We start from the raw sequence: 57,671 nt of genomic DNA, 5'->3' as shown, positions 1-57,671 counted from the left end.
ACGAGATGGTCCCGGTTGTCCTCGGCCCGCTTCAGGAGGACCTGGAGGGCCTCGTCGCCGTAGGCGTCCCCCTTGCTGTAGCCGGTGTTCGAGAGGCTGTACGCCTCGTCGACGAAGAGCACCCCGCCCAGGGCCGAGTCGATCAGCTCGTTCGCCTTGACCGCGGTCTGCCCGAGGAACTCGCCGACCAGGTCCGCCCGTTGGGCCTCGACCAGATGGTCGCCGCCGAGCAGACCGAGCGCGTAGAAGACCCGGCCCAGGATGCGGGCCACCGTGGTCTTGCCGGTGCCGGACGGGCCCGAGAAGACGAAATGGCGCTTCGGCGGCTGCACCGGCAGCCCCTGGCCCGCCCGCAGCCGTGCCATGTTCAGCTGCGCGGACAACGCCTTCACCTGGCGTTTGACGGGGTCCAGGCCGACCATCCGCTCCAGCTGGGCCAGCGCCTCGGCGAGCAGCACGGGGTCGCTGGGACCGGCCGGGAAGGGGGACGACGGCGATCCGGGCACCGGGGCCCTGTGCCGCGCCCCGTCGGACGGCGGGGGCACCCCGAGACCGCCGAACCCGGGGATGTCGTCGCCCGGCCGCGGCTCCCGGGCGTCCACCAGTCCGCCGCCGGGTACCGCGTCCGGGTCCGGCCGGGGGTCGGCCGCGGTGTCCGTGCCCGGCCCGGCCAGGGACACCGCGGTGATGCCGGCCGCCTCGTCCGGGCCGTCGAGACCGTCGTAGTCCGCGATGGCTGCGAGCCGGGCCGAGGTGTCCATGAACGCCGGGTCGATTCGGTGCACCGCCCGGTACAGCGGCAGGGCGGCGGCGCTGCGGCCCGTCCCCTCGTGCGCCCGGGCCAGCCAGTAGCGCAGCTCCTTGCGCTGCGGCTGCTCGCTGCGGCAGCGCATCAGCGCGGTGGCGAGCAGCGGCTCGGCCTGCCCGTACATCTCCAGCCGCACCCGCGCCATCCCGCCGAACAGCCCCGCCTCGATGCCGAGCACCGGGTCGTCGATCAGCTGTTCGGTGTGACGCACGAGCCGGTCCCAGTCCTTGACCAGGTAGGCGCGGCAGGCGTGCAGGAAGCGCACCTGCGGGTCCGCGTCCACCGGCGGCAGGTCGGCCAGGGCGCGGTCCAGTTCGGCGACGTGCTGCCCGTCCAGCCAGTGCGAGGCGTGTGCGAGGAGCAGGTCGCGCGGGCTCTCCAGCACCGGCTGCACCCACCAGCCCAGCCAGTACCACGAATTGAGCGTGCGCCGATGGCGGGTGCGCTGCTCGCCGAAGCGTTCGTGGTGCCGGTACATGCGCAGCAGCGCCGTCGTGGTGTCGACCCTCAGCGCGTGGAGTCCCAGCCAGCCGTCCGCCATGCCGGGGTCACTGCGCACCGCCGCCCTGAACTCCTCCTCGGCCTGGGGGTAGGCGCCCATCGTGTAGGCGTCCACGCCGCGCAGCCAGGCCAGGTCGGCGGGGGTCTGTGCGCCCTGTGTGCCGATGTCCATCTGGTCCCCCACAAACCGTGCCCCCGGGATGTCCCGCCGCACGACCCGCCCGCCGAGGCGCGCCGAACCACTGTGCCGCGAGCGGGAATTGACCGCACCGAGAGGCATCGTACCTGCGCGGGGAGTACTCGAATAAGGGCACCGCAGGCAGAAGGGAGGTCGTGACCGAGGGTGAACGGAGCGCGCGGGGGCCGTGGGGGAGAGGGCGTGCGCGAGCAGGACGAAGCCCCCGATCACGGGGGAACAACCGGGGGCTTCGTGTCTGTGAGGGCTTCGAAAAGCCGCACATTGAGAACGTAAGACCTGTACCGCCCTCCGGTCAAGCCGAGTTGGGGTCATCCGGGCCGATTTCTCAGCAGTTGATACGGGGGTGCGCCCCGCTCACCGTCCGTGACTCAGTGGTTCGCCCCCGCGGCCGGGCGAGGGCCCTCCGCCCACGCGTAGCCCACCGGCAACTGCCGTATCAGCGTGTCCGCGTGGGGGCGCGAAGGATCGGCCGAGAAGTGCCCCTCCTCGGCGGCCGTCCACCCGTCCCAGAAGGCGGACAGCGCGGGTCCGTCCCGGTGCCGGCCCCGCCCCCAGGACTCCGCGGCGGGCAGGTCCATCCACAGCAGCCGTGCCAGGTGCGGGCGCAGCGCGCGGCGCCCCGCGCCGACGCCCTCGATCAGGACCACCGGCGCGGGGTTCAGGGCGCGCGGCGGCCCGAACGTCCGGGCGGTCCAGTCGTACGGCGCGTAATGGGCGCGCTCCCCGCGCGACAGGGGCTCGATCACCTGCTCCCGCAGCCTGTCCGTCCAGGTGAAGAAGGACGTGTGGGTGGCCAGGTCGTCCAGACGCAGCACCGGGGCGTCGCCGAGCGCCGCGGCCAGACGGGTCGCGAAGGTGCTCTTCCCCGATCCCGCGTGACCGTCCACGGCGACCAGCCGCACCGGTCCGCAGGACGGTGCCAGGGCGCGCAGCCGCGCGGCGGGGCCCGAGAGGTCGTTCATGGGTTCCAGCCTACGGGCCGGTCCGGGGTGTTCGCCGGGCGCGTCCGGGTCCGCCGCAGGTCATGCCAGTGGTTCAGACCAATATTGGTGGCTCGGCGGGGTGTCGTAACGCTGGCCGGATCCGGCCGCGAACCGCGATAGTTGGCGCACTGTCGCACACCCGTAACCGCATTCCGTCCACGAGTTCACGACCGGGGGTCTCGCCCATGAACAGACCGACCTCGCGCAGGACCGTGCTGACCGCCGCGCTCGCGGTGGCCGCCGCCGGTACGGTGCCTTCCGCCGCCTCCGCGCACGCCGCCACCGCCTCGTCCACCGCTCCCTCGACCCCCTCGGCAGCCGCTCTTTCCGTGGACAACCACTCCTGGCACACGTACACCGACTGGCGCGGCGGCTTCTGCGCCGGTACCCGGGCCGTCGCGGGCCGCCGCCCCGGTCTGGTGATCGGCCGCCCCGAGGGGCGCACCGACTACACCGACCCGCACACCGGGCGTACCTCCGCATGGGAGTATGCGACCTGGACCTCGCCGCTCCACCGGTCGGCCGTCCCCGCGACCGAGGTGATCGCCTCCTGGAACGCACACACCCCCGAGGGCACCTGGATCCAGATCGAGCTTCAGGGCCGCTACTCGGACGGCACCTGGACCCCGTGGTACGTGATGGGCCGCTGGGCCTCCGGCGACGGCGACATCCGCAGGACCTCCGTCGACGACCAGGGCGACGGCAGGAGTTCCGTCTGGACCGACACCTTCTCGGTGGACGACCCGGCGAGCGGGCTGCGGCTGGCCGCCCACCGCATGCGGCTGACCCTCCACCGCGCCCCGGGCACCCGCGGCACGCCCACCGTGTGGCGGCTCGGCACCATGGCGTCCGACGTCCCGGACCGCTTCACCGTGCCCGCCAGCGTTCCCGGTCTCGTCGGGGAACTGCGGGTGCCGCGCTACTCGCAGAACATCCACGCGGGGCAGTACCCGGAGTACGACAACGGCGGCGAGGCGTGGTGCAGCCCCACGTCCTCGCAGATGATCATCGAGTTCTGGGGCCGCCGCCCCACCCCCGAGGATCTCGCCTGGGTCGAGCCCGGTCTGGCCGACCCACAGGTCTGCCACGCCGCCCGGTTCACGTACGACTACCAGTACGAGGGCTGTGGCAACTGGCCGTTCAACGCCGCCTACGCCGCGACCTACGACGACATGGGCGCCGCGGTGACCAGGCTCGGTTCGCTCACGGACGTGGAGACCCTGATCCGGGCGGGCATCCCGGTCATCACGTCGCAGTCCTTCCTCAAGGAGGAACTGACCGGCGCCGGATACGGGACGTCCGGCCACCTGATGACCGTGATCGGGTTCACCGCGGACGGTGACGTGATCGCCAACGACCCGGCCTCACCGGACAACGAGGCGGTCCGCCGGGTCTACCGGCGCCGCGAATGGGAGAACATCTGGCTGCGCACCAAGCGCCACGACGCGAACGGCAAGGTCAGAAGCGGTACGGGCGGTGTCTGCTATCTCTACTGGCCCGCTCGTCCGACACCGGCTCAGCGCCGGGTTCTGAGGTCGTTCGGCCTGCTGTGAGCATGTGCGGTGCCACGGCCGCCTCGGCCACCTGACGGCAGCGTTCCCGGCCGTCCTGGGTGAGGTGGCCGTACTTGTCCACCGTGACCTTGATCGAGCGATGCCCGAGCCAGCGAGACACTTCGTGAATGGACACGCCGCTCGTCAGGGTCACGGTGGCACACTTTTGTTACAAATTGTGCGGATTGAGCCTTTTTCGGTCTGACACTGATGGCCACGTGTCGGACGGTTCTACGGAACGACGAAGCTCCTGGTAGACGGGTTCTCGACCAAGATCGCCCGCAACCATCAGGTGCTTCGTGTGCTTGTCCACCCGTCGTCGATCGACCTGTCCAGTCGCACCCTGCGGTGCCTGACCGAACGGCTCGCTGTGCGAGCTGTTCGTGATGATCGGCCGGCTCGGCCGCTCCCTCGGCGTCCATCTGCTGCTCGCCTCGCAGCGCCTGGAGGAGGGGCGCATGCACCAGCTGGAGAGCCACCTCTCCTACCGCATCGGCCTGCGCACCTTCTCCGCCATGGAGAGCCGCGGCGTCCTCGGCGTGCCCGACGCCCACCACCTGCCGCCCACCCCCGGCAGCGGCTACCTCAAGAGCGGTGTCGAGGCCCTCACCCGGTTCCGTGCCGCCTACGTCTCCGGCGCGTACAAGCCCCGGCGCGGCAGCGTGCAACAGGCCCAGATCGCCCGGCAGGTGGTGCCGTGGGGCACCGGCTGGGTGGTGCCGCGGACCCTGCCCGCCGCCCCCGACCCGGAACCGGCCGCCGAGCCGGAGACCGGTGAGACCCTGCTCGGCCTGGCCCTGGAACGGCTCCGCGACAGCGGACCGCCCGCCCACCAGGTGTGGCTCCCGCCGCTGGACGCCCCGCCCAGCCTGGACGCCCTGCTGCCGCCCCTGGTGCCGGACCCCGACTTCGGCCTCACCACCGCGGGATCACCGGACCGGGGCAGGCTCAGGGTGCCGGTCGGCATCGTCGACAGGCCCTTCGAGCAGGTGCGCGACCTGCTCACCGTCGACCTCTCCGGCGCGGGCGGACACGTCGCCGTCGCGGGCGGTCCGCAGAGCGGCAAGAGCACCCTGCTGCGCACCCTCATCACGGCGCTCGCGCTCACCCACACCCCCCGCGAAGTCCAGTTCTACTGCCTCGACTTCGGCGGCGGAGCGCTCGTCGGGCTCGCCGGACTGCCGCACGTGGGCGGCGTCGCGGGCCGGCTCGACCGCGAACGCGTCTCCCGGACCCTGGCCGAGGTCACCTCGCTGCTCAACCGCCGCGAACTGTTCTTCCAGGAGGAGGGCATCGACTCGATGGCCACCTACCGCAAGCGGCGGGCGGCCGGCCAGTACCCCGACGAACCGTTCGGCGACGTGTTCCTCGTCGTGGACGGGTGGGCGACCGTACGCTCCGACATGTTCGACGACGTCGCCGTCTTCAACGGCCTGGCCTCGCGCGGCCTCAACTACGGCGTCCACCTGATGGTCGGCACCTCCCGCTGGGTCGAGCTGTCCGCCGCCCTCCGCGACCAGATCGGCACCCGTCTGGAACTGTGGATGGGCGACCCCATGGACTCCGCCGTCGACATCCGCAAGGCCGCCGCCGTCCCCACCTCGCCGGGCCGCGGCCTCAGCCCGGACAAGCTGCACTTCCTCACCGCGCTGCCGCGCATCGACGGCCAGGAACAGGCCGAGGACCTGACCGAGGCGCTCACCGACCTGGTCGAGGCCGTCGCCGAGAGCTGGGACGCCCCGTACGCGCCCCCGGTACGGATGCTGCCGACCAGCCTCCCCGCCCGCGAACTCCCCGCCTCCGAGCAGCCGCTGCGCATCCCGATCGGCCTGGACGAGGCCGAACTCGCCCCGGTCTGGCACGACTTCGCGCAGAGCCCGCACCTGGTGCTGGTCGGCGACACCGAGAGCGGCAAGACCAGTGCCCTGCGCCTGATCGCCCAGCGCATCATGGCCGCCCACACCCCCGACGAGGCCCGCATCCTGGTCGTCGACTACCGCCGCGAACTGGTCGAGGCGGTTCCCGAGGAGTACCGCCTGGGCCACGCGGTCGCCGCCGACCCGCTGCGCGAACTCGTCGACGGCGTGGGCCGCGCCATGGTCGTCCGCACCCCCGGCGAGGACATCTCGCCGGCCCGGATGCGACGCGCCGACTGGTGGCAGGGCCCGCGCCTGTTCATCCTGGTCGACGACTACGAGATGGTCGGCTCCGGCTTCAACAGCCCCTTCGAACCGCTGCTGGCGCATCTGCCGCTCGGCTACGAACTCGGCCTGCACTTGGTGGTGGCCCGCGCCGCCACCGGCGCGTCCCGCCTCGACCCGGTGATGCGCAAGCTCCAGGAGGTCAACTCCCCGGCCCTGCTGATGTCCTGTCCGCCCACGGAGGGCTACGTCTTCGAGAACGTCAAGCCGCGCATCCTGCCGCCGGGCCGGGCGCTGCGCATCGCACGGCGCAAGGCCGCCCTCGTCCAGCTGGCCCTTCCCGACGAGCCGGACGGGCCGGCCGAGGAGGGCTGAGCGCCGCCCGGGCGACCTTCGACCGGGAAGCGGACGCGGCATGGTGCGTGCGATGTCCGGGCGCCCGGATGCCCTCGTGGCGGAGCCACCGGGGCATCGGCGACGCCGGAAGGCGCGCGTGCCGGGCGTGGCCGCCCGGTCGGGGCATCCGGCGGGCTCCGCGCCACCCGCGCGGAACGGACCAGCCCGCTGCCCGTCGGCGGGGCGCCGACCCGGCCCACGCGCGGGTCAGCGCGCGCCAGGGCCGTCCGCGCCCAGCCGCCCCGGCCGCCAGCGGCGCTCACGGCCACGCGGCAGCACCACCGCGAGGAACGCCACCAGCAGGATCGTGCCGCCCGCCCCCGCCGCGACCAGATACGCGGTGGCACGGGCCCCGCCGTGTCCGGTGGCTCGGGCAGCCGCACCGGTTCGGCCGCCGCGGCCCGGGACGGCGCCGCGGCGGGAGCGACACCCGACACCGCGCCGTACGGATCCAGCGCCGGCAGGTCCCCCGGACAGGCCGTCTCCAGGATCCAGGCCCGCACCCGGTCCGCGGTCAGATCCGGGTGGTACGCGCGGACCAGCGCCGCCGCGCCCGCCGTCACCGCCGCCGCCAGGGACGACCCCGACGCCGTCCACTTGCCGTCGCCCACCGGCCCCGGACCGACCAGCGCCGCACCGGGGGCGGACAGGTCGGCGTGCCGGTGGCGCGGCGCGTTCTCGGCCCGGCCGCCCTGCGGCCCCGTGTCGAGGACGGCCAGCGCCCCGGCCGGCGCCGCGGGCGCGGGCGGTGCCTCGGACACGCCCGGCGGCAGGCTGTCCGCCGCGGCCGGGACGACGACCAGGGCGTCCTTCCGCGCGGCCACCTCCATCGCGGCCCGCACCGCCTTGTCGGCCCCGTCCAGCGGAGCCGTCACCGTGATCACGTCCGCGCCGGCCTCGGCCGCCTCCCGGACCCCGGCCGCCAGCCGGGCCGGGTCCGGCTCGCCCCGGGTGCCGGTGCCCCGCACCGCCAGCACTCGCGCGCGCGGGGCGACGCCGGAGAACCCCTGGCCCGTGGTCGCCGCCCCGGCGGCCAGACCGGCCTGGAAGGTGCCCCGGCCCACACAGTCCCGGTCGGCGTCACCGAGCGCCCGCACCCGGCCCGCCAGCACGGTGGGGGAGTCGCTGACCCCCGTGCCCACGACCGCCACGGTCACCCCCTCGCCCCGCGACAGCCGCCACACCTGGTCCAGCGACAGGGCCTGCCGTGTCCACGGCGCGTCCGGGGTGACGCGCCCTTTGTGGGACGTGCATTTCTGGTCGGCGGCGAGCCGTTCGGGCATGCCGGGCAGGGCCACCCGTCCGCCGTCGTCAGCGTGCGCGAGCGGCCCCGGCAGCACTGCGGCGAGGGTGGAGATGCACAGCAACAGCGTGGTACGGCGACGCATGGGACCGGTCCTCGGACGGCTCGGCGGGCGGGGTTCAGTGGTGCGGCAGGTCCTCGGGCAGCAGCATCCGCAGATCGTCCAGACTCGGCGCGGCGACCGCGCTCAACCGACCGGCCTGACGGGTCATCATCTGTTCCAGCGTCTGCCGCGCGAGCCGCGCGTTGCCGAACGAACGGCCTCTCGGTACCGCGTCGAAGTACGCGCGCAGCGCCGAAGCGGCGCCCGGCGCGCACTCGTATCCGTTGTCCGCCGCGTGCTGCCGGACGATGGTGACCAGTTCGTCCGAGGAGTAGTCCGGGAACTCGACGTGCCGGGTGAACCGGGAGGCGAGGCCGGGGTTGGAGTCGAGGAAGCGGTCCATCTCGGCCGTGTACCCGGCCACGATCACCACCACCTCGTCCCGGTGGTCCTCCATCAGCTTCAGCAGTGTGTCCACCGCCTCCTGGCCGAAGTCCGAGCCACCGCCCCGCCCGGGGGTGAGGGTGTACGCCTCGTCGATGAACAGCACCCCGCCCAGGGCCTTGTCGAAGGTCTCGGTGGTCTTGATGGCGGTGCCGCCGATGACCTGTGCCACCAGGTCCGCCCGCGACACCTCCACCAGATGGCCGGAGCGCAGCACGCCGAGCGAGGCCAGGATCGAGCCGTAGAGGCGGGCGACCGTCGTCTTGCCGGTGCCGGGCGGCCCCGCGAAGACCAGATGGCGGCTCATCGGCGGGGCGGGCATGCCGAGGCTGGCCCGGCGCTGCGCCATCCGGTTCAGGTTGATCAGGGTCAGCACCTGCTGCTTGACGTCGTCCAGGCCGATCAGCGACTCCAGTTCGGCCACCGGTCCGGCCCCGGTCCGCGGGGCGTCCGCCACCGGGACCGCGCCGCCCGGCAGCCGCCCGTCGCCCGCCGCCTCCGCGCCCGCCGCGGTGCCTCAGGCGTCCGGGGCGCCGTTCTCCGCGCTGGTCAGCCCCTCGACGGCGAGGCGGTCGCCGGGTACGGCCTGGCGCAGCCCGCTGCCCCGGTTCTCCCGCAGCGTGCAGCCGATCAGCGACACCGGGTCGGCGCCCTCGACCCGAACCCCGTCGGCGGCCGAGCCGGTCACCTCGCAGGCGTTCAGCGCGGCGCGGGCCCCGGCCGCCACCAGCACACCGTGCTCGCCGGAGCCGGTCACCCGGGCCCGCGCGGCGGCCAGTTCGCCCTCCGCGTCGACCTGTACGCCCGAGGCGGCGCACTCCTCCACCGAGGTGTCGCGCAGCGTGAGCGTCCCGAGCGCGGCCACGTGGACACCCGCCGCCCCGGCGGCGCGCAGCCGCCCACCGCCGACGTACAGGTTGCCGTGGCCCGAGACGTGGACCGCCGAGCCGGACGGCTCCTCGACGGCGCAGTCCTCCAGGCGGCCCCGGCCGTCCTTGGAGACCTCCACGCCGTGGCCGCCGCAGCGGGCGACGGTCGCCCGGCGCAGCAGCGGGTTGGCCCCGGCGCGGATCACGATCCCGCTGCCCCCGGCGTCCAGCACCTCCAGCCGGTCGAGCTCGGCCGCCGAGTCCTCTTCCAGCAGCAGTCCGGTGCCCTCCGCGTCCCGGACGACGACGCCGGTCAGCACGGGGGAGGAGAAGCCGCAGACCCGGACCGCGGGCTCCACGGCGGCGGTGAACACGCAGTCCTTCACCGTGCCGCGACTGCGCTCGGTGACCAACAGCCCGTGTCCGGCGGTGCGTTCGCCGCGGCAGCCGCTCAGTGTGGGGGAACTGCCCGCACCCACCACGAAGCCGTGCCCGGTGGTGTCGCGCACGGTGACGTCCTCCAGGACGGTCCGGCCGGTGCTGTTCACGAACACCCCGACCACACACTCGCGGACCGTGCCGCGCACCACCACGGCCGAGCTGTCCTCCTCGACGGCGACACCGGGTTTGTCCGCCGCGGATATCTCGCAGTCCTCGACCAGCACGTGGGCCTGGCCGTTGGCGAGGACGCCGTTGCCCCGGGCGTCGCGGAGCCGGCTCGCGCGCACCGAGATCCGCCCGCGCTCCCCGGCCACCACCGCGGAGGTTCCCAGGTGTTCGACGACGCAGTCCTCCAGCAGGCTCTCGGTGCCGGACGTGGCCACCACGCCCGCGCCCGCCGGATTGCTGATCCGGCACTGACGCAGCGCCAGCGACCCGCCGCCCCGCGCGAACAGCGCCGCCCAGGACGAGCCGTGCACGTCGCAGCGGTCCAGGGCGAGTTGGCCGCGCGGCACGTCCACGACCGGGAGCTCGTCGTCGTGCCCCCGCAGGACCAGGTCGCTCACCATCACCGCGTCCCCGGTGAGCGTCAGCGCCGGGCCGCGCCGGGGCGCCAGCTCCACCGTCCCCCGCCCCTCGGCGGCACTCAGGGTGATGGAGACCGCCACGGTCACGCTCTCCTCGTACCGTCCCGGCGCGATGCTGACGACCGCTCCGGTGCGGGCCCGGGCGACGGCCTGTGCGACGGTGCGGCAGTCGCCCGTCCCGTCGGCTGCGACGGTGAGCACCTGGCGTGACACGTTCTTACCTCCCGGACCCCGGTGCCCGTGGGGCGTGGCGGGGACGCGCGGCATGCTGGGGCGTGTGGAACTGATGTGCCCATCATGCCTGTTGGCGCAGGTGGCCCGCCACAGTGGCCCGCGCCGGCGAACCGGCCGGGGCGCACCGCGCGGCCGGGGGGTGGGGTCGCCCGGCCGCGCGGCTCGTGTCCGGCCCTCCGAGTGGCCGGACGTCTCTCGGAGCGTGTCGGGCGGCCTCCGGCCCAAGGCCACCCGACAGGCGCTCAGCGCAGAGCCTTGATCAGCTCCCCGTCGGTGGTGTCGCCGCTCAGCTCCCAGAAGAAGGTGCCGCCCAGACCCTGCTGGTCCTTGTAGTCCATCTTTCCGGCGATGGTGGCCGGGGTGTCGTAGCTCCACCAGTTGTTGCCGCACCGCGCGTACGCCGTGCCGGCCACCGTGCCGGTCGTCGGGCAGCTGTTCTTGAGGACCTTGTAGTCCTCGATGCCGGTCTCGTAGGTGCCGGGGGCGGCGCCGGTGGCGGTGCCGCCGGGCGCGTCCTGGGTGACGCCGGTCCAGCCGCGGCCGTAGAAGCCGATGCCGAGCAGCAGCTTGGACGCCGGGACGCCCGTCTCCTTCAGCTTGGCGATGGTGGCCTCGCTGTTGTACCCGTCCTGCGGGATGCCCTCGTAGGAGCTCAGCGGGGAGTGCGGGGCGGTCGGTCCCTGCGCGTCCCAGGCGCCGAAGTAGTCGTACGTCATCGGGTTGTACCAGTCGACGTGCTTCGAGGCCCCGCCGTAGTCGACCGCGTCGAGCTTGCCGCCGTCGGAGGCGTCGGCGGGGATCGCCGCGGTGACCAGGTTGTCCGCGCCGAACTTGGAACGCAGCGCGGCCAGCAGGTTGCCGTACGCCTCGCGCCCGCTGGTGTCGCAGGTGAGCCCGCAGGCGTTGGGGTACTCCCAGTCGATGTCGATGCCGTCGAAGACATCGGCCCAGCGCGGGTCCTCGACCAGGTTGTAGCAGGACTCGGCGAACGCGGCCGGGTTCTTCGCCGCTTCGCCGAAGCCGCCGGACCAGGTCCAGCCGCCGAACGACCAGATCACCTTGAGGTCCGGGTGCAGCTTCTTGAGCTTGCGCAGCTGGTTGAAGTTGCCGCGCAGGTCCTGGTCCCAGGTGTCGGCGACCCCGTCGACCGACTGGTCGGCGGTGTACGCCTTCTCGTAGTCGGCGTACGAGTCACCGATCGCGCACTTGCCGCCGGTCACGTTGCCGAAGGCGTAGTTGATGTGGGTGAGCTTGTCGGCCGAGCCCGAGGTCTCGATGTTCTTGACGTGGTAATTGCGCTGGTAGACACCCCAGTTGGTGAAGTAGCCGACCACCTTGTCGCCGGCCGCCGTGGGGGAGGCGGCCGGTGCGGCGGGGGCCGCGCCGGCGGGGGCGGTGCCGGCCACGCCCAGGAGGGCGGCGCCGAGGGCCGTGGTGCAGGCGGCCGCGGCGAAGGCCCGTACGCGGGTGCGGGCGCGGTGCTGTCCGGACATCTTGTCTCCTCGTGGGGGAGGGAACGTGGTGGGGGGAGTCCGGCCCTTCCGTGAACTTGGCATGAACGCGGAAATGCCGGTCCGGGTGAAACCGTAGATGGACTAGACCAGTTGGGTCAATGGTTCGGACCAATTCCGCTGATCGTTCCGGCTGTCTCCGAGTCGCCCGCCGACCCCGTGACGGATATCGTCCGATCGGGCATACTCAAGCCGCCACAGCCGCTGGCCAGCAGCTCTCGTAATCCGGGGGACCGGCATCGGTTGGGTGGCAGTGCTCTTCCGGGCGCTGTCCCAAAGCCCCCGGCGGCGCCGCCCACACCCCGCGCGCGCGACCGCCGCCACGCCCGACAGGGAGGAGAGCGCATCATGTCCGACCGTGCCCCGTTCTCGGTGGAACGCCGTCTGCCGACCGAGGAGGCCGGGCAACTGCTCGCCCTCGTCCGCGACATCGCCCAGCGGGAGATCGCGCCGCGGGCGGCCGAGGAGGAGGAAGCGGGCCGGTTCCCGCGCGAGGTCTTCACCCTCCTCTCCGAGTCCGGACTGCTCGGACTGCCCTACGACTCCGGCCACGGTGGCGGCGACCAGCCCTACGAGGTCTACCTCCAGGTCCTGGAGGAGCTCGCGGCGGCCCGGCTCACCGTCGGCCTCGGCGTCAGCGTCCACTCCCTCGCCTGCCACGCGCTCGCCGGATACGGCACCGAGGAGCAGCGGGACGCGCACCTCCCGGCGATGCTGGGCGGGGGCCTGCTGGGGGCCTACTGCCTCTCCGAGCCCGCTTCCGGATCCGACGCCGCATCGCTGCGCACCAAGGCCGTGCGGGACGGCGACGACTGGGTCGTCACCGGCACCAAGGCGTGGATCACCCACGGCGGGATCGCGGACTTCTACACGGTCCTGGCGCGCACCGGCGGCGAGGGGGCCCGCGGCATCACCGCCTTCCTGGTGCCCGGCGACGCCGAGGGGCTGAACGCCGCCGCGCCGGAGAAGAAGATGGGCATGAAGGGCTCGCCCACCGCCCAGCTGAACTTCGACGGCGTACGGATCCCCGACGCGCGCCGCGTCGGCGACGAGGGCCAGGGCTTCGCGATCGCCCTGTCCGCGCTGGACTCCGGACGCCTGGGCATCGCCGCCTGCGCGATCGGTGTCGCCCAGGCGGCCCTGACCGAGGCCGTCTCCTACGCCACCGGGCGGCAGCAGTTCGGCCGCCCCATCGCGGACTTCCAGGGCCTGCGCTTCATGCTCGCCGACATGGCCACCCGTATCGAGGCGGGCCGGGCGCTGTACCTGGAAGCGGCCCGGCTGCGCGACGAGGGCAAGCCGTTCTCGCGCCAGGCGGCGATGGCCAAGCTGTTCTGCACGGACGCGGCGATGCAGGTCACCACCGACGCCGTCCAGGTCCTCGGCGGCTACGGCTACACCGCCGACTTCCCCGTGGAGCGGCTGATGCGCGAGGCCAAGGTGCTCCAGATCGTCGAGGGCACCAACCAGATCCAGCGGATGGTCATCGCCCGCCATCTCGCGGGTCCCGAGACCCGCTGAGCCGAGGCGGGCGCTCCGACCACACGGGCGTCGTCATGATCCGGTTCCACTCCTGGTCCCGGTGGCCCGGCAGGGTCCGCCCGTGCCGCTCCCAATGACGCAGCAGGGCCCGGAAGATGGGCGGATCGGCGGAGTGCGGCGGCGTCCGGGACGCCGACCGCGCACCGGGCTGCGGAACCGATTCTTCGGAAGCGGGGACGGCGAGACGGCGACGACCGGTACCGGTCGTCGTGTGCGGCGGGGTCATACCCGGCCAACGGTGAGGGGCGGGAGCGGGTCACTGCCCGAGCGATTCGAGAGCCCGTTCGCCCCTTCCCCGGGCGGCTTCTCCGGGGGCCGTTCCCCGGGGCGGCGGTCCCTCGGGCGGGGCGCCGCCGGACCGCGGCGTCGTGCGGTTCCCGGCCTCGGGCCGGACGCGCCCCCCGGGCGGACGGGCCCGGACGGTCACCGGGCCGTACCGCGGGGCGAGGGGAGCGGCTCAGGCGGCCTCGCGCCGCATCCGCGGCGCCCGCATCGGGCGCGAGCCGGGACCGCCCGCGTGCGAGAACGGCTGCATCCTCCAGTCGAGCCCCTGAGGGAGCGTCAACAGCAGTCCGCCGTCATGCTCCTGGAGATCGGGCGACTCGTCCGCGGGCCGTGTCCGGGAAACCGCGCGGCCCGTTCCGGAGCAGACCTGCAGGACGAACGGGTTCCACGGAGTCGGGCACAGCGCGTGTTCCGGCAGCACGTCCTCGTCCGCGAGCAGCGCGATCGGCTGCGCGCAGTCCGGGCAGATCACCCGGTACATCTCGAACATGTCGTACGGATCGGCGACCGCGTCGTCGTCCGGATCGACGGAATCCGGTTCGAAGCGTTCGGTGAGCTTCAAGCTCTGCATGGGATTTTCCCCCCTCGGGTGGGCCCGGTCCGGCGCCGTGGCCTGGACCACAGCAAGCACTTCCCGTCGCGCGTCGGCCGTAACCGTGAGGCGGCGTGCTAACCAGCCGTAATCCTGTGGCGTTCGTCACATGACGGGCGCAGGTGCCGCTCCGGGGCCCTCGCCGCTGTTCCTGGAGACGCCCGGGCAATAGGTTGACCGCATGGAGGAGCTGGACCGACAGATCGTTGAGCTGCTCGTCAAGGACGGGCGGATGAGCTACACCGACCTGGGCAAGGCCACGGGCCTGTCCACATCGGCCGTTCATCAGCGCGTCCGCAGACTGGAGCAGCGCGGAGTGATCCGGGGCTACGCCGCGGTCGTCGACCCGGAGGCGGTGGGTCTGCCGCTCACCGCGTTCATCTCGGTGAAACCCTTCGACCCGAGCGCGCCGGACGACATCGCCGAGCGGCTCGCCGACGTCCCCGAACTGGAGGCGTGCCACAGCGTCGCGGGCGACGAGAACTACATCCTCAAGGTGCGGGTCGCGGCGCCGCTGGAGCTGGAGCACCTGCTCACCCGGATCCGTTCGCTGGCCGGCGTCTCCACCCGTACCACCGTCGTCCTGTCCACGCCGTACGAGGCCCGGCCCCCGAAGATCTGAGAACCTGTCGGGTGATCTTCGGCCGGAAGGCGGACGCGGCAGGGTGCGTGCGGTTCCGAGGCGGCGGGATGTCCCCGTGGGGGAGCCGCACGGGCGTTTCGTCGACGCCGGAAGCGTGCGTGCCCGGGGCGTGGCCGCCCGGCCGGAGGTCGCCCGACAGGCTCCGAGGGGGTCGCGGACAGGACGGCCGCGGACAGGCGCGAGACTGGTCCCATGACCGAGAGCACCGCCCACCAGAGCGAACACCGCACCGTGCTGCTGCGCGGTGGAGACGTCCACAGCCCCGCCGACCCCTTCGCCACCGCCATGGTCGTCGAACGCGGCCATGTCGCCTGGGTGGGTTCGGAAGGGGCCGCCGACGCCTTCGCGAGCGGCGTCGACGAGGTGATCGACCTCGACGGCGCCCTGGTAGCCCCCGCGTTCACCGACGCCCATGTGCACACCACCGCGACCGGTCTGGCGCTCACCGGACTCGACCTCTCCGCCGCCCGGACCCTCGACGAGGCACTCGGTCTGCTGCGCGCGTACGTGGCCGCGCACCCCGCCGACCGGGTCGTCCTCGGCCACGGCTGGGACGCCACGCGCTGGCCGGAGCAGCGCCCCCCGTCGCGCACCGAACTCGACGCCGCCGCGGGCGGGCGGGCGGTCTACCTGCCCCGCGTCGACGTGCACTCCGCCGTCGTCACCACCGCCCTGCTGGACCTGGTCCCCGGCGTCACCGGGCTGACCGGCTACCACCCCGACGCCCCGCTCACCGACGCCGCCCACCACGCGGTGCGCGCCGCGGCCCACGGAGCCGTCTCCCCGCGCCAGCGGGCCGACGCCCAGCGGGCCGCCCTGCGCCGCGCCGCCTCCCTGGGCATCGGCACCGTCCACGAGTGCGGCGGCCCCGACATCTCCGACGAGGAGGACTTCACCGGACTGCTGAGGCTCGCGGCCGAGGAGAGCGGCCCGCGGGTCTTCGGCTACTGGGCCGAGGAGGTCGCCGACGAGAAGGACGCCCGCCGCGTCAGGGAACTCGGCGCGGTCGGCGCGGCGGGGGACCTGTTCGCCGACGGCTCGCTCGGCTCGCACACCGCCTGCCTGCACGAGCCGTACGCCGACGGCCCGTCCGGGAACACGGGCACCGCCCATCTCGACGCGGCACGGATCGCCGCCCATGTCACGGCCTGCACCGAGGCCGGACTCCAGGCCGGTTTCCACGCCATCGGCGACGCGGCGGTCTCCGCCGTGGTGGAGGGTGTCCGGTCCGCCTCCGAGAAGCTCGGCCTCGCCCGGATCCGGGCCGCCCGGCACCGCGTCGAGCACGCCGAGATGCTCACCCCCGAGACCGTCGCCGCCTTCGCGGAACTGGGCCTGACCGCATCGGTGCAGCCCGCCTTCGACGCCGCGTGGGGCGGGGAGGACGGCATGTACGCGCGGCGGCTGGGCGCCGAGCGGGCCAGGACCCTCAACCCGTACGCGGCGCTCCTGCGGGCCGGTGTGCCGCTGGCGTTCGGCTCGGACAGCCCGGTGACCCCGCTGGACCCCTGGGGGACCGTACGGGCCGCCGCCTTCCACCGCACGCCCGAGCACCGGATCTCCGTGCGCGCGGGCTTCACCGCCCACACCCGGGGCGGCTGGCGGGCCGTCGGCCGCGACGACGCGGGCACGCTCGTGCCCGGTGCCCCGGCCGACTACGCGGTCTGGCGCACCGGCGGCCTCGTGGTCCAGGCGCCGGACGACCGGGTCGCCCGCTGGTCGACCGACCCCAGGTCGGGCACCCCCGGACTGCCGGATCTCACCCCGGGCGCCGAACTCCCGGTCTGCCTGCGGACGGTGGTCTTCGGACAAACGGTCTACGTACGGCCGAACGAGTGACGTGCGGACATTTCGCACCGTCGATCGAGGGTTCCGACGTTCCGCCACGACCTGCGGATCTTCGCCACTGACCAGGCAGGTTCCATGAACGTCGCAGGTCAGACGGGTATTGACAGAAAGCGCCCACCGGCCGGTAGGTTCGGCCGGGTCCACCACAGGACGCCCGACCGGTCGAACCTCCACGCAGTCGTCGAACGCCGCTGGGTCACGGGGTGGTGTGCCGTACCGGCGCGCCATCACTGACAGCCAGGTTCAGCGCCCGCGCCTCGGTGGCGAAGGAAGGCATCGCCGGACGGGGGTGCGACCCGGGTGGGGCCCGGACGTTCAGTAGACAACGGCTCTCGGTCGACCCGCAGCCAGCGGGTCCCAGGTCGGCCCGAAGGGCGCCGGGCCCCCATCCGTAGCCTCCTCGCGCGGTCGCGTCCATCTCCTGGTCCCGTCCGTGCTTTTCTGTCCGCACTTCCCCGCTTCTGTCCCCCGCGGGTGCCCGACCGTGTCGGCGTACGGCCCCCGGACGCTGGATATGGTGTGCATCTGCGTACGGACTGAAGGGGCAGTAAGTGAACGACGGCGGTCAGAGGCGATACGGCCCGCTCGGCAGAACCTTGGTGATCATTCCGACCTACAACGAGGCCGAGAACATCAAGCCGATCGTCAGCCGGGTGCGCGCCGCCGTGCCGGAGGCCGACATCTTGGTCGCCGACGACAACAGCCCCGACGGCACCGGCAAGGTCGCCGACGAGATCGCCGCCGAGGACGAGCAGGTCCGGGTGCTGCACCGCGAGGGCAAGGAAGGACTGGGCGCCGCCTATCTCGCGGGCTTCCGCTGGGGCATGGAGCGCGGCTACGGCGTGCTCGTGGAGATGGACGCCGACGGTTCCCACCAGCCCGAGGAACTGCCCCGGCTGCTCACCGCGCTCAAGGGCGCCGACCTGGTGCTCGGCTCCCGCTGGGTGCCGGGCGGCCGAGTGGTCAACTGGCCGAAGTCCCGCGAGATGATCTCGCGCGGCGGCAGCACCTACTCCCGGATCCTCCTCGGACTGCGGACCAGGGACGTCACGGGCGGCTACCGGGCCTTCCGCGCCGAGACCCTGAAGGGCATCGGCCTGGACAGGGTCGCCTCCCAGGGCTACTGCTTCCAGGTCGACCTGGCCCGTCGCGCCGTCGAGGCCGGCTACCACGTCGTCGAGGTCCCGATCACGTTCGTGGACCGGGAGATCGGCGACTCGAAGATGAGCCGCGACATCCTCGTCGAGGCGCTGTGGCGGGTCACCTCCTGGGGGGTCGCCACCCGCACGAACCGGGCCCTCGGCCGCAAGGCCGTCTGAGCCGGCGGGCGGCCGGATCCGGCCGCCCCACCCCCCTACGCCGTTCGGACGCGCCTACGGGCACACTGGGGACCATGACGACCGGTACAGGCACACCGCCCCCGACCGCACCGAGGCGTTCACGCGCCCGCACCTTCGTCCCGCTCGCCGTCGCCGCCTGGGCAGTGCTGGAGATCTGGCTGCTCACCGTCGTGGCCGACGCGGCCGGCGGGTTCGCCGTGCTGCTGCTCCTGGTGGCGGGGATCGTCCTCGGGGCGGCGGTGGTGAAGCGGGCCGGCCGCCGGGCCTTCCGCAATCTCACCGATACCCTCCAGCGGATGCCGGGGCAGCCCGGCGCCGACACCACCGGGCGGACGGCTCCCGAGGGCGGCGGGGGCAACGGCTTCCTGATGCTCGGCGGACTGCTGCTGATGGTCCCGGGACCGGTCTCCGACGTGGCGGGGCTCCTGCTGCTGGTGCCGCAGGTCCGCTCGATGCTCGGGCGATACACCGAGCGCTCGCTGGAACGCCGGATGCGCACAGCATCCCCCGGCAGCATCTCCGACGCCTTTCAGCAGGCCCGCATTCACCGGCCGGACGGAAAGATCGTGCAGGGTGAGGTCGTCCGCCACGACGACGCGCCGCAGCCGGGCTCCCGCACCGACGACGGCCCCCGGCCGCCACTGACCCCCTGATCCCGTACGGGCCGGCGCCGGTTCCTGAGGCCCGGCCCGTTCACGGACGGCCGTGCGCGGCCGTGCCCGTGTACCGGACGCGACAGAGCCGCGGGCCGTGGTGCACACACTGGGTGTGCCACGGCCCGCGGCTCTGTCGTACTGCGGTGCCCTGCGGTCAGGCGGACTTCCGGCTGTCCCGCGGGTGCACGGCGATGTTCATGGCTCCGGAGCGCAGAACCGCCAGCCTCTCGGCCAGCACCTCTTCCAGCTCCTCGCGCGTGCGCCGCTCCATGAGCATGTCCCAGTGCGTGCGCGCGGGCTTGCCCTTCTTCTCCTCGGGGCCATCCCCGTCCACCAGGAGTGCCATGGCGCCGCACGCCTTGCACTCCCACTCCGGCGGAATCTCCGCCTCTACCGAGAAGGGCATCTCGAATCGATGTCCGTTCTGGCATGCGTACTCCACCGCCTGGCGCGGGGCCAGATCGATGCCGCGGTCCGTCTCGTAGCTGGTAACCACGAGCCGCGTGCCGCGGAGAGCTCGCTCACTCATGAATCGTGCCTCCCGGGCTTGTCGCCCACAGGACAGGTGTCGCTGTCGTCGTCATCCGGTCAACGTCCGGTCGGCGGTAAAGATTCCCGTTGCCGGTCATGCGTCGCCCGTCGTGCCGCTGCTTCTTCAGGGTTGGGGTACCCGCCAATGCCCGGTTTGTCACATCTGGCGGAAGTTGTCACCCAACGGTTTTGCTTCTTCCACTCGCAGTAACGGTCCTCCGGGCAGGCCAAAGGCGTACACTACCGGCCTTTCACTTCAACGTCTAAATCCGCTCCGGGACAGGGTTCCCCGCAGCCGCCACGGCCCGGCGAATCGGCACCCTGGCGAGCAGTACGGAACCGATCACGAAAAAGATCACCAGCGACATGATCGCATCTCGATAGCTTCCGGTCAGCTGATATGCGAGACCGAACACCAGCGGCCCCAGCCAGCTCAGTCCGCGGTCGCTCATCTCGTACGCGGAGAAGTACTCGGCCTCCTTGCCCTCCGGCACCAGATGCGAGAACAGGGAGCGGGACAGCGCCTGGCTGCCGCCGAGCACCATGCCGATCGCCGAGGCCAGCACGTAGAAGAAGAGCGGCGCGTCCGCGGGCAGGACGTAGCCGGCGAGAACGATCAGGGTCCAGACGACGAGCGAGCCGAGGATCGTGCGCTTCGCGCCGTAACGCCGTGCCAGCCGGCCCATCCCCAGCGCCCCCGCCACCGCGAGCACCTGGACCAGCAGCACGGCTGTGATCAGTGTCGTCTGGTCGAGCCCCAGCTCCTCGGAGCCGTACACCGACGCCTGGGAGATCACCGTCTGCACGCCGTCGTTGTAGACCAGGTACGCCAGCAGGAAGGAGAGCGTCAGCGGATGGCGGCGCATGTCGCGCAGCGTCGCGACCAGCTGCCGCCATCCCGGGCCTGCCGCGCCCGCGCCCGGTCCGGCGCCGCTCCGGGGCGTCCGGCGGTCGCGCAGCCGCCGCAGCGGGACCAGGGTGAAGACGCCCCACCAGACACCGGCCGACGCCAGGCAGATCCGTACCGCGTCCCCCTCGGAGAGCCCGAACGAGTCGTGGGCCGTGTACAGCACCAGGTCGAGGACCAGGACGAACGCCCCCGAGGTGTAGCCGAACGCCCAGCCGCGCGAGGAGACCTCGTCCCGTTCGTCCGGTTCGGAGATCTGCGGCAGATAGGCGTTGTAGAGGACCATCGACACCGAGAACGCCGCGTTCGCCACGATGAGCAGGAACGCGCCCAGCAGATAGCGGTGGCCCTCCAGGAAGAACATGCCGGTCGTGGCGGCGGCCCCCACGTAGGCGGCGGCCGCGAGCAGCGGCTTCTTGCGGCCCGTGCGGTCCGCCGCGGCGCCCGCGACCGGCATCGCGATCACCGCGACCACGACGGACACCGAGACCGCGTAGGCGAAGAGCGATCCGGCGCGCACCGGTATGCCGAGCGGGTGCACGAAACCGTCGGCGTCGGCCGCCGCCTTCGCGACCGACGTCAGGTACGGGCCGAGGAACACCGTCAGGACGCTCGTCGAATAGACGGAACAGGCGAAGTCGTAGAAATACCAGCCGCGTTGTTCGCGTATGCGGTCCGCGGCGTCGTCGTCGCGCCCCGACGCGTGTTCCACCGGCCCGGTAGTGTCCGTGGCTTCGGCGCTCAAGCCGTTCCCCCTCGTCGCTCCCCGTGAGCCGCGCGCACGAGCGGCGTCAGGCCCAGGCCCCGCGGTCGCTCAGCACCGTGCGCAGCGTCTCGATGTGATCGGTCATGATGCCATCCACGCCGAGATCGAGGAGCGCGGCCATCCGCTCGGGCTCGTTCACCGTCCACACGTGCACCTGGAGCCCGCGGGCGTGGGCCTCGCGCACGAAGCGCCGGTCGACGACCCTGACCCCGTTCTGGCTCTCCGGCACCTGCGCGCACACCGCGCCGGAACGCAGCGCCGCCGGGATGCCGAGGGAGCGCAGTCGCAGGCCCAGCACCCCGCGCACGCCGTAGGACGTGGCCAGCCGGGGACCCGCGAGACGGTGGGCCCGGGCCACCCGCGCCTCGGAGAACGAACCCACGCACACCCGGTCCCAGGAGTTCGTCCGGCGGATCAGCTCGACCAGCGGGACCAGCGCGGATCCGGCCTTGATGTCGACGTTCCAGCGCGCCTGCGGAAACGTCTCCAGAAGCTCCTCGAACAGCGGCAGCGGCTCGCGCCCGGCCACCCTGGCCCGCCGCACCTCGCTCCACGGCAGCCCGGCTATCCGGCCCCGGCCGTCCGTGACCCGGTCCAGGGTCGTGTCGTGGAAGGCCACCAGCCGGCCGTCCGCCGTGGTGTGCACATCGGTCTCGAAGTAGCGGTACCCGGCGTCGGCGGCGCGGCGGAACGCGGCCGTGGTGTTCTCGATCCCGTCGGCGGCGCCGCCCCGGTGGGCGAAGGGGATCGTCGTGGGGTGGTCCAGGTAGGGATGGCGTACGGAGGTCACCGCGGCAGTATGGCCCGTCCCGGTGTCCGGCCGGTGACACGGGTGCCGCGGCCGGGCGACCCGGAAGCGGCGGACCGGCCGCGGGCGGGCACCGACGCCTCCCCGGGCGCCGACGCCTCCCCGCCCCTCGGTCCGTCCCCGACCGTCCCTCTGCCCTCGCGCGCCGCCCCGTCGGTCCCGGCCGCGGGCCCGCTCCCGGACGTGCCCTCGTCCGTCGGTTCCCCGCCGACCGCGAAAAGGCGCAGGAAGAACTGGGCGAGCGGGCCGATGGCGAGGGCGTAGACGACGGTGCCGACACCGAGGGAGCCGCCCAGCGCGAAACCGGTCACCACCACCGCGACCTCGATCAGGGTGCGGACGAGCCGGATCGAGCGGCCGGTGCGCCGGTGCAGCCCGGTCATGAGCCCGTCGCGCGGACCCGGACCGAACCGTGCCGCTATGTACAGGCCGGTCGCGACCCCGTTGAGCACCACCCCCGCGACCATCAGCGCGATCCGGGCCGCGACGCCGTGCACGGCAGGCACGAGCGCGAGCGTGCCGTCCATGGCGATGCCGATGACGAAGACGTTGGAGACGGTGCCGAGACCGGGGCGCTGCCTGATCGGTATCCACAGCAGCAGCACGACGGCGCCGACGACGATCGACACGACCCCGATGGAGAGCCCGCTGCGCTCCGAGAGCCCCTGGTGCAGCACCCCCCACGGTTCGAGACCGAGACCGGCGCGGACCAGGAGCGCCGAACTCGCCCCGTACAGCGCGAGACCGACGTAGAGCTGGACCAGCCTTCGGGCGAGGTGCGCCCCGCGAGGGACGGAGGTGACGGACAAGGGTGCCCCCTGGAGTGGTGGGAGTGGATTGCTGCATGTCACTCTGTGGCAGGGGTTCGGCCACCAACTATGGCCAATTTGAGGAAGGTGGACTGATTTCCATGGCGCAATGGACTTCGGCGGTCGGCGCGGCACAGCTCGCCCGGCAGCTCCAGGCCCAGCGCACCCGGCCCGCCGGGCCGGGTGCGCGCAAGCCGCCCGCTTACCGCGCGCTGGCCGACGGGGTGCGTCTGCTCGTGCTGGAGGGCCGGGTGCCGGTGGCCGCCCGGCTCCCCGCCGAACGCGAACTGGCGCTCGCCCTGTCCGTCAGCCGGACCACCGTCGCCGCCGCGTACGAGGCGCTGCGCACCGAGGGGTTCCTGGAATCCCGTCGCGGGGCCGGCAGCTGGACCGCCGTGCCGGCCGGCAACCCGCTGCCCGCCCGCGGTCTGGAACCGCTGCCCCCGGAGTCGCTCGGCTCGATGATCGATCTGGGCTGCGCCTCGCTGCCCGCCCCCGAGCCGTGGCTGACCCGCGCGGTCCAGGGCGCCCTGGAGGAGCTGCCGCCGTACGCCCACACCCACGGCGACTACCCGGCGGGCCTGCCCGCGCTGCGGCAGATGATCGCCGACCGCTACACCGGTCACGGCGTCCCGACCATGCCCGAGCAGATCATGGTCACCACCGGGGCGATGGGCGCGATCGACGCCATCTGCCATCTCTTCGCGGGGCGCGGGGAACGGATCGCGGTGGAGTCCCCGAGCTACGCCAACATCCTGCAACTGATGCGGGAGGCGGGTGCCCGGCTGGTACCGGTGGCGATGGAGGAGGGGCTCGGCGGCTGGGACATGAACCGCTGGCGGCAGGTGCTGCGCGAGGCGGCGCCGCGCCTCGCCTACGTCGTCGCCGACTTCCACAATCCCACCGGCGCGCTGGCCGACGAGGACCGGCGCCGCGCCCTGGTGGACGCGGCCCGCTCCGCCGGCACGGTCCTGGTCGTCGACGAGACCATGCACGAGCTGTACCTCGACCCGGGCGTACGGATGCCGCGCCGGGTGTGCGCCTTCGATCCGGCGGGCTCCACCGTGCTCACCGTCGGATCGGCGAGCAAGGCGTTCTGGGCCGGCATGCGCATCGGCTGGGTGCGCGCCGCACCGGACGTGATCCGCAGCCTGGTGGCCGCCCGTGCCTACGCGGACATGGGCACCCCCGTCCTGGAGCAGCTGGCCGTCAACTGGCTGATGCGCACGGGCGGCTGGGAGCAGGCGGTGGGGCTGCGGCGCGAACAGGCGCGGGAGAACCGGGACTCGCTCGTCGCCGCGGTCCGCCGGGAGCTGCCCGACTGGGAGTTCTCGGTGCCGGGCGGCGGGCTGACCCTGTGGGTGCGCACCGGAGGGCTCTCCGGCTCCCGGCTGGCGGTGGCCGGGGAAAGGGTCGGGGTGCGGGTGCCGTCCGGGCCCCGGTTCGGGGTCGACGGTGCCTTCGAGGGGTATGTGCGGCTGCCGTTCACGGTGTCGGGACCGGTCGCGGACGAGGCGGCGGTGCGGCTGGCGGCTGCGGCGCGCCTGGTGGGCTCGGGGGCGGCCGGGGAGGTCGAGACGCCGCGGACGTTCGTGGCCTGAGGGCCGGGGTGGCCCCGGGCGCCCGTCGTGCGCGGCGCGTCGGCGCCGGGGCAGGGGGCGGCCCCGGGCGGGCGGGCCCGTCGCCACCGCCCGTCGGTCCACGGGACGACGGCGCTCAGCCACGTGCCTTCGCGCCGTCGCCGGCCAGGGCGGCGGTCGGGCCGGATGGTGCCGCCGGGTCCGAAACGGCCGCTGCGACGGCCGGTGCCATGTCGATCGGGACGGCCGTGCCGGCGGGCTCCGCGACGTCGGCCGCCCCGGCGGGTTCGGCCGCCTCCCGCAGGGCGGGCAGCAGCCCGAGGACCGTCTGCCGCTGGCTCTCGCCGGTCGCCTCGTCGTACGGATCGGGCGTGGCCGGGACCTGGAGGCGCAGCACCGGGCCGGTGCCCAGGCGCGCGTACCCCCGGCCGGGCGGGACGTCCGGTGCCGGGGTGGTGTGCGGCTCCGCGCCCAGCACCGACGCGATCTGGTCGCGCGAGCAGCGGCCGAGCACGACGCGGGCCCGGGTGTGGGTCCGTACGGTCTCGCCGAGGCCGTCCAGGTCGTCGAGCTGGTCGGCCAGGACCACCGTGACGTTGGCCGCCCTGCCGTGCCGCAGCGGCAACTGGAGCAGGTCCCGGGGATCGGGCCGGCCGTCGGTGGCCGCCAGATGGCCGAGGACGCCCGGCCGGTCCAGCAGGATCCAGAGCGGACGCCGGACGTCGTCGGGCACGGGGTGGCCGGCCTGCCGGGCGCGGTTCGCGGTGATCAGCCGTCGCTCGGTCTCGTGGGCCGCCCACTCCAGGGTCGTCAGGGCGCCCGCCGGGCCGCACTCCACGGCCAGTACGCCGTCGCGTCCGGCCAGGCAGGCGTACTCGCCCGTCCCGTTGCCCTCGACGACCAGGACGTCGCCGTGCTGGAGCGCCTGGAGCGCGACGGAGCGCAGCAGGGTCGTGACGCCGCTGCCGGGCTGCCCGACGACGAGCAGGTGCGGTTCGGTGGAACGGGCGCCGGTCCGCCAGACGACCGGGGGCGCGTCCCTGGTGGTGTCCCCGTCGGTCACGGGGACCGTGCGCGGGACCGCGTCGCCGTCGGTGAACCCCAGCACCGTCTCGCCGGGCGCGGTGACGAAGCGCTGGGCGCCGATCGTGGTGGGCAGGGCGTCGAGCGCGCTCATCACGAGCTGGTTGCCCTCCTCGTCCCAGTCGAAGCGGTACTCGCGTCCGCGTCCCGACTTGGCGTGCAGCAGTTCCTCGATCCGGGCGCGGGCGGCGGCCTCGCCGTCGGTGAAGTAGGCGGGGTACGAGATGCGCAGCCGTGTCGGACGGCCGTCGCCGTCGAACGCGTGGTCCCCCAGGACCTTCTGCCAGTCGCCGCCGTGCGCGTAGAGGGGGGCGGGGTCGTCGGCCACGGAGAAGTACGGCACGAGCGCCTCGTACAGGGAACGCAGCCGTGCCGTCTCCGTCTCGTCCGGCCCGGTCCGCACGGGCGTCCGCTCCCGTCCCGCCCAGGCGGCGGCGCCCATCACCGAGACCAGGGCGATGACGGATCCGTACGGGAGGACCGCGAGCCCGAACACGCAGGCCGCGACGGTGAACAGCACGGGACCGCGCTTGTCCTTGGGCGTCGAGGCCCATCTGCGCCGGGCGGTGCCGGCCAGCAGCCGCAGACCACGGGTGACCGTGATCAGCGGCTGGAGGACGTCCGTGGCGTTGTCGGTGGCCGTGCGCGCGAACTCGCGGCCGCGGGTGAGCGAGACGCTGCCGCTGCTGAGGATGCGGGGAAGTGGTCGCCGGGCCACGTCGGTCTCCTGAGCCTGAGGGGGTGGAAGCGGTCGCGGAGGGTCAGAACTTGATCCCGCCCAGGAGGCTGGCGAGGCTCGCGCCCCCCGCGGTGATGCTCGGTGCGATGGCGGTGCCCGCCAGATAGAAGCCGAACAGGGCGGTGACGAGGGCGTGCGACGCCTTGAGGCCGTCCTTCCTGAAGAAGAGGAAGACGATGACGCCGAGAATGACGACGCCTGACATGGACAGGACCATGAGAGCTCTCCTGGTTCGGTGGGTCGGTCACCATGAGTCCTTCCAGATTCACCGGAAGTATCCATGTGATGAAAGTCGCATTCGGGTGAAAAGTCAGTATTTTCACCCGAATGGTCGGTCCGGGGCCATGGCCGGGGCGTCCGTGGCCGGGACCGCGGGGACGCGGTCACCGGGCATCGCGGGCACCCGCCCGCCGTCCGGGGCCCGGCGCCGCGCGCCGCCCGTCCGGGCGGGGTCGTGGGCGCGGGGGAGAGACCCGTGTGGCCCATGCGTTCCGGGGTATGTGCGGGGGCGGGATCACAGCCTCGTGCACGGGCCGGGCCATCCGCCCGCACGGGCAGTACTCTGTCGGTTCACTCGTGCGCCCCGGCTCACGCCACAGCAGGTCAACAGCGGTGCAAGCGGTTCATGGAAGGCGGTCCGAACGATGAGCGAAACCCCCGATCCCGAGGTGATCGAGCTGGCGACGAAGGTGTTCGACCTGGCCCGCCGGGGCGAGACCGACACCCTCGCCGCCTACGTCGACGCGGGTGTGCCCGCCGACCTCACCAACGACCGGGGCGATTCGCTGCTGATGCTCGCCGCCTACCACGGGCACGCCGCCGCGGTCACCGCCCTCGTCCGGCGCGGCGCCGACCCGGACCGGGCCAACGACCGCGGCCAGACGCCGCTCGCGGGAGCCGTCTTCAAGGGCGAGAACGAGGTGATCGAGGCGCTGCTCGCGGCAGGGGCCGATCCGGCCGCCGGGACTCCCTCCGCCGTGGACACCGCGCGCATGTTCGGCAAGTCCGACCTGCTGGAACTCTTCGGCACCCGCTGACGGGGTACGCCGTAAATGTGGTCGCGGTGGCGAAATGGCTGGGTCATCATGACGTCGCGGGCCCGCTCAGGGCCGACGACGAGAGGCAGAGGAAGATGCTCTACACCAAGCGGAAGACGGCGGTCGGACGATCATGTTGCTGCGCGGCGTAGTGCCCCATCAGGCACTTGGAACTGCACAGTCCCGGTTGCGTCGACAGCTTGATGTGAGGCCCTCCCATGTTTGATCCGTTCATAGCGCCGAGCGGCACTCTGCTCGGCCTGCTGCAGAGAGGCCGCGGCGACGGCACACTCCACGCGCTCGCCGCACCGCGCCCCGAGGCCCTGGCGGCTCTCAACCACTGCGTCCTGAGCGACCCCCGCCACGACTGGCAGGTGGAGAACCGCTCCCTGTACTACGCACGTCTGTACCTCGACCTCGACGGCGGCGTCGAGGAGATCGAGCGGCACCTGTGCGACCCCGAGGACCACCTCGACACCGACGACGCCCGCACCGGGCTGGCCCTCGCCGTGCTCGGCCACCTCGCGTCGTACGGACGCGACGACGCCCTGGGCCTGCTCCGGCGCTACGCCGCGACCGGCGCCAACTGGGCCTGGGCGCTCGACGAGCTCGCGCTGCGCGACGACGACGCGGGGCTCCGCGCCCTGGCCGAACCCGTGCTCGGCCGCTTCCCGGCCACCGAGGAGGGCGACGCCGAGCTGGCCGCCGCCGTGCGCGACGCCTTCGAGCCGCGTCCCTGGCGGCTGTGGGCCGACGACCCGCGCGACGAGATCGGTGCCAGAATCAGGGCCGCCTCGGAACAGGGCTCCTTCGACCGCTGGCAGCGGCAGCTGCGGCCCGGCGGACCACGCCCGGGCTGGAGCGTCCGCGCCGTCCTCGACTGGGCCCAGCAGGGATTCGAACGCGGCAGCTCACTGCACGTGCCGGCCGCCCGCTGCCTCACCGCCGTCGCCGGACCGGAGGACCGACCCACGATCCTCGACGCCGCGGGCGACGGCCCGGAGGCCGCCCGCTGCGCCGCCCTGCACTACCTGGCCGAGGCCGCCGATCCGGCCGCCCTCGACCTGATCGAACGCGCCGCCGACGACCCCTCGCGCACCGTCGCCGACGCGGCCGTCGCCGCCTTCGAGCGGATGTGCGGCGACGCGGCCGTGGAACGCGCCAGGCGCTGGGCCCGCCGACCGGACGCCCTGGGCGCGTCCGCGGCCGGAGTCCTCGCCTGCCGTGGCGCGGCGCAGGACGCCCCCCTGGTCCTCGGTGCGCTCCGGGAGGCGGTCCGGGGCGAGGGCCCGGACGCCCCGCGCCTGTGGACCCTCGTCGACGGCGTCGGCCGACTGGGCATCGCCTGCGCCGCACCCGTACTGCGCCACGTCTACCGCGAGACGTCCTCCTCGCACCTGCGCGGCCGGGCGGCCCGCGCCCTGGCCGCCACCGACCCCTCCTTCGCCACCGGATTCGCCGTCGAATGCCTGTGGGACTGCGAGGAGACCACCCGCGAACTCGCCGCGCTGCACGCCGAGACCGGCGACCTCAGAGTCGCCGAGCGGCTGCGCAGGCTCGCCGCGGACCCGGCCGAGGAGGACGAGGTGCAGACGGCGGTACGCAGCAGGATCGGCCCCGACGCCCCCACGGCCTGACCCGGACGGCCGCCACCGCCCGTACCGAGAACCCTCCGCACAGCGCGGGGCGGGTGCCTCGGTACGGGCGCCGCGCCGTACGGCCCGCCGCGCCGCCCTGTCCGCCGCCCGCGCCGCGCGCCAGTATGGGGGAATGACCGGACGCTGGGACTTCTGGATCGACCGTGGCGGAACGTTCACCGACGTCGTGGCCCGCGACCCCGACGGGCGCCTCGTCACCCGCAAACTGCTCTCCCACGACCCGGACCGCTACCGTGACGCCGCCGTGGCCGGAATCCGGGCCATCCTGGACCTGGGCCCCACCGACCCCGTCCCCGCCGACCGGGTCGGCACGGTCCGGATGGGCACCACGGTCGCCACCAACGCCCTGCTGGAGCGGCACGGCGAGCCGACCGTCCTGGTCATCACGCGCGGCTTCCGGGACGCCCTGCGCATCGCGTACCAGAACCGCCCCCGGCTCTTCGACCGCCGCATCCTGCTGCCCGAGGCCGTGTACGACCGGGTGATCGAGGTCCCCGAACGCATCGACGCCCGCGGCCGGGTCGTGACACCGCTGGACCGGGCCGCGGTGGCCGAGCGGCTGCGCGCCGCCCGCGCCGACGGACTGCGCAGCGCGGCCGTCGTCCTGATGCACGGCTACCGCCACCCCGAACACGAGAACGCCGTGGCCGCCGAGGCCCGCGCCGCGGGCTTCACCCAGGTCAGCTGCTCGCACGAGGTGAGCCCGCTGATCAAACTCGTACCGCGCGGCGACACCACCGTCGTCGACGCCTACCTCTCACCCGTGCTGCGCCGCTACGTCGACGGCATCGCCGCCGAACTCCCCGGCATCCGCCTGATGTTCATGCAGTCCAACGGCGGGCTGCGGGAGGCCTCCCACTTCCGGGGGAAGGACGCGGTGCTCTCCGGACCCGCCGGTGGCGTGGTCGGTATGGCCCGTACCTCCGAACAGGCCGGACACGAACGGGTCATCGGCTTCGACATGGGCGGCACCTCCACCGACGTGTCGCACTACGCCGGCGAGTTCGAACGCGAACTCGGCACCCGGGTCGCCGGAGTGCGCATGAGCGCCCCCATGATGAACATCCACACCGTCGCGGCCGGCGGCGGCTCGATCCTGCACTTCGACGGTCGGCGCCAACGCGTCGGCCCCGATTCGGCGGGCGCCGCCCCCGGCCCCGCCTGCTACCGGCGCGGCGGGCCGCTGACCGTCACCGACGCCAACGTGATGCTCGGCCGGATCCAGCCCGCGCACTTCCCGGCCGTCTTCGGACCCGACGGCGACCTCCCGCTCGACGCGGACCTCGTCCGCGGCCGCTTCGAAGCACTCGCCGCGGAGGTGGCGCACGCCACCTCGACGCGGCCCACGGCCGCCGAGGTCGCCGCCGGGTACCTGGAGATCGCCGTGCTCAGCATGGCGAACGCGGTCAAGAAGATCTCCGTGGAGCGCGGCCACGACATCACCCGCTACGCCCTGACCGGGTTCGGCGGCGCCGGGGGCCAGCACGTCTGCGCCGTCGCCGACGCCCTGGGCGTCGACACGGTCCTCGTACCGCCGCTGGCCGGGGTGCTGTCGGCGTACGGCATCGGCCTCGCCGACGCCACCGCGATGCGCGAACAGTCCGTCGAGGCGGAACTCGACGAGGGGACCCGCACCGAGGCCGGCGCGCTCTGCGACGCCCTCGCCCGGCGCACCCGCGCCGAACTGCGCGCCGACGGCATCCCCGGCGACGCGATCGGCACCCGCGCCCGGGTGCTCCTGCGCTACGCCGGCACGGACGCGAGCCTGCCCGTCGATCTGGACGACGTCCCCGCCATGACCGGGGCGTTCACCGCCCGGCACCGCGCACGCTACGGGTTCACCATGGACAAGCCCCTCGTCGTCGAGGCGGTGTCGGTCGAGGCGACCGGAGCGTCGGGCCGGCACCGCCCCCGCCCGGCCGGACGCGCCGCCCGCCCGGGGGAGCCACCGCAGCCGTACGACACCGTGCGGATGTTCGCCGAGGGCCGGTGGCAGGACACCCCGCTCCACCGGCGCGAGGACCTGCGCACCGGCGACACCGTCACCGGCCCCGCCGTCGTCGCCGAGGCGGACGCCACCACCGTCGTCGACCCCGGCTGGCGAGCCGTCCTCGCCGGTACCGGCCATCTGCTGCTGACCCGGGCACGCCCGCGCCCGGACCGCACGGCCGTCGGGACCCGCGTCGACCCCGTGATGCTGGAGATCTTCAACAACCTCTTCATGTCCATCGCCGAACAGATGGGCGTGCGCCTGGAGAACACCGCCCACTCCGTCAACATCAAGGAACGGCTCGACTTCTCCTGCGCGCTCTTCGACGCGGACGGCGACCTGATCGCCAACGCCCCGCACATCCCCGTCCACCTCGGCTCCATGGGGGAGTCCATCAAGGAGGTGCTGCGCCGCAACACGGACACGATGCGGCCCGGTGACGTGTACGCCATCAACGACCCGTACCACGGCGGCACGCACCTGCCCGACGTGACCGTGGTGACGCCCGTGTTCGACGAGACCGGGACCGACGGCCCCGAACTCCGCTTCCTGGTCGCCTCGCGCGGCCACCACGCCGAGATCGGCGGCATCACCCCCGGCTCCATGCCCGCCTTCAGCCGCACGGTCGACGAGGAGGGCGTGCTGTTCGACAACTGGCTGCTGGTGCGCGACGGCCGGTTCCGCGAGACGCAGACGCGCGAACTGCTCACCACCGCCGCCCACCCCTCCCGAGACCCGGACACCAACCTCGCCGACCTCCGCGCCCAGATCGCCGCGAACGAGAAGGGCATCGCGGAACTGCGGCGCATGGTCGACCGGTTCGGGCCCGAGACCGTCGCCGCGTACATGCGGCACGTGAAGGACAACGCCGAGGAGTCCGTCCGCCGGATCATCGCCGGACTGCGCGACGGCCACTACCGGTACGAGACCGACAACGGGGCGGTCATCGAGGTCGCCCTCACCGTGGACCGGACCGCCCGCAGCGCCGTCGTCGACTTCACCGGCACCTCGCCCCAGCAGCCGGGGAACTTCAACGCCCCGAGATCCGTGGTCATGGCCGCGGTCCTGTACGTCTTCAGGACCCTGGTCGCCGACGACATCCCGCTCAACAGCGGCTGCCTCGAACCCCTGGAGGTCAGGATCCCGGAGGGGTCCATGCTGGCCCCCGTCCACCCGGCGGCCACCGTCGCGGGGAACGTGGAGACCTCCCAGGCCGTCACCGGCGCCCTGTACGCCGCCCTCGGCGTCCAGGCCGAGGGCTCGGGCACCATGAACAACCTCACCTTCGGCAACGAACGCGTGCAGTACTACGAGACCGTGGCCAGCGGCTCCGGAGCCGGTGAGGACTTCGACGGCGCCGACGCCGTCCAGACCCACATGACCAACTCACGCCTCACCGACCCCGAGATCCTCGAATGGCGCTACCCCGTGCTGCTGGAGGACTTCCGGGTGCGGGACGGCAGCGGGGGCCGAGGACGCCGGCACGGCGGCAACGGCGTGGAACGGCGCATCCGCTTCCTCGAACCCGTCACCGTGGCCCTGCTGTCGGGGCACCGCAGGGTCCCGCCGTACGGCATGGCCGGCGGGGAACCGGGCGCCCTGGGCGAACAGCACGTCGAGCGCGCGGACGGCCGGACGGTCACCCCGCTGCGCGGCTGCGACACGGCGGAGCTGGAAAGCGGGGACGTCCTGGTGATCCGTACGCCGGGCGGCGGCGGGTACGGCACGCCGCAACCGCGACCCGGCGCTCCTGCGGGCCGCACCCGCCCCGAGGACCGCGACCGGCGCGGCGACGGACCGTCCCGGGACCGGCCCTGACACCGCCGACGACCGCCGCGCGGGAGCGGGAGACGGGGCGCGTCTGCGTCGTTTCGACCGTTGTCAGTGCGAGGACCTAATCTGTGCACCGTGACTTCGCCTGCCAACACGGACAACGCCGCGTCCCGGCCCGGCGCGGGGCCGCGGCCCGCCCCGGGTCCGGCCGCCGACGAGGGGCTCGCGCGGCGGCTGCGCGCACTCGCCTGCACGGCGCCGCTGCACGACCTGGACGCGCGCAAGGCGAACCTGGCCGGCGAGTACACGGTCTACGCGATGGCGGAGATCGCGCTCGCCGCGATCGACCTCGTCACCCTCAACATGGACTTCGACACGGGCGCCGACCACGACCAGATAGTGGCCAGGCTGCTTCCCCGCGTCGCCGCCCAGGCCCCCGACCGCCCGGCCGCCGAGCACGAGCGGGTCGCCCGCTGGGTGCTGGAGAACCTGATCAACGTCGGCAGCGTCGACCGTGGATTCCGCGCCGTGTACGGCACGTTCGGGGCCGACGGCCTGTACGTCCGCCGCGACTACGACTTCAAACTCGTCGAGGAGGTTCCCGGGCACGGCGGCATCGTCTACCTCCGCACCACGGACGAAGCGGTCAACGTCCTGGTCGGAGCCCTCGACACGGACGTCACCAGCGCCCAGATCGCCGCCGAGGTGAAGCTGGAGGTCCTCATCAGCCGGGGCCGTCTCGCCGACGCACAGCTCGCCGCCGAACAGGCCCGCTACCGCACCGTGCAGTACGCGGAGACCCTCCGCAAGACGCTGGAGGCGACCCGGCGCAACGTCCGCGCGGTCGACTGGCTCAACGCCGTCCCCGACATGATCGCCGAGGCGCTCGACCACGTCGCCGACCGCTACCGCCACGAGAACGCGATCCTCACCAACATCCGCCGCGCGCGCGACGAGGCCGAGGACCCCGAGCACAAGCGCCGCGCGGCCGAACTCGTCGACATAGTCAAGGACTGCATCCGCCGTCACACTCAGCTCCAGTCCCGCCTCCTGGAGGCCGGGCCGCTGTTCCGCGCCGAGCAGGACCGGCAGGCCTTCGCCACACCCGCCGCCCGCACCGGCCTCGACCTGTACGGTCAGCTGGTCGCGCCGCTGCTGCCGCTCCCCGTCGAACAGGCCATCGGGGTCACGGACGCGTTCTTCGCCCACGGCACCGGGCTGCGCACACCCGTGGCGGTCCGGGTGGACGACCTCGTCGGGATGCTGCTCACCCCGCCCCAGGAGCGGGAGCACCTGGGCGCCGAGATGCCGGAACCCGATCTGATCGCCACTCCGGACGACAGCAGGTTCAGCGAGGAACAGCTCGCGAGCGCCATGGAACTGCTCGACCTGGAGCACGAGGCGCCGCGCCGGCTGTCCGGTCTCCTCGCGGAGGCCCGGCGCCGCGACCCCGATCTGCCCTACCTGGTCGCCCTGCTCGCGGTGCACGCCGCGAGCCCGCCCGTCGGCACCGCCTACCGGCAGGGCGAGGAACGCCTGTTGTTCTCCGTCGACGACGGCACACCCCTGGACGACCAGGAGTTCGGCGGCGCGGACCTGATAGTGGGAACGGCCCTCCTCGACGCGGCCGGAATGGCCGCGGAGCGCTCGGAGGCGTCATGACCGGCGCCCCCTGCGCACCGGTGGGGACGGCGACGGCCCACCCCGGGCGCACCCGCCGCGGACCCCGCCGCCCCGACGCCGCCCGGCCCCGGGGAGAGGCGTACGCCCCGGCCGTGCACCCCGCACCGGACGCGACACGCCCGTCGGCCGGACGGGATCCGGGCGCACGGACCGCACCACCCGGGGCGGACGCCGCGATTCCACGTACCGCCCGACCCGTAACGAAGAGTCACCAGAGTCACCGCAACGAGGAGCGACCGTCGTGAGCGACCACCACGCACAGCACGCCGACGCGTGGACCGAGCCGACCGCCGCGTACGCCGCCGAGAGCACGGCCACGGCCCCACCGGCCGCCCCCGCGCCCGTCTCCCTCACCCCGGCCGACGCGGCCGACGCGGCCCGGCTCGTCGCCTTCGGCCTCCAGCCCAAGCTGCTGCCCGCCCGCGACCTCGCCTACGCCGACCTCCTGCGCCGCTACCGGGAGGAGCCCGGCTTCGCCCGCCTCGCCGACGCCGTCGCGACCGGCCTCGGCCTCGTCGTGCTGGAGGTGTCCCCGCGCGCCGGAATGGCCGTCACCGCCGGTGAGGACTCCGTCTTCGCCGTCCGCATGGGCGACTACGCCCGCCGCGCCTCGTCCGACTCCGCCGACCGCTTCCTGCACGGGCTCGCCCACCTCGCCGTCGCGGCGATGGCCTTCCCCCGTCCCGAGGACCTCGCCGACGACGCGTACATCGGCCGGATCACCGTCAACGGCGTCGACGCGTTCGTCCGCCAGGCATGCCGCCGCCTGGAGGAACGCGCCGAGGAGCACGGCGACAACACCGACCCGGCCACCGACGCCCCCGGACTGGAGGCGGCCTGGCGGATCTACGCCCGACGCAGCGCCACCGGAGCCACCAAGGACTCCCGGAGACTGGCCGGCTCCACGACCGGCATCGTCGGCAAGGCGGTCGCCTTTCTCACCGATTCCGGATTCCTCCAGCGCACGGGCGACGACGCCGGAGGCGCCTTCCGCACCACCGCCCGCTACCAGCTCCAGGTCCGCGACATGGCCGGCGGCGCCGCCATGGCCGAGCTCCTGGAACTCGGTGTCGTACCGGTCACCGACGGAACGGCGACGCTGCTGCCGCCGCCCGAGGGGGACGACCTGGAGCTGGCCGCCGACGCCGGACTGCCCTTCCACGCCTGACCGGCACACGCCGCCACCGGCACGCACCGTCGGTCCTGCCGCCGCCGGACGCCCCCACCCGTTCCCCGAAACCCCGTTTTCTCCCGATATCCCCTCCCGCTCCCTGAACGACGAGAGTCCGCCGAAATGTACGAGCTGTCCCGGGTCCGCCTCTACTCCATCGGGCCGGCCGGCGCGCGCTACGCCGACACCGTGCTCGACCTGCGCGGAGTGGGCGATCCCGTGCCCGATCCCGCCCCGGCCCAGGCGGAGTTCTTCGAGGAGGAGCCGGTCGGCCCGCCGCGCCGACCCGCCCCCGCCGGGGTGCTGTTCCTGGAGAACGGCGGCGGCAAGTCGGTGCTGCTGAAGCTGATCTTCTCGGTGATGCTGCCCGGCCACCGCAACACCCTCGGCGGCGCCAGCTCCGGCGTACTGCGCAAGTTCCTGCTCGCCGACGACTGTGGCCATGTCGCCCTCGAATGGCAGCACACTCTCACCGGCGCATGCGTGGTGGTCGGCAAGGTCAGCGAGTGGCGCGGGCGCCAGGTCTCCAACGACCCGCGGAAGTTCGCCGAGGCCTGGTACTCCTTCCGCCCCGGGCCCGGCCTCAGCCTGGACTCCCTGCCGGTCGCCGAGTCCACCACCGTGCACCGCCCCGCCGAGGGCGCCTCCGGCGCGAAGGGCCGACGGCGCACGATGAAGGGCTTCCGCGACGCCCTGACGGAGGCGGGCAAGTTCTACCAGCACCTCGACGTGCACTGGGAGGAGATCCACGACCGCTGGAACGAACACCTCGGGGACCTCGGCCTGGACCCCGAACTCTTCCGCTACCAGCGCGAGATGAACGCCGACGAGGGCGAGGCGGCAGGACTCTTCGCCGTCAAGAAGGACTCCGACTTCACCGACCTGCTGCTGCGGGCCGTCACCGACACCCGGGACACGGACGGCCTCGCCGACCTGGTGAGCGGCTTCGGTAACAAGCTCGGCCGCCGGGCCGAGCTGACCGCCGAACGCGATTTCACGGCGGGCTCGGTCGATCTGCTCGGACGGATCGTGGAGGCCACCGAGTCCCGCGCCCGCGCCCGCGACATCCATGCGGGTGCCGAACGCCGCACCCGCACGCTCGCCCGCAGGCTCTCCGCCCGCGCCGGAGAGGAACGCGGCCGCGCCGCCGAACTGGCCCAGCAGGTGACCTCCGCCGCCCACACCGTCACCACCGCCGAGGAGGCCCGCGGCCGCGGCGCCCTCATCGCCGCCGAACTGGCCTACCGGCACGCCTCCCTGGCGCTGACCGCGGCGGAGAAGGGCGCGGCCGCCCAGCGCCGCGAACTCGGTGACGCCCGCACCCTGCACTCCGCCTGGCAGGCCGCCGAGGCCGTCCTGCGCCACCGCGCGGCCGCCGACCGCTCCACCCGCGTCGCCGTGGCCATCCGTGAGGCCGAGCGGGACGCCGCTCCGGCGCTCGCCGCCCGCGCCCGGGCCGCCGCCGATCTCGTACGGGCCCTGCACACCGCGGCCGGGGCGGGCGAGTCGCTGGCCAACGAGGAGGAGGCCCGCTCGGACGCCCTCCAGGCCGCGAGCGAGACCGCCCACCGCGACGCCACCATCGCCGCGACCGAGGCCCAGCGGGCCCGCAGCGAATCCGGACATCTGCGCCAGCGCCTCGCCGAGGTCGAGCAGGAGACGGCCGAGGCGGTACGCGCGGGCTGGCTCGACGACACAGCGCCGGACGCCGACCCCGCGCGCGCCGCCCTCGCCGCCAGCGACGCCGAGAAGTCGGCCGTCGCCGCCTGGGACACGGCCAGGGAAGCCGCCCGCTCGGCGTCCGAACGGGCCAGGGAGGCCGCAGCGGCCGAGAGCCGCGCCGAACTGGCCGCGGCGCGCGCCGCCGACGCCGCGCGCGCCGCGGAACAGTCCTACGAGGCCGAGCACGGGGCCGCCGGGTCGATCGCCGCGTCCCCCCGCCTGGCGGAACTGCTGGGCCTGCCCGCCGTGCGGGACACCGGCGTCCCCGGCCCCCGGCAGGACACGGACGGAGGCGTGCCGGACAACGGCCGAGCGGGCCCGGCGGACCGCCCGGCCCGCGGACCGCACGGTACCGACCGGTCCGCCGATCACGAACAGCCCCTCACCGTCGAGGAGTTCGACCGCAGCGCCGACCAGTTGCGGCAACTGCTCGACCAGTCCATCGCCTCCGCCGAGCGCCGCCTCTTCGACCTGCGCACCGCCGCCGCCGACGACGCCCGGATCCTCGGCGCGCTCGGCGACGGCGGACTGCTGCCGCCCGGCCCCGACGTCCTGGCCACCGTCGAGTACCTCGGTGAGCACGGCATCCCGGCCCTGCCCGGCTGGCGCTACCTCGCCCAGGCCGTCGACCCCGCCGACCACGCGTCCGTGCTCGCCGCCCGGCCCGAACTCGTCGACGGCGTCGTCATCACCGACCCCGACTCGCACGCCCGCGCCCGCGAGGCCCTGAGCGCCGCCGCCCTGCTGCCTCGCTCCGCCGTCGCCGTGGGCACCGCCGCCGCGCTGCTCGCCCCGGTCCCCGCGCCCGGCTCGACCGCGGACACGGAAGGCGTGTTCCTCGTCCCGCCGAACCCGGCGATGCACGACGAACACGCGGCCGACGAGGAACGGCAGGCCCTCAAGGCCAGGGCCGCCGCCCGGGACGAGGACATCCGCTCGCTCGCCGCCCGTCTCGCCGCCGACCGCTCCCTCGCCGCCCGCATCGGCTCCTGGCGCGCCGACTGCCCGCCCGGCATGCTCGCCGAGCTCGCCGAGGCCGCGGAGACCGCCCGCACCGCCGCCGAGACCGCGGAGGCCGGGCTCGCCGAGGCCCGCACCGTGCGCGCCGAGGCCGACGAGGCCGCCGCGGACACCGCCCGCGTGCGCGACGAACGCCAGGAGGCCGCCCAGCGCGCCCGCCGCGCCGCCGACGCCCTCGCGGGACTCGCGCACCGGCTCCGCGAACGCGCCGCCTGGCAGGCGAAGCTGCGCGAGCTCACCGACGAGGCAGCGGAGTCGGAGGCCCGCGCCACGGTCTGCCTGGAACGGGCCCGCGCCGCCGACGAGGATCGCAGGGCCGCCCAGCGCGCCGCCGACGACGCCCGGCGCACGGCCCGCGCGCTGCGTGCCGAACGCGCCGAGATCGCGGGCGCCCCCGAGCACCTCCCGGAACCGGAGGACGACGCCCCGCGTCCCGCCCTGCCCGCGCTGCGTGAGGCGTACCGGGCCGCGTCGCAGCTGTACGAGAAGGTGGGCGTCGGGGCCGACCTGCGCGCCGAACAGGCCCGCGCGGAGGGCGACGAGAGCGCCGCCCTCGCCGAGCTCGACCGGCTCACCAACAAGGTCCGCACCCGGGCCGCCCAGCTCCTCGAAGGCACCGACGGCGCCGACGGCCCGTCCCGGCAGGCGGCCGCCGCCCGCGCCGAATCCCTGGTCCAGACCCTGGAGACCCGGGCCTCCGCCGCGAGCGAGCAGCTCGGCCGGCTGCGTGGCGAGGCCGAGCGCCTGGCCCCGGCCGACGGCGAGCCCCACCACACCGAACTCTCCCCCGAACTGGTCCCCACCGACGCCGATCAGGCTCAGATCCTCCTGCGCATCGCCACGGCCGAACTGGCGTCAGCCACCGCGACCCTGGACACCGCCCGCGCCGCCCACGCCGAACTGCTGCACGCACATCGCATCGCCGAGGAGTCGGCGGGGGGCTTCGACGAGACCGCGGCACTCCTGCGCGACCTGCTGCGGGACCACGGCGCGGAGGACGACCCGGAGGCCCCCGAGCCGTACCCCGGCGGCCTCGACGAGGCACGGCGGTCGGCCACCGAGGCGCGGCGATCGCTGCGCGGCTGCGCCGCCGACCTGTCGGCCGCCGAGAGCGCGGTCCGGGAGGCGAGCGACGTCCTCGTCCGGCACGCCAACTCCACCCGGTACGAGCAGGTCCGCACCCCTGCCCGTCAGCAGATCCGGGAGCTGCCGGCCGCGGCGCTGCCCGAGCACGCGGAGAAGTGGGCCGCCGCCTTCGCCCCGAGGCTCCGTGTCCTCACCGACGAGCTGACCCAACTGGAGCGCAACCGCGACTCCATCGTGGACCGGCTGCGCGGACTCGTGGAGTCCTCGCTGACCACGCTCCGTTCCGCCCAGCGCCTCTCCCGGCTCCCCGAGGGGCTGGGGGAGTGGTCGGGCCAGGAGTTCCTCCGGATCCGTTTCGAGGAACCCGACCAGGCGACCCTCACCGTACGGCTCGGCGAGGTCGTCGACGAGGCCACCCGCGCCGCGCTCAGGAAGAACTCCGACCTGCGCAGGGACGGCATGTCCCTCCTGCTGCGCGGTGTGCAGGCGGCGCTGGAGCCCAGGGGCGTCGCCGTGGAGATCCTCAAGCCGGACGCGGTGCTGCGGGCCGAACGGGTCCCGGTCGGACAGATGGGCGACGTGTTCTCCGGCGGGCAGCTGCTCACCGCCGCCATCGCGCTGTACTGCACGATGGCCGCCCTGCGCAGCAACGACCGGGGCCAGGACCGGATCCAGCACCGGCACGCCGGCACGCTGTTCCTGGACAATCCCATCGGCCGTGCCAACGCCACGTATCTGCTGGAGCTCCAGCGTGCGGTGTCCGACGCGCTCGGTGTGCAGCTGCTCTACACCACCGGGTTGTTCGACACCACGGCGCTCGCCGAGTTCCCGCTGGTCATCCGGTTGCGCAATGACGCGGACCTGCGGGCGGGGCTGAAGTACATCAGCGTGGAGGAGCACCTGCGCCCGGGGCTGCCGCAGCAGGACCCGAACGGGGAGACGGTGCACGGCGAGATCACCGCCACCCGCATGTTCAAGCGCAGCACCGCCACGACACCGGCCGACACCGCCCGGACCGCGGCCTCGGCCCCGTCCGGCGCGTAGACGCCAGGCGCCTTGGTCCACGGGGCCGTCCGGTCCGCAGGGCCGTACGACCCCGCGGACGGGACGGCCCGGAAGATCGGACGGACGGGACGGTCAGGCCTGCGAGAGGTCGCCCGTGCCCCGGCGGCGTATGCGCGCCTCCTCCCGCCGGGCGGCCCGTGCGGCCCGGCGCGCGCCGCGGCGCTCACGGCGCAGCTGCCGTGCCGAACTGCTCGGCGCGGACACCACGCCGTGGCGCTGGTTCCAGACCTGTCGGGTGACCCAGACGTCCAGCACCGCCCAGGTCGCGACCACCGTGCTGGCCACACTGCTCAGCACCATCGGGAAGGCCAGCCAGGACTCCGCCAGCGTGCACAGGAAGGCCACCACGGCCTGGATGATCGTCAACGACATGATGAGCACGGCACGCACGGCGGCCGTGCGGACGGGGTCCGGCATCCGCCAACGGGTGGCCGGCTCCTCCACCCAGAGCTGCCGGCGTCGCTGACGCGGGATCGGCGCGCCGGGGGCGGCTGCCGAGGCCGTTCTCGCGGCCGGGGCCGACGGCCCCCGGCCCCGGCGTTCTTCCGTATCCAAGAACTCTCAACTCCCCACCGATGTCCGACTTCAGGGTTTCTGCCCGGGATGTACTGTCTCTACGCGCGGGTGGAACGGACCGTCCTGTCCCGAGTGCTCCCGTTGTTTCCCCTGCCCCGTACAGGGAGACGAGTGACAGGGTGGGAAAATTCCCCCGATCCGTCATCGAGCGAAGATTTCCAGCCAACTGCCCTCCCCGACAGTGTGATGCCCCGACGGGACCCTTCTGCCGCATTCGCGAAATTCACGGTCCGGAATACCGGGAGAACTTGTGATCAACGCCGGGGTCGCGGCTGAAAAACATCCCAGACATCCCTTCGAGTTGCCTCCCCGTCGGTAGTAGGCTCGCGCCGTTTGTTGACGGAACACGACCCCTCGCCCCGTGGGGTCGGGCTGGGGGAGGCCGTGCGCTTTCGCGGGAAGTCCATCCGCAGGAAGATCGTGGCACTGCTACTGGTGCCCCTCCTCTCCCTCACCGGACTCTGGGGTTTCGCCACGTTTCTGACAGGGCGTGAAGCCGGCCATCTCATGCGCGCGAGCACCGTCGTGGAAAGGGTCGGCCATCCTCTGGAGGACACCGTCCGCGCCCTCCAGGAAGAGCGCCGTCAGACGCTCGTCCTCCTCGCCGACCCCAGAACCTCCGACGGTCCGACCCTGCTGCGGCACCAACGGGAGGCCACCGACCGCGCCCTGACGGAGGTCAGGGCCGGCGCGGGACGCGAGGACGTCCGTGACGCGCTGCGGGCGGACGACGAGACCCGGCTGAACTCCCTCCTCGGGACGGTCGAGGGTCTCGGCGCGCTCCGCGAATCGGTCGACCGGCGCACCATCGACCGTTCGAAGGCGATGGAGTTCTACGGGCGACTCGTCGATCCCTGCCACCGCTTTCTGACCGGTCTTCGCACGATGGAGAACGTGTCGATGGACAAGCAGGTCCGCGCGCTCGTCGGAATCTCACGGGCTCGCGAAATGCTCTCCCGCGAGGACGCGCTGGTCGCCTCGTCGCTCATCGCCGGGCGGATCACCGCCACCGAACTGCGCCAGGTCTCCGATCTCGTCGCCAACCGCGGACTGCTCTACGAGATCAACGGCGAGATGCTCCCGTCGGCGGAGCGCCAGCGGGTGGTGCGGTACTGGTCGAGCCCGGACAGCGAAGCGCTGAGAACCGCCGAGAAGGCACTCCTGGACGCCGGTCCGACCGACGAACCGCGCGTGGTCGACGCCGAGCGCTGGCAGGAGGTGGCCACACCGGTCCTGGACCGACTGGCCGCAGACTCCACCGAGATGAACGACCGCTTCCAGGACCGGGGCAAGCCCGCGGGCTACAGCGTCCTGATCAAGGCCGGGGTGGCCGGCGTCCTGGGCTTCCTGGCCCTGCTGGCCTCGGTGTTCGTCTCCGTGCGCATCGGCCGCGAGCTCATCCGCGACCTCTCCCGGCTGCGCAAGGACGCCCACGAGGTCTCCGGAATCCGGCTGCCGAGCGTGATGCGCCGGCTCGCGTCCGGCGAACAGATCGACGTCGAGACCGAGGCACCGCATCTCCAGTACGAGCGGGACGAGATCGGCCAGGTCGGGCAGGCGCTCAACACCCTGCAACGCGCCGCCGTCGAAGCCGCCGTCAAGCAGGCGGACATGCGGCGCGGCGTGTCCGAGGTCTTCGTCAACCTCGCCCGCCGCAACCAGGTGCTGCTGCATCGGCAGCTCACGCTTCTGGACGCCATGGAACGCCGCACCGAGGACACCGACGAACTCGCGGACCTGTTCCGCCTCGACCACCTGACCACGCGCATGCGCCGCCATGCCGAGGGCCTGGTGATCCTCTCCGGTGCCGCCCCGTCCCGCCAGTGGCGCAAACCGATCCAGCTGATGGACGTGGTACGGGCGGCGGTCGCCGAGGTCGAGGACTACGAACGGATCGAGGTCCGCCGACTGCCCCGCATCGGTGTGAGCGGCCCCGCCGTGGCCGACCTCACCCACCTGATCGCCGAACTCCTGGAGAACGCCACCGTGTTCTCGCCCCCGCACACCGCGGTCCAGGTACTGGGGGAACGCGTCTCCAACGGCTTCACGCTCGAGATCCACGACCGCGGCCTCGGCATGGCCCCCGACGCCCTCCTCGACGCGAACCTGCGGCTCGCCGAGACCCCCGAGTTCGAGCTGTCCGACACCGACCGGCTCGGCCTCTTCGTGGTCAGCCGCCTCGCCCAGCGGCAGAACGTCCGTGTCTCGCTGCAGACCTCCCCGTACGGAGGCACGACCGCGGTCGTCTTCATCCCGGGGGCGCTGCTCACCGACGCACCCGAGACGCACGGCACCGGCTTCCGTCTCGACCGGCGCTCGGAGAAGACGGCCACGGGCACGCGTACGTCCGGCCGCCAGGGGCCGGGCGGCGGCAAGGACAGGTCGGACGGGGCGCCGGACCGCCGGGCCACCGGAAGGTCCCCGGGACTCGTACCCGTACCCGCGGGCATCGCGGACCCGGTCCTGATGGACGGGCCGGTCGAGCTCGAGGGCCCGGTGGAGACGGCGGACCTGGCGAACGACCCCCTTCTCGATCCGGTGCTGAGCGGAGCGGCCGACCTCGACGACGCCGACAGCGAGCGCGGCGGCATCTTCCGCGCCCGTGACCTCGGGCGCGACCGCGAACCGCACCGGCAGGCGTCCGGACGGCCCGGCGACGCCGCGGGCGCCGGGCGGGCGGGGCGCCCCGGCGGACCGGTGCCGCTGCCCCGCCGCAAACCGCCGACCCTGGTCGCCGACAACGGGCGCCGGGTCGACGAGGCGGGGCGCGCCCACCCCGTCACCGCCGAGCACGGCCCCTCGCCCCGCCGGGGCGGGGACCGCGGCCCGGTCACCGACGAACCGGTCGCCGGGGTACCGGGCATCAGGAGCCCGGGTACCGACGGCGCGACCAGGTCGGCCGCCGCCGGACCGTGGCGCTCCGAGGCCGGGGCCGACGATTCCGCCGCGCCGCACGACACCACCGGACCCCGGGAGCCCGCGGGCCCCCGGAAATCCGCCGGGTCCGCCCCGGCCGCAGCGGCCGGGGGCGAGGGCGCGACGGCCTCTCGACCGCCCCGCGAGACGGTGGGCGGTCTGCCCCGCCGCATCCGACAGGCGAGCCTCGCCCCGCAACTGCGCGAGGTGACCGGCGGCCGCGACGCCGAACCGGCCCGGACGGGACCGGCACGGGACTTCGAACGCGACGCGGACGAGGTACGCGACCGCATGGCGTCGCTCCAACGCGGCTGGCAGCGCGGCCGCAGGCAGAACGCCGAGGACATGACCGGTCCCGGTGACACAGCACAAGGAACCACTTCCGAAGGGGACGGTCGATGACCGCACCGAACGCCGTAGCAACCACCACCGAGCGCCGGGGCTCCGGCCGGCTCAACTGGCTCCTGGACGAACTCGTCGGACGCGTCGCCAGCATCCGCAAGGCACTGGTGCTCTCCAGCGACGGCCTCGCCACCGGCACGTCCGAGGAACTCACCCGCGAGGACAGCGAACACCTGGCGGCCGTCGCCTCCGGTTTCCACAGCCTCGCCAAGGGCGTCGGACGCCACTTCGACGCCGGCGGGGTCCGCCAGACCGTCGTCGAACTCGACGAGGCGTTCCTCTTCGTCACGGCGGCGGGCGACGGCAGCTGCCTCGCCGTGCTCGCCGACGCCGACTCCGATGTCGGCCTGGTGGCGTACGAGATGACGCTGATGGTCAAGCGCGTCGGCGCCCACCTGGCCAACGCGCCCCGGACGACCGGTCAGACCGCCGGGGGGTGAGCGGACGGCATGAGCGCTGATTCCTCCTCCGGATCCCCGGCACCGCACACGGGCCCACAGACCTCGCGCTGGTACGACGCCGAGGCGGGACCCGTGGTCCGCCCGTACGCGATGACCCGCGGGCGCACCAGCAGCGCCTCCCGTCATCGGCTCGACCTGATCGCGGTCGTCGTCCCCGAATTCGCGGCCGACGACCCCGTCCGTGACCAGACGCTCTCCCCGGAACACGTGGAGATCGTCGAGCTGTGCAGCGCCATGCCCCAGTCGATCGCCGAGCTCGCGGCGGGACTGGACCTCCCCGTGGGGGTGGTCCGGGTCCTGGTCGGCGACCTCGTCGAGGACGAACTCGTGCACGTGACCCGTCCCGTTCCGCCGGCCGAACTGCCGGACGTGAGCATTCTTCGCGAGGTGATCAATGGCCTTCGGGCGCTCTAGCCGCCGCAAGCGGCCCGTCGATCCCGTCACCCTGAAAATCCTGGTGGCGGGCGGCTTCGGCGTGGGCAAGACGACCCTGGTCGGTGCGGTCAGCGAGATCCGGCCGCTGCGGACGGAGGAACGGCTCAGCGAGGCGGGCCGTCCCGTGGACGACGTGGTCGGAGTGGAGGCGAAGACCACCACCACGGTGGCCATGGACTTCGGCCGTATCACCCTGCGCGAGGACCTGGTGCTGTACCTGTTCGGCACCCCCGGTCAGGACCGGTTCTGGTTCCTCTGGGACGAACTGGCCCAGGGGGCGCTGGGGGCGGTCGTGCTCGCGGACACCAGACGCCTGGAGGACTGTTTCGCGGCGGTGGACTACTTCGAGCGGCGCCGGATCCCGTTCGTGGTCGCCGTGAACTGCTTCGAGGGCGCCGATCTCTTCCCCGTCACGACCGTTCGGGCGGCGCTCGACCTCGACCCCGAGGTGCCGGTGCTCATGTGCGACGCGCGGGACCGCTCCTCCGCGCGGGACGTGCTGGTGACGGTCGTCGAGCACGCGGTGGACCGGGTGGAGCGCCCCCGCGAGCCCGTGACGTCCTAGTGCCGCTCCCGGCAACGTTTGCCCCGTCGCACCGTCCGGCACGCACTCCCCCAAGGCCTTAAGGGCCAGGGGGGACCCCCTTCGGCGTTGGCCGAAAGCCCACGTAGCCCTTCCCCAAGCTCTCGACTTCGTTCGAGCAGGGGAGACCCCATCCGAGGGCTTTCGGCCGCCTTGCGATCGCACGCACCGGACGCCGCTCCTTCCGGGCAAACCTTGCCGGTCACGGCACTAGTTGTTCTGTCCCGGGAGGTCGGCGACGCGGCCGGCGGGCGGTGAGGGGAATCCCCGCGACGATTCCCGCCGGCCGTGTCAGAGTGAGGGCGTGACAAGGACTGGGCCGGAAGAGGTGTTCGCGGTCGAACGCCGCGGTGGAGGTGGGAGTCTCTACGCGTATCGGGTGCGCGGGCTCGGCCGCGGCGCGGTGGTTGTGTGGATCGGTGGCAGAGGTGACGAACCCGATCGGGTACTGACGCTGCCGGAGGCCGATCGTCGGCAGGTGCCGGTGTTCAGGACTGTTCGGCAGGCGCGGATGTATGTGAGCCGACAGGGGCGGAAACTGGCCGCTTCCGGGGCCGACATGCTGGAGCTCGGCCGTGTCCAGCACTGGCTGGAGGACCCGGTGCGCCGACACGTCCCCACGGGTGCGGTGCTGGAGGCGTGGAACTTCTTCGAGGATCTGGCCCGAGGGCTCCGCGAAGTCCACCGGCTACGGCAGGGAGCGGTGCATGACAGCGCCTACGAGAAGCTGTTCGGAGGCGAGTGCGCTGCGTGGACGCCCGACGAGCAATGCGCCGTAGTGGAACTGATCACGACCGGAGTGGAGTTGTGGAACTCCTGCCCCGTGGTCGTGAAGCCCGGTTCGAGCATCGTCGTGGACAGGGGGGCGGGGCCCCCGGGGGTGTGACCCGTGCGTCGGCCGCTTCGACGAGGCGCTCTCACGCGGCCCCGGCCGGGTGATTCGGTCCGGGACCGGAGCGGTGAGTCGCGCGCGAACGCCGTCCTCGGTTCGGCGTGGACATCGCGTCGGCGGCGCACCACGATCGCCCGGCGGAGTTTCACCGGATCCCGCGCGGTCCTGCTGATCCGCCACGGCTTTCGGCCCCGATCCCCCGTGACCGGCCCGACGAACAGACCCGATCGACGCCCCCACCACCTCCGCGGGCAAGTCCTGGAGGCAGTCCGCTCGCCGACGAGCAGCGGGTCGGTCACCGGGCCGAGGCCGCGTCACAAGCCACTGGCCAGGGCGTGGCGTCGAACCGGCGTCGTTCGGCCGGAGAGCCGGGCGGCGTCCGGCACCCCGCGACGACCGCCGCCCGCGGTCACGGCCGGCGGTTGACGGCGAGCCACTCGGCGGCGGTTTCCGCCAGCTCGTGGTCGCGTCCCGCCAGCATCGTCCGGATCATCCGCACATCACCGCGGAGCGACCAGACGGGGTGCCCGAACGTGGCCGGGTTGTTCTTCTCGATCAGGAAATGGGCGGGCCAGGCGGTCCCGTAGCCGATCAGCGGCAGCGCGACGGCGTACCTCTTGCGCCCTCGCGCCAGGCCGTAGGCGGCGACCGCGAGACCGGTGAGGGTCCCGGTCAGATGGACCCAGCGGGTCGCGGCCCTGGAGTGCATCGCGACGTAGTAGGGCCAGAATTCCTCGTACGAATCGAACTCCTGTTGTGGCATACGGGCACCGTAATGGCTCGGACGGCAACCGGAAACGGCCCGGACGCGTCGGAGGGGGAGGAGGGGCGGCCGGAACCCGCGGGGGTGGTCCCGGCCGCTCCCTCCCGTTCGCGTGTCAGTGCCCCGCCACGGACCTTCTCGCGACCGGGAAGTCGAAGTAGGTGTCCGGGAACGGCTCCGCCCGGAGGGTGTAGTGCCACCATTCCTCGGCCAGGTTCACGAATCCGGCCTCGGCGAGGGTCCGCTTCAGGAACTGCCGGTTGGCGCGCCGCGCCCCCTGGACCTGCGGGTCGTCGGTGTGCGCGAGCGTGTCGAAGCAGTCGAAACCCGTGCCCATGTCCACGGAGCTGTCCGGGAAGCGCTCGTTCTGCGGTGCGTAGCAGGGCGCGCTGCCCCGGCCGGGGTCGTCCGGTCCGGCCGGGGCAGCAGGCAGCTTCACGAGCGTCAGGTCCACCGTGCTGCCCCGGCTGTGCCCGGATTTCTCCGCGATGTACCCGTCCGCGAACAGCCGCGACTTGTCGACCCGGGGGTAGAACTCGCCCTTCATCGTCTGGTCGCCGAGGTCCTTCGCCCAGCGCACGAAGTGGTCGACCGCCCGCTGCGGCCGGTAGCAGTCGTACACCTTCAGGGAGTAGCCCCGACGCAGCAGCCGGGTCTGCGCGCGGTGGAGGGCCCGTGCCGCGGGACGCGTCAGGATGCAGAGCGGCTCGCGGTAGCCGTCCACCGGCACGCCCATGAAGGTGTGGGCGGTGGGGTAGCGCATCTCCTGGATGATCGTCGGGTCCACCGAGCGGAGCGCGACGAATTCGCCGGGGGCCTTCGGCTCGGGCCTGGCCAGGGCCGCCGGGGCGGAGGCGGTGACGGCGAGCAGGGCGGCGGCAGCGGTCACCAGGACACGGAAGGCGGAACCCATACCTGTCATGGGCACATAATCCTGGAACGGGGGAGAGCGCGACAGGGGATCGGATACAGTCCGCGCGTGTCCGCGTTCACGAATCATCCGCAGAAGCCGGTCAAGGGGTCCCACTGTGCCACGTGCGGCGCACCGTACGCCGTCCCGGCGGCCCCGGCCAACTGGCCCCGCACCTGCGCCGCCTGCGGTGACACGGCCTACCGCAACCCCCTGCCGGTCGCCGTGGCCCTGCTCCCCGTCACCGGCCGCGACGGCACCGGCCTCGTCGTGATCACCCGGACCATCGCGCCGCAGTTCGGCGGGGTCGCACTCCCCGGCGGCTTCATCGACCACGACGAGGACTGGAAGCACGCCGTGGTGCGCGAACTCCGCGAGGAGACCGGTATCGAGGCCGACGAAGGGGACGTCCGGCTCGCCGACGCCCTCAGCGACCCGGGAGGACACCTGCTCCTCTTCGGGCTCCTCCCGGCACGCCCCGCGGCCGACCTCCCGCCCTCCGTACCGACCGACGAGACCACGGGCTTCCACGTGCTCGGCGCACCCACCGAACTCGCCTTCCCTCTGCACACGCTCGCCGCCCGGTCGTGGTTCGAGGGCGGCTACTACTGACCGGACGACCACGCGCGGCGCCTGGTCACCGCGCGCCCGGGCCCGCCACCACGGCCGGCGCCCCGCGTCCGCCCACGTGCGCCCCGACACCACGCTTGCGCGACCGCGCGCTCCAGCACTCCGAGCCGTCCTGCCGCGCGCCCCGGCACCGCGCTTGCGCGACCGCGCACCCCGGTACTTCGGCTCGCCCCGTCGCCCGCCCCGGGCCTATGTGCCGCGCACGCGTACCGGGCGGACCGGTCCCTCCGCTCCCTCCCGCTCCACCACGACCTTTCCGTCCACCAGCCTCGTCGTGTACCGCTCGACCTCCGCCCGTTCCCGGCCTTCGCCCGGGTCCGGCACCACCAACCCGCCCCCGGTGCGGCCCGCCGCCGGAGCCCACACCTCCAGCTCCACCTCCCCGTCCGCGCCCCGCACGGGCAGCACCGAACCGGCCCGTGCCAGCACCGGCACCCGGGACAGCGGAGCATCCAGCAACACCTGCCCCGGCCCCTCGTGGACCTCACCCGTCGCCGTGTCGTACCACCGCCCCCGCGGCAGCCGCACCGCCCGGCGGTCCGCACCCCGCTCCAGCACCGGCGCCACCAGCAGCGCGTCCCCCAGCAGGAACGCGTCCTCGCAGTCCCGCAACGCCCGCTCCCCAGATGCCCCCCACCACAGCGGCCGCACGTACGGCGCGCCGGTCAGCGCGGCCAGCCCCGCCAGCGTCTCGAAGTACGGCCTCAGCCGCTCCCGCTCCACCAGCGCGGCCCGCGCGTACTCCAGCACTTGCGGCCCGAACTCCCACGGCTCCCGTCGGCCCGCGTCGATCGCCGCGTGCGTCCGGAACAACGGCAGATAGGCGCCGAGCTGGAACCACCGCAGATACAACTCGGGCGAGGGGGACCCGTCGAACCCGCCCACGTCCGGCCCCGAGTACGGCACCCCGCACAGCCCGAGCCCCAGCACCAGTGCCAGCGACGCCCGCAACCCGGGCCAGCCGGTCGCCACGTCACCGGACCAGGTGCCCCCATACCGCTGCATCCCCGCCCAGCCCGAACGCGAGAACAGGAATGGACGCTCCCGCGGCCGCAGTCGGCGCAGCGCCTCGTGACCGGCACGCGCCATGGCGAGCCCGTACACGTTGTGCGCCTCGCGGTGATCCCCTCCGCGGCCCTCCAGGCAGTGCCGCGCCGACCGCGGCAGCGTCGGATCCCCGAACGCCGTGAACGACACCGGCTCGTTCATGTCGTGCCACACCCCGGAGAAACCCTGCGCGAGCCGCTCCTCGTACAGCCCGCCCCACCACTCCCGCACCAGCGGATCGGTGAAGTCCGGATACACGCACTCACCCGGCCACACCTCCCCGCACACCACCCGCCCCCGGGCGTCCCGCACGAACGCCCCCCGGCTCCCGACCTCCGTGCCCGAGTCGAACACCGCGTACCCGGGCTCCGCCTTCACCGCGGGATCGACGATCGACACCAGCCGGACCCCCTTTTCCCGCAACTCCTCCGCCAGCCCCGGCAGGTCCGGGAAACGCCCCCGGTCGACGGTGAACACCCGGTTTCCGTCGAAGTGATCGATGTCCAGATGCAGAACGGACAGCGGCAGCTCCCGCTCCTGGTATCCGGCGACGATCCGCCGCACCTCCTGCTCGCCGCCGAACCCCCAACGGGCGTGCTGCGGACCGAGTGCCCACGACGGCGGCAGCGCCGGGGCGCCCGTGAGCGCGGTCCAGCTCTGCAGCACCCGGGCCGGCGTACCCGCCGTCGCCCAGCACCGCAGTGGCCCGCCGTCCATCCGCACCTCGCACGTGCCCGGACGGTCATGGCCGGAACCCGCGCCCTCCTCGCCCTCGCGCAGCGTCACCCGCCCCGACCAGCTGTTGTCGTGGAACACCAGATGCGTCCCCGCGTCGGACACCACCAGCTGCACCGGCATGGTCAGGGACAGGGGATCGTCCTCCGGCCCGAACCGCCCCCCGGGATCGGTGTTCCACAGCCGGTACACCCCATCCCGCAGCCGAGGCCCCGAGGCCCGCCCGCCGAGCCCGAAGAACCGGGCGTCCGCGGGCACCTCGGACCGTTGCACCCACCGGGCCGCACCCCCCGCGACCGGCTCCCACCAGCGCGGCGGGAGCTCGCGCCGGAGCATCACCCCGCCCGGCGTCCGCAGCTCCACGGCCCCGTGCCGCGACACCGCGAGGGTCAGCCGCTCCGACACCACCTGCCAGCCGTCCTCCGTGTCCGGCTCCAGCCGGGCCCGCGGATCCGCCTCCGGCGCCGCGCCGGCCAGCGCGTACGACGGCAGCGGATCGGCCCCGTCCCAGCTCCAGAACACCGCGCCGCCCACCGTCACCCGGACCCGCAGCTCCGACCGCGCGAACCGCACCACGCCCCCGCCCGGCCCCGGCTCCGCCCCCACCACGAGCCCCGGCACCCGCGCCCGCTCCGCACCACGGCGAGGCAGCGCCCGCGCGTCCGCGTTCCGCCTGCGCACGGCTGAGCGCACCATGCGCAGCCCCCGTGCCGAACCGACCAACTTCACCGAGCGCACCAGGTCACGACCATCCATGCGGCTCACCCTGCCACCCGACGGACGGGGGGCGGGCCCCGTTCAACTTCCGTTCACCCATGGTCGGCCCGCGCGTACCCGTGGTCGGCCCACATGTGCGGACACCGGACCATGGGCGGTGAACCCTGGTGCGAACGACGATCACATGGCATCGTCCGTAACGGCCGCCTCACGCGCACACCCCGGCACGTGTGCGCGTCCCACGCCGACCCCGCGTATCCGTACAGTCAGGGAGCAGCCCCATGACCGCAGCAACCGACGAGACCCCGCTCTGGCAGCCCGGCCCCGACCGCGTCGCCGCCGCGGCCGTCACCCGCTTCCAGAACTGGGCGGCGGGGCGCTACGGAGCCCCGGCCGAAGGCGGCTACCCGGCACTGCACCGCTGGTCCGTCGAGGAACTCGACACGTTCTGGAAGGCCGTCGCCGACTGGTTCGACGTACGGTTCTCCACCCCGTACGAGTCCGTCATGGGCGACCGCACCATGCCCGGCGCCCAGTGGTTCCCGGGCGCCACCCTCAACTACGCCGAACACGCCCTGCGTGCCGCCGAGGACCCCTCGCGCGCGGACGCCCCCGCACTGCTCCACGTCGACGAGACCCACACCCAGGCCGCGGTCTCCTGGTCCGAACTCCGCCGCAGGGTCGGATCCCTCGCCGCCGAGCTGCGCGCCCTCGGCGTCCGGCCGGGCGACCGGGTCAGCGCGTACCTCCCCAACATCCCCCAGGCCGTCATCGCCTTCCTCGCCACCGCCGCCGTCGGCGGGGTCTGGACGTCCTGCGCCCCGGACTTCGGCGCCCGCAGCGTCCTCGACCGCTTCCAACAGGTCGAACCCGTCGTCCTGTTCGCGGTGGACGGCTACCGCTACGGCGGCAAGGAGTACGACCGCGCCGACACGGTCGCCGAGCTGCGCCGCGAACTCCCCACCCTGCGCGCCGTCGTCCATATCCCGCTCCTGGGCACGGAGGCCCCGGACGGCGCGCTCGAATGGTCCGCCCTCACCGCCGCGGACACGGAACCCGTCTTCGAGCCGGTGCCCTTCGACCATCCGCTGTGGGTGCTGTACTCCTCCGGTACGACCGGACTCCCCAAGGCCATCGTCCAGTCCCAGGGCGGCATCCTGCTCGAACACTTCAAGCAGATCGGCCTGCACTGCGACCTCGGCCCCGAGGACCGGTTCTTCTGGTACACCTCCACCGGCTGGATGATGTGGAACTTCCTCGTCTCCGGCCTGCTCACCGGCACCACGCTCGTGCTGTACGACGGAAGCCCCGGCTTCCCGGACGTCAGTGCCCAGTGGCGGGTCGCCGAACAGACCGGAGCCACCCTCTTCGGCACCTCCGCCTCCTACGTGATGGCCTGTCGCAAGGCCGGCATCCACCCCGGGCGCGACCTGGACCTCTCCCGGATCCAGTGTGTCGCCACCACCGGATCCCCGCTCCCGCCCGACGGATTCCGCTGGCTGCACGACGAGGTCGGCGACGACCTGTGGATCGCCTCCGTCAGCGGCGGAACGGACGTGTGCAGCTGCTTCGCCGGTGCGGTCCCCACCCTTCCCGTGCACATCGGCGAACTCCAGGCCCCGTGCCTCGGCACGGACCTGCAGTCCTGGGACCCCGCGGGCAAGCCGCTCGTCGGCGAGGTCGGCGAGCTCGTCGTCACCGCGCCCATGCCGTCCATGCCGATCCATTTCTGGAACGACCCCGACGGCAGCCGCTACCACGACAGCTACTTCGACATGTACCCCGGCGTCTGGCGTCACGGCGACTGGATCACGATCACCGAACGGGGCTCGGTCCTCATCCACGGCCGATCCGACTCCACCCTCAACCGCCAGGGCGTGCGGATGGGCTCCTCGGACATCTACGAGGCCGTCGAGAGGCTTCCCGAGATCCGCGAATCCCTCGTCATCGGCATCGAGGAACCCGACGGCGGCTACTGGATGCCGCTGTTCGTCCACCTCACCGAGGGCGCCGTGCTCGACGACGACCTCCGCGACAGCATCAAGCGCACCATCCGCGAGAACCTCTCGCCGCGTCATGTCCCGGACGAGGTCATCGAGGTCCCCGGCATCCCGCACACCCTCACCGGCAAGCGCATCGAGGTTCCGGTCAAACGCCTCCTGCAGGGAACTGCCCTGGCCAAGGCGGTCAACCCCGGCTCCGTCGACAACCTCGAACTCCTCCACTTCTTCGAGGACCTCGCCCGCAGACGTCACTGAGCGCCACATTGTCAGTGCCCATGGCTACTCTGAGTGAGCAATGTTCGTCAGCGCACTGGGGGAGTCACATGGCGTACCACAGCAACATCCGGCGGACCGGGCCCGGCGGGACCGAGCCCGGGAGGACCACGCACGAGGGCCCGGGGCGGGAGAGGCGGGAGGGGACCGTCACCACCGCCCGGCCCCGTGGCCGCGGCCGTACCGGGACGTCCATGCGTCGCACGCTGCGCCGCGAAGCCCCCAGCACCATCGGCCTGCTGGCCGACGAACGGGACTTCGCGGCGATGCGGCGCTACCGCACCTTCGCCTTCGACGACCACACCGTCTACCTCCAGCAGGTCGAGGGCCTGCTCAAGTCCCTCGCCGCACAGGGCAGGCACGCCACGGTCGCGCTCTTCGACCCCGAGGAGTACGCGGAGTTCTGCGCCGAGTCCGGAATCGCGGCCGACGCCCCCGCCAGCCGCAGCCGCTTCACCGCGGAGATCGCCGCGTCCGGAGCCACCGTCGCGTACACGGGTCAACGCATCGACGACCTGATCCCGCTCCTGGTCGACCGGGCCGTCCGCCAGGCCACCTGGGAGTACGCCACGATGACCCTGGCCGGCCTCGGGGAGTGCGCGGACTGCGGCCAGGACATCGGCCGCGCCGCCTTCGACCGGGCTTCCCATCTCCTTCTGCGCATGCTGGAGACCGCGGGTCCGGGCACCCACCACCTCGTCTGCTCGGCCCCCGCGGCGGGCGAGCACCTGCTCTCGGTCCTCCACGTCGAGCGTGACACCGGGGGCCCCGCCCGCCTCGAATCGGCGGAGGGCGTCGAGTTCGTCACCGTCCTCGCCGTCGGCATCGCCCTCGAAAAGCCCGGGGGAGTCGTGCTCCGCACCAGCAATCCCGGCGCCCGGGACCGCGTCCACGGCTGGCGCCTGGACCGCGCCTGCCTGGTCCCGCTCACCGCGGGCGAGGTCTTCAGCGCCTACTGCACCGACGCCGACACCGGCGAACCCGTCGCCCCCGAGCCGCATGTGGACTACTGCGCGGGCTTCGACCTCGGAGCCGACAAGCCGGAAGAACACCACTGAGAACGGGGGCACCGGGACGGGGACAGACCGCGCGAGGACAGCGAAGGGGCTCCCCGCACTCATCGGGCGGGGAGCCCCTTCACCTCGGTGCGCGGCTACTCGCCCGACAGCACGGCCTGAGCGGCCGTCCGCGCCTCCTCCGCGGAGTCCGCCGCACGCGCGGCGGAGGCTGCGCGCTCGCACTGCGCCAGCGTGTGCTTGGCCAGCGCCGCGCGCACATAGGGGATGGACGCCGCGCCCATCGACAACGACGTCACGCCCAGACCCGTCAGAACGCAGGCGAGCAGTGGATCGGAGGCCGCCTCACCACAGACGCCACAGCTCTTTCCCTCGGCCCGGGCCGCCTCGGCCGAGAGCGCCACCAGGTCGAGCAGTGCCGGCTGCCAGGGATCCTGCAGTCGGGACACCGCCCCCACCTGCCGGTCGGCGGCGAAGGTGTACTGCGCCAGGTCGTTGGTGCCCAGCGACAGGAACTCCACCTCCTGCAGGATCGAGCGTGCCCGCAGCGCGGCGGACGGGATCTCCACCATCGCCCCGAACTTCGCCCCCAGCCCCGCCTCGCGGCAGGCGTCGGCGAAGGCCCTCGCGTCCGTACGGTCCGCCACCATCGGGGCCATGACCTCGAGATGGACGGGCAGACCCTCGGCCGCCTTCGCCAGCGCGGTGAGCTGGGTCCGCAGCACCTCGGGGTGTTCCACCAGGCTCCGCAGCCCGCGCACACCCAGCGCCGGGTTCGGTTCGTCCGCGGGCGTCAGGAAGGCGAGCGGCTTGTCGGCACCGGCGTCCAGCACCCGCACCACGACGCGCCCTTCGGGAAACGCCTCGAGCACCGCCCGGTACGCCGCGAACTGCTTCTCCTCCGACGGTGCCCGATCGCTGTCGTCCAGGAACAGGAACTCGGTACGGAAGAGACCCACGCCCTCCGCGCCGGCCTCGACCGCCGCGGGCACGTCCCCCGGTCCTCCCACATTGGCGAGCAGCGGGACCTTGTGACCGTCGGAGGTCGCCCCCGGACCGGTCGACGCCGCCAGCGCGGCCTTGCGCGAGGCGGCGGCGCTCCGCAGTTCCGCGCGCTTCTCGGCGCCGGGCTCCACGAAGACCTCGCCGGTGCTGCCGTCCACCGCGACGACAGCACCCTCGGCCAGCTCGGTGGCACCGGGGAGGGCCACCACGGCGGGCACACCGAGCGCCCGGGCCAGGATCGCGCTGTGACTGGTCGGCCCACCCTCCTCGGTGACGAAACCGAGCACCAGCGCGGGGTCGAGCAGCGCGGTGTCGGCGGGCGCCAGGTCCCGCGCGATCAGTACGTACGGCTGATCGCTGTCCGGCACGCCGGGCATCGGCACACCGAGCAGCCGGGCCACGATCCGGTTGCGCACGTCGTCGAGGTCCGCGACCCGACCCGCGAGGTACTCCCCGGCATTGGCGAGCAGCGCCCGGTAGGAGGCGAAGGCGTCGTAGACCCCCCGTTCGGCGGAGCTGCCGACGGCGATGCGCCGCTCCACGTCGGCCATCAGCTCCGGGTCCTGCGCCATCATGGCCTGGGCCTCGAGGACGTGCTGCGCCTCGCCCCCGGCCAGGTTGCCCCGCGCGATCAGGTCCGCCGCCACGGCCTCCACCGCCTGGCGGGCGCGCCCCTGTTCCCGCTCCGCCTCCTCGGCCGGGATCTGCTTGGCCGGCGGTTCGAGAACCGCCGTACCCATATGACGCACCTCGCCGACCGCCACCCCGTGGCTCACGCCGACGCCTCGCAGCGTTGTCTCCATCTCACCCGTCCCCGGTCGTGCGGTGGGTCGTGCCCCCGCTGTGGATATCCGGTCCGCTGTCACTTCGCCGAGCCCGTCACTGCCAGCCGAACAGTGTGTCGCCGGTCTTCACGTCCCCGTCCTCACGGACGTCGGCAAGGGAATCGGCCGTGGCCTCGAGCGCGACGACCGGGCACACGGGAGACTTGCCCGCCGCCTCCACACCCGCGGGATCCCACCGCACGATCCCCTGGCCGCGCGCGACGGTGTCCCCCTTGTTCACGAGGAGTTCGAAGCCCTCGCCGTTGAGCTGAACGGTGTCGATACCGAGGTGGACGAGCACACCGTGCCCCTGCCCGTCCACGACGACGAACGCGTGCGGGTGGAGGGAGACGACGATGCCCTCGACCGGCGACACGACCTCGGACGGCTCACGCACGGGATCGATCGCGGTCCCCGGGCCCACCATCGCGCCGGCGAAAACCGGGTCCGGTACTGCGGCGAGCCCGATGGCACGTCCGGCAAGAGGCGACGTCACAGCGGTCATGGGGAACCTCCCAGGGGTGGAGCTACGGTGGCGTCGTCACGGCTGGCGGACGACGGCATGCTGTTCAGCAGCGTAAGTCATAAGAAGTTCCGATTCCGCCCGAGTGCTGACGGTTCGAGACCCTGAGTGGCCACCGGAAACGATTTGCCTCGTCCCGGGCCCACCTGTATGGTCATACCTCCGCCTGACCCCGGTGCAACATGGATTCGGGGTCGGTGAAGACTCCTCACGCACGATTCCATTTCAGGATGGGGCACCTGCATGTCCGCAGGGGGCCCGGTCAGGGAAAGGGAAAATGCCTGATAGAGTCGGGCTCGCCGGAAAGGGAAAGCGCGAAAGCGTAAATCTGGAAGGCGAATTCCTCTGCTCTGCAGAGGCCCGCTTCGACCGGGAATCGGACACGAAAGAGTCTGATAGAGTCGGAAACGCAAGACCGAAGGGAAAAGCCCGGAGGAAAGCCTGGACCGGAAGGTCGGGGTGAGTACAAAGGAAGCGTCCGTTCCTTGAGAACTCAACAGCGTGCCAAAAGTCAACGCCAGATATGTTGATACCCCGTCTCCGGCCGATGAATCGGTTGGGGCGAGGTTCCTTTGAAAGTCCTGCGGGATCACTGATCTCGTAGGCGATTACA

General features: G+C 73.2%; 38 protein-coding genes and 2 pseudogenes (1 of these 40 running past the window's edge). 22 read left to right on the top strand and 18 right to left on the bottom strand.

The window, feature by feature from the left end; all coding sequences use genetic code 11:
* Together AMK22_RS30410 and AMK22_RS30405 are read right to left on the bottom strand one after the other, a co-directional pair.
* Positions 1-1,481: the 5' portion of an AAA family ATPase gene (locus AMK22_RS30410; RefSeq protein ID WP_073790297.1), read on the bottom strand. The gene continues 430 nt to the left of window position 1, outside the view; the window shows 1,481 of its 1,911 coding nt (coding positions 1-1,481); the start codon lies at positions 1,479-1,481; its stop codon lies beyond the left edge, outside the window.
* Positions 1,482-1,876: 395 nt separating this feature from the next.
* Positions 1,877-2,470 carry a uridine kinase family protein gene (locus AMK22_RS30405; protein WP_073790295.1) on the bottom strand — a complete coding sequence of 198 codons (594 nt, stop codon included), beginning with the start codon at positions 2,468-2,470 and terminating at the stop codon, positions 1,877-1,879.
* 206 nt (positions 2,471-2,676) lie between these two features.
* Between AMK22_RS30405 and AMK22_RS30400 the strand changes: the two genes are divergently transcribed.
* Together AMK22_RS30400 and eccCb are read left to right on the top strand one after the other, a co-directional pair.
* Positions 2,677-4,044 carry a peptidase C39 family protein gene (locus AMK22_RS30400; RefSeq protein WP_073790293.1) on the top strand — a complete coding sequence of 456 codons (1,368 nt, stop codon included), beginning with the start codon at positions 2,677-2,679 and terminating at the stop codon, positions 4,042-4,044.
* A gap of 383 nt (positions 4,045-4,427) precedes the next feature.
* Positions 4,428-6,560, top strand: a complete 2,133-nt coding sequence (eccCb, locus tag AMK22_RS30395) for a type VII secretion protein EccCb (protein WP_242434192.1) — start codon at positions 4,428-4,430, stop codon at positions 6,558-6,560.
* Positions 6,561-7,117: 557 nt separating this feature from the next.
* Here the strand turns inward: eccCb and AMK22_RS41285 are convergent.
* From AMK22_RS41285 to AMK22_RS30380, 3 genes and pseudogenes are all read right to left on the bottom strand, one after another.
* A pseudogene (locus tag AMK22_RS41285) lies at positions 7,118-7,864 on the bottom strand (S8 family serine peptidase); the annotation flags it as partial.
* A gap of 139 nt (positions 7,865-8,003) precedes the next feature.
* Positions 8,004-10,535, bottom strand: a pseudogene (locus AMK22_RS42445) (right-handed parallel beta-helix repeat-containing protein).
* Between the two features lie 209 nt (positions 10,536-10,744).
* Positions 10,745-11,995, bottom strand: a complete 1,251-nt coding sequence (locus AMK22_RS30380; RefSeq protein ID WP_073790291.1) for a glycoside hydrolase family 18 protein — start codon at positions 11,993-11,995, stop codon at positions 10,745-10,747.
* A 366-nt stretch (positions 11,996-12,361) separates the two neighbouring features.
* On the opposite strand from AMK22_RS30380, the gene AMK22_RS30375 reads away from it, so the two are divergent.
* A complete protein-coding gene (locus tag AMK22_RS30375; RefSeq protein ID WP_073790290.1) occupies positions 12,362-13,534 on the top strand; it encodes an acyl-CoA dehydrogenase family protein in 1,173 nt (390 codons plus the stop codon).
* Positions 13,535-14,012: 478 nt separating this feature from the next.
* On the opposite strand, the gene AMK22_RS30365 is transcribed toward AMK22_RS30375, so the two are convergent.
* Positions 14,013-14,411 (bottom strand): hypothetical protein, encoded by a 399-nt coding sequence (locus tag AMK22_RS30365; protein ID WP_073790287.1) that lies wholly within the window; start codon positions 14,409-14,411, stop codon positions 14,013-14,015.
* Positions 14,412-14,613: 202 nt separating this feature from the next.
* Between AMK22_RS30365 and AMK22_RS30360 the strand changes: the two genes are divergently transcribed.
* From AMK22_RS30360 to fxsA, 4 genes are all read left to right on the top strand, one after another.
* Positions 14,614-15,054, top strand: coding sequence for an Lrp/AsnC family transcriptional regulator (locus AMK22_RS30360; RefSeq protein ID WP_073790285.1), 441 nt, complete (start codon positions 14,614-14,616; stop codon positions 15,052-15,054).
* 213 nt (positions 15,055-15,267) lie between these two features.
* Positions 15,268-16,914 (top strand): amidohydrolase, encoded by a 1,647-nt coding sequence (locus AMK22_RS30355; protein ID WP_073790283.1) that lies wholly within the window; start codon positions 15,268-15,270, stop codon positions 16,912-16,914.
* 560 nt (positions 16,915-17,474) lie between these two features.
* Positions 17,475-18,242: a polyprenol monophosphomannose synthase gene (locus tag AMK22_RS30350; RefSeq protein ID WP_073790281.1), complete on the top strand. Its 768-nt coding sequence runs from the start codon at positions 17,475-17,477 to the stop codon at positions 18,240-18,242.
* 74 nt (positions 18,243-18,316) lie between these two features.
* A complete protein-coding gene (fxsA, locus tag AMK22_RS30345) occupies positions 18,317-18,916 on the top strand; it encodes an FxsA family membrane protein (RefSeq protein WP_073790280.1) in 600 nt (199 codons plus the stop codon).
* Positions 18,917-19,073: 157 nt separating this feature from the next.
* Here the strand turns inward: fxsA and AMK22_RS30340 are convergent, their stop codons facing one another.
* The 4 genes from AMK22_RS30340 to yczE form a co-directional block, all read right to left on the bottom strand.
* Complete coding sequence (locus AMK22_RS30340) at positions 19,074-19,448, bottom strand: RNA polymerase-binding protein RbpA (protein ID WP_007262928.1); 375 nt, start codon at positions 19,446-19,448, stop codon at positions 19,074-19,076.
* Between the two features lie 265 nt (positions 19,449-19,713).
* On the bottom strand, positions 19,714-21,102 hold the full coding sequence (locus AMK22_RS30335; RefSeq protein ID WP_073790278.1) for an MFS transporter: 1,389 nt from the start codon (positions 21,100-21,102) through the stop codon (positions 19,714-19,716).
* 46 nt (positions 21,103-21,148) lie between these two features.
* Positions 21,149-21,913, bottom strand: coding sequence for a glycerophosphodiester phosphodiesterase (locus tag AMK22_RS30330; RefSeq protein ID WP_073790277.1), 765 nt, complete (start codon positions 21,911-21,913; stop codon positions 21,149-21,151).
* Positions 21,910-22,740: a membrane protein YczE gene (gene yczE / locus AMK22_RS30325; RefSeq protein WP_338014196.1), complete on the bottom strand. Its 831-nt coding sequence runs from the start codon at positions 22,738-22,740 to the stop codon at positions 21,910-21,912. The genes AMK22_RS30330 and yczE overlap by 4 nt, the downstream gene beginning before the upstream one ends.
* Positions 22,741-22,841: 101 nt before the next feature.
* Here yczE and AMK22_RS30320 point away from each other — a divergent pair, with 101 nt between their 5' ends.
* Positions 22,842-24,341 carry an SCO1417 family MocR-like transcription factor gene (locus tag AMK22_RS30320; protein ID WP_073790275.1) on the top strand — a complete coding sequence of 500 codons (1,500 nt, stop codon included), beginning with the start codon at positions 22,842-22,844 and terminating at the stop codon, positions 24,339-24,341.
* Positions 24,342-24,456: 115 nt separating this feature from the next.
* On the opposite strand, the gene AMK22_RS30315 is transcribed toward AMK22_RS30320, so the two are convergent.
* Positions 24,457-26,121, bottom strand: coding sequence for a hypothetical protein (locus tag AMK22_RS30315; RefSeq protein ID WP_073790274.1), 1,665 nt, complete (start codon positions 26,119-26,121; stop codon positions 24,457-24,459).
* 43 nt (positions 26,122-26,164) lie between these two features.
* The gene (locus AMK22_RS30310) at positions 26,165-26,359 is read right to left on the bottom strand and encodes a hypothetical protein (protein ID WP_073790272.1); all 195 of its coding nucleotides are present in this window, start codon (positions 26,357-26,359) and stop codon (positions 26,165-26,167) included.
* A gap of 427 nt (positions 26,360-26,786) precedes the next feature.
* Between AMK22_RS30310 and AMK22_RS41880 the strand changes: the two genes are divergently transcribed.
* The 6 genes from AMK22_RS41880 (at position 26,787) to AMK22_RS30280 (ending at position 40,326) form a co-directional block, all read left to right on the top strand.
* Positions 26,787-27,179: an ankyrin repeat domain-containing protein gene (locus AMK22_RS41880; protein ID WP_073790270.1), complete on the top strand. Its 393-nt coding sequence runs from the start codon at positions 26,787-26,789 to the stop codon at positions 27,177-27,179.
* Positions 27,180-27,397: 218 nt separating this feature from the next.
* Complete coding sequence (locus AMK22_RS30300) at positions 27,398-28,816, top strand: HEAT repeat domain-containing protein (protein ID WP_073790269.1); 1,419 nt, start codon at positions 27,398-27,400, stop codon at positions 28,814-28,816.
* Between the two features lie 133 nt (positions 28,817-28,949).
* A complete protein-coding gene (locus tag AMK22_RS30295) occupies positions 28,950-32,645 on the top strand; it encodes a hydantoinase B/oxoprolinase family protein (protein WP_079186474.1) in 3,696 nt (1,231 codons plus the stop codon).
* 90 nt (positions 32,646-32,735) lie between these two features.
* Positions 32,736-34,262 carry a hypothetical protein gene (locus tag AMK22_RS30290; protein WP_073790267.1) on the top strand — a complete coding sequence of 509 codons (1,527 nt, stop codon included), beginning with the start codon at positions 32,736-32,738 and terminating at the stop codon, positions 34,260-34,262.
* Positions 34,263-34,524: 262 nt separating this feature from the next.
* Entirely contained in the window at positions 34,525-35,451 is a 927-nt protein-coding gene (locus AMK22_RS30285; protein WP_073790266.1) for a hypothetical protein, read from the top strand.
* Positions 35,452-35,577: 126 nt separating this feature from the next.
* Positions 35,578-40,326, top strand: coding sequence for a hypothetical protein (locus AMK22_RS30280; protein WP_073790264.1), 4,749 nt, complete (start codon positions 35,578-35,580; stop codon positions 40,324-40,326).
* A 93-nt stretch (positions 40,327-40,419) separates the two neighbouring features.
* Here AMK22_RS30280 and AMK22_RS30275 read toward each other — a convergent pair whose 3' ends face one another.
* Positions 40,420-40,902, bottom strand: a complete 483-nt coding sequence (locus AMK22_RS30275) for a hypothetical protein (RefSeq protein ID WP_073790263.1) — start codon at positions 40,900-40,902, stop codon at positions 40,420-40,422.
* A 405-nt stretch (positions 40,903-41,307) separates the two neighbouring features.
* Between AMK22_RS30275 and AMK22_RS30270 the strand changes: the two genes are divergently transcribed.
* The 5 genes from AMK22_RS30270 (at position 41,308) to AMK22_RS41260 (ending at position 46,606) form a co-directional block, all read left to right on the top strand.
* Positions 41,308-44,241, top strand: a complete 2,934-nt coding sequence (locus AMK22_RS30270; RefSeq protein ID WP_242434189.1) for a sensor histidine kinase — start codon at positions 41,308-41,310, stop codon at positions 44,239-44,241.
* Positions 44,238-44,681: a roadblock/LC7 domain-containing protein gene (locus AMK22_RS30265; RefSeq protein WP_073790261.1), complete on the top strand. Its 444-nt coding sequence runs from the start codon at positions 44,238-44,240 to the stop codon at positions 44,679-44,681. The genes AMK22_RS30270 and AMK22_RS30265 overlap by 4 nt, the downstream gene beginning before the upstream one ends.
* Before the next feature lie 9 nt (positions 44,682-44,690).
* Entirely contained in the window at positions 44,691-45,116 is a 426-nt protein-coding gene (locus tag AMK22_RS30260; RefSeq protein WP_073790259.1) for a DUF742 domain-containing protein, read from the top strand.
* Complete coding sequence (locus AMK22_RS30255; RefSeq protein ID WP_073790258.1) at positions 45,097-45,702, top strand: GTP-binding protein; 606 nt, start codon at positions 45,097-45,099, stop codon at positions 45,700-45,702. Before AMK22_RS30260 ends, AMK22_RS30255 begins: the two co-directional genes overlap by 20 nt.
* A 322-nt stretch (positions 45,703-46,024) precedes the next feature.
* On the top strand, positions 46,025-46,606 hold the full coding sequence (locus AMK22_RS41260; RefSeq protein ID WP_242434188.1) for a hypothetical protein: 582 nt from the start codon (positions 46,025-46,027) through the stop codon (positions 46,604-46,606).
* Between the two features lie 415 nt (positions 46,607-47,021).
* On the opposite strand, the gene AMK22_RS30245 is transcribed toward AMK22_RS41260, so the two are convergent.
* Together AMK22_RS30245 and AMK22_RS30240 are read right to left on the bottom strand one after the other, a co-directional pair.
* Entirely contained in the window at positions 47,022-47,375 is a 354-nt protein-coding gene (locus AMK22_RS30245; protein ID WP_073790256.1) for a DUF962 domain-containing protein, read from the bottom strand.
* A gap of 115 nt (positions 47,376-47,490) precedes the next feature.
* On the bottom strand, positions 47,491-48,297 hold the full coding sequence (locus AMK22_RS30240) for a M15 family metallopeptidase (RefSeq protein ID WP_073790321.1): 807 nt from the start codon (positions 48,295-48,297) through the stop codon (positions 47,491-47,493).
* Positions 48,298-48,354: 57 nt separating this feature from the next.
* Here AMK22_RS30240 and AMK22_RS30235 point away from each other — a divergent pair, with 57 nt between their 5' ends.
* On the top strand, positions 48,355-48,897 hold the full coding sequence (locus AMK22_RS30235) for an NUDIX domain-containing protein (RefSeq protein WP_242434187.1): 543 nt from the start codon (positions 48,355-48,357) through the stop codon (positions 48,895-48,897).
* A gap of 207 nt (positions 48,898-49,104) precedes the next feature.
* Here AMK22_RS30235 and AMK22_RS30230 read toward each other — a convergent pair whose 3' ends face one another.
* Entirely contained in the window at positions 49,105-51,453 is a 2,349-nt protein-coding gene (locus AMK22_RS30230; RefSeq protein ID WP_073790255.1) for a glycoside hydrolase family 31 protein, read from the bottom strand.
* 242 nt (positions 51,454-51,695) lie between these two features.
* Between AMK22_RS30230 and AMK22_RS30225 the strand changes: the two genes are divergently transcribed.
* Positions 51,696-53,672: an acetoacetate--CoA ligase gene (locus tag AMK22_RS30225; RefSeq protein ID WP_073790253.1), complete on the top strand. Its 1,977-nt coding sequence runs from the start codon at positions 51,696-51,698 to the stop codon at positions 53,670-53,672.
* A gap of 212 nt (positions 53,673-53,884) precedes the next feature.
* Complete coding sequence (locus tag AMK22_RS30220) at positions 53,885-54,748, top strand: hypothetical protein (RefSeq protein ID WP_073790318.1); 864 nt, start codon at positions 53,885-53,887, stop codon at positions 54,746-54,748.
* Between the two features lie 95 nt (positions 54,749-54,843).
* On the opposite strand, the gene ptsP is transcribed toward AMK22_RS30220, so the two are convergent.
* Both ptsP and AMK22_RS30210 read right to left on the bottom strand, forming a co-directional pair.
* A complete protein-coding gene (gene ptsP / locus AMK22_RS30215) occupies positions 54,844-56,514 on the bottom strand; it encodes a phosphoenolpyruvate--protein phosphotransferase (protein ID WP_073790251.1) in 1,671 nt (556 codons plus the stop codon).
* 76 nt (positions 56,515-56,590) lie between these two features.
* Positions 56,591-57,040: a PTS sugar transporter subunit IIA gene (locus AMK22_RS30210; RefSeq protein WP_073790249.1), complete on the bottom strand. Its 450-nt coding sequence runs from the start codon at positions 57,038-57,040 to the stop codon at positions 56,591-56,593.
* Positions 57,041-57,671: the final 631 nt, after the last annotated feature.

It is taken from the genome of Streptomyces sp. CB01580 (assembly GCF_001905795.1).
GTDB lineage: Bacteria > Actinomycetota > Actinomycetes > Streptomycetales > Streptomycetaceae > Streptomyces.
The sequence above is the reverse complement of the archived record's forward strand: the minus strand, read 5'-3'. Positions and strand labels throughout refer to the sequence as shown.

Excerpts from the sequence above, each read along its gene's own strand:
- AMK22_RS30320 (WP_073790275.1), top strand. The coding sequence starts at position 22,842 with ATGGCGCAATGGACTTCGGCGGTCGGCGCGGCACAGCTCGCCCGGCAG.
- AMK22_RS30210 (WP_073790249.1), bottom strand. The coding sequence starts at position 57,040 with ATGACCGCTGTGACGTCGCCTCTTGCCGGACGTGCCATCGGGCTCGCC.
- fxsA (WP_073790280.1), top strand. The coding sequence starts at position 18,317 with ATGACGACCGGTACAGGCACACCGCCCCCGACCGCACCGAGGCGTTCA.
- AMK22_RS30300 (WP_073790269.1), top strand. The coding sequence starts at position 27,398 with ATGTTTGATCCGTTCATAGCGCCGAGCGGCACTCTGCTCGGCCTGCTG.
- AMK22_RS30340 (WP_007262928.1), bottom strand. The coding sequence starts at position 19,448 with ATGAGTGAGCGAGCTCTCCGCGGCACGCGGCTCGTGGTTACCAGCTAC.
- AMK22_RS30375 (WP_073790290.1), top strand. The coding sequence starts at position 12,362 with ATGTCCGACCGTGCCCCGTTCTCGGTGGAACGCCGTCTGCCGACCGAG.
- AMK22_RS30225 (WP_073790253.1), top strand. The coding sequence starts at position 51,696 with ATGACCGCAGCAACCGACGAGACCCCGCTCTGGCAGCCCGGCCCCGAC.
- AMK22_RS30355 (WP_073790283.1), top strand. The coding sequence starts at position 15,268 with ATGACCGAGAGCACCGCCCACCAGAGCGAACACCGCACCGTGCTGCTG.
- AMK22_RS30365 (WP_073790287.1), bottom strand. The coding sequence starts at position 14,411 with ATGCAGAGCTTGAAGCTCACCGAACGCTTCGAACCGGATTCCGTCGAT.
- AMK22_RS30240 (WP_073790321.1), bottom strand. The coding sequence starts at position 48,297 with ATGACAGGTATGGGTTCCGCCTTCCGTGTCCTGGTGACCGCTGCCGCC.
- AMK22_RS30310 (WP_073790272.1), bottom strand. The coding sequence starts at position 26,359 with ATGGTCCTGTCCATGTCAGGCGTCGTCATTCTCGGCGTCATCGTCTTC.
- AMK22_RS30260 (WP_073790259.1), top strand. The coding sequence starts at position 44,691 with ATGAGCGCTGATTCCTCCTCCGGATCCCCGGCACCGCACACGGGCCCA.
- AMK22_RS30380 (WP_073790291.1), bottom strand. The coding sequence starts at position 11,995 with ATGTCCGGACAGCACCGCGCCCGCACCCGCGTACGGGCCTTCGCCGCG.
- AMK22_RS30265 (WP_073790261.1), top strand. The coding sequence starts at position 44,238 with ATGACCGCACCGAACGCCGTAGCAACCACCACCGAGCGCCGGGGCTCC.
- AMK22_RS30400 (WP_073790293.1), top strand. The coding sequence starts at position 2,677 with ATGAACAGACCGACCTCGCGCAGGACCGTGCTGACCGCCGCGCTCGCG.
- AMK22_RS30280 (WP_073790264.1), top strand. The coding sequence starts at position 35,578 with ATGTACGAGCTGTCCCGGGTCCGCCTCTACTCCATCGGGCCGGCCGGC.
- AMK22_RS30255 (WP_073790258.1), top strand. The coding sequence starts at position 45,097 with ATGGCCTTCGGGCGCTCTAGCCGCCGCAAGCGGCCCGTCGATCCCGTC.
- AMK22_RS30230 (WP_073790255.1), bottom strand. The coding sequence starts at position 51,453 with ATGGATGGTCGTGACCTGGTGCGCTCGGTGAAGTTGGTCGGTTCGGCA.
- AMK22_RS30405 (WP_073790295.1), bottom strand. The coding sequence starts at position 2,470 with ATGAACGACCTCTCGGGCCCCGCCGCGCGGCTGCGCGCCCTGGCACCG.
- ptsP (WP_073790251.1), bottom strand. The coding sequence starts at position 56,514 with ATGGAGACAACGCTGCGAGGCGTCGGCGTGAGCCACGGGGTGGCGGTC.
- AMK22_RS30360 (WP_073790285.1), top strand. The coding sequence starts at position 14,614 with ATGGAGGAGCTGGACCGACAGATCGTTGAGCTGCTCGTCAAGGACGGG.
- AMK22_RS41880 (WP_073790270.1), top strand. The coding sequence starts at position 26,787 with ATGAGCGAAACCCCCGATCCCGAGGTGATCGAGCTGGCGACGAAGGTG.
- AMK22_RS30220 (WP_073790318.1), top strand. The coding sequence starts at position 53,885 with ATGCGTCGCACGCTGCGCCGCGAAGCCCCCAGCACCATCGGCCTGCTG.
- AMK22_RS30245 (WP_073790256.1), bottom strand. The coding sequence starts at position 47,375 with ATGCCACAACAGGAGTTCGATTCGTACGAGGAATTCTGGCCCTACTAC.
- AMK22_RS30295 (WP_079186474.1), top strand. The coding sequence starts at position 28,950 with ATGACCGGACGCTGGGACTTCTGGATCGACCGTGGCGGAACGTTCACC.